51 protein-coding genes, 3 tRNA genes and 1 other RNA gene (2 of these 55 cut by a window edge) are annotated in these 57446 nt (G+C 57.3%); 38 read left to right on the top strand and 17 right to left on the bottom strand.

The annotated features are described in order from the left end of the window. Positions 1 to 1094 carry the 5' portion of an OprD family outer membrane porin gene (locus tag AC1RKH_RS14455; RefSeq protein WP_493062530.1) on the bottom strand. It extends 259 nt beyond the left edge of the window, so 1094 of the gene's 1353 nt are visible here — the first part of the coding sequence; its start codon is at positions 1092 to 1094; its stop codon lies off the left edge, out of view. 780 nt (positions 1095 to 1874) lie between these two features. On the opposite strand from AC1RKH_RS14455, the gene AC1RKH_RS14450 reads away from it, so the two are divergent. From AC1RKH_RS14450 to AC1RKH_RS14440, 3 genes are all read left to right on the top strand, one after another. Next, complete coding sequence (locus AC1RKH_RS14450) at positions 1875 to 2711, top strand: hypothetical protein (RefSeq protein ID WP_493062529.1); 837 nt, start codon at positions 1875 to 1877, stop codon at positions 2709 to 2711. A gap of 216 nt (positions 2712 to 2927) precedes the next feature. Continuing rightward, entirely contained in the window at positions 2928 to 3191 is a 264-nt protein-coding gene (locus AC1RKH_RS14445; protein ID WP_493062528.1) for a hypothetical protein, read from the top strand. Positions 3192 to 3350: 159 nt separating this feature from the next. Next, the gene (locus tag AC1RKH_RS14440) at positions 3351 to 3683 is read left to right on the top strand and encodes a hypothetical protein (RefSeq protein WP_493062527.1); all 333 of its coding nucleotides are present in this window, start codon (positions 3351 to 3353) and stop codon (positions 3681 to 3683) included. A 233-nt stretch (positions 3684 to 3916) separates the two neighbouring features. On the opposite strand, the gene AC1RKH_RS14435 is transcribed toward AC1RKH_RS14440, so the two are convergent. From AC1RKH_RS14435 to AC1RKH_RS14395, 9 genes are all read right to left on the bottom strand, one after another. Further along, a complete protein-coding gene (locus AC1RKH_RS14435; protein ID WP_493062526.1) occupies positions 3917 to 4483 on the bottom strand; it encodes a hypothetical protein in 567 nt (188 codons plus the stop codon). Between the two features lie 338 nt (positions 4484 to 4821). After that, positions 4822 to 5043, bottom strand: a complete 222-nt coding sequence (locus AC1RKH_RS14430) for a hypothetical protein (RefSeq protein ID WP_493062525.1) — start codon at positions 5041 to 5043, stop codon at positions 4822 to 4824. Positions 5044 to 5108: 65 nt separating this feature from the next. Beyond that, positions 5109 to 5502: a transfer-messenger RNA gene (ssrA, locus tag AC1RKH_RS14425) on the bottom strand. A gap of 103 nt (positions 5503 to 5605) precedes the next feature. Continuing rightward, positions 5606 to 5881, bottom strand: coding sequence for a PA2433 domain-containing protein (locus AC1RKH_RS14420; protein ID WP_054594084.1), 276 nt, complete (start codon positions 5879 to 5881; stop codon positions 5606 to 5608). 163 nt (positions 5882 to 6044) lie between these two features. Continuing rightward, positions 6045 to 8855, bottom strand: a complete 2811-nt coding sequence (locus AC1RKH_RS14415; RefSeq protein ID WP_493062524.1) for an FAD-binding and (Fe-S)-binding domain-containing protein — start codon at positions 8853 to 8855, stop codon at positions 6045 to 6047. Next, positions 8852 to 9523, bottom strand: a complete 672-nt coding sequence (locus AC1RKH_RS14410; RefSeq protein ID WP_493062523.1) for a LutC/YkgG family protein — start codon at positions 9521 to 9523, stop codon at positions 8852 to 8854. Before AC1RKH_RS14410 ends, AC1RKH_RS14415 begins: the two co-directional genes overlap by 4 nt. Then, the gene (locus AC1RKH_RS14405) at positions 9523 to 10977 is read right to left on the bottom strand and encodes a LutB/LldF family L-lactate oxidation iron-sulfur protein (protein ID WP_493062522.1); all 1455 of its coding nucleotides are present in this window, start codon (positions 10975 to 10977) and stop codon (positions 9523 to 9525) included. Before AC1RKH_RS14405 ends, AC1RKH_RS14410 begins: the two co-directional genes overlap by 1 nt. After that, complete coding sequence (locus AC1RKH_RS14400; protein WP_493062521.1) at positions 10974 to 11798, bottom strand: (Fe-S)-binding protein; 825 nt, start codon at positions 11796 to 11798, stop codon at positions 10974 to 10976. The genes AC1RKH_RS14405 and AC1RKH_RS14400 overlap by 4 nt, the downstream gene beginning before the upstream one ends. A gap of 156 nt (positions 11799 to 11954) precedes the next feature. Then, positions 11955 to 13643, bottom strand: coding sequence for a lactate permease LctP family transporter (locus tag AC1RKH_RS14395; protein WP_493062520.1), 1689 nt, complete (start codon positions 13641 to 13643; stop codon positions 11955 to 11957). 261 nt (positions 13644 to 13904) lie between these two features. On the opposite strand from AC1RKH_RS14395, the gene AC1RKH_RS14390 reads away from it, so the two are divergent. Next, positions 13905 to 14672, top strand: coding sequence for an FCD domain-containing protein (locus tag AC1RKH_RS14390; protein ID WP_493062519.1), 768 nt, complete (start codon positions 13905 to 13907; stop codon positions 14670 to 14672). A 148-nt stretch (positions 14673 to 14820) separates the two neighbouring features. On the opposite strand, the gene smpB is transcribed toward AC1RKH_RS14390, so the two are convergent. Then, positions 14821 to 15303: an SsrA-binding protein SmpB gene (gene smpB / locus AC1RKH_RS14385; protein WP_019691770.1), complete on the bottom strand. Its 483-nt coding sequence runs from the start codon at positions 15301 to 15303 to the stop codon at positions 14821 to 14823. Positions 15304 to 15421: 118 nt separating this feature from the next. On the opposite strand from smpB, the gene AC1RKH_RS14380 reads away from it, so the two are divergent. Genes AC1RKH_RS14380 through AC1RKH_RS14370 form a run of 3 tightly spaced genes read left to right on the top strand, consistent with a single transcriptional unit; the run spans position 15422 to position 17577 of the window. Next, positions 15422 to 16825, top strand: coding sequence for a sodium-dependent transporter (locus AC1RKH_RS14380; RefSeq protein ID WP_493062518.1), 1404 nt, complete (start codon positions 15422 to 15424; stop codon positions 16823 to 16825). Positions 16826 to 16832: 7 nt separating this feature from the next. Further along, positions 16833 to 17267, top strand: a complete 435-nt coding sequence (locus AC1RKH_RS14375; protein ID WP_493062517.1) for a type II toxin-antitoxin system RatA family toxin — start codon at positions 16833 to 16835, stop codon at positions 17265 to 17267. Then, a complete protein-coding gene (locus AC1RKH_RS14370) occupies positions 17260 to 17577 on the top strand; it encodes an RnfH family protein (RefSeq protein WP_493062516.1) in 318 nt (105 codons plus the stop codon). Before AC1RKH_RS14375 ends, AC1RKH_RS14370 begins: the two co-directional genes overlap by 8 nt. 60 nt (positions 17578 to 17637) lie before the next feature. Here the strand turns inward: AC1RKH_RS14370 and AC1RKH_RS14365 are convergent, their stop codons facing one another. Beyond that, complete coding sequence (locus AC1RKH_RS14365) at positions 17638 to 18165, bottom strand: outer membrane protein assembly factor BamE (RefSeq protein WP_493062515.1); 528 nt, start codon at positions 18163 to 18165, stop codon at positions 17638 to 17640. 97 nt (positions 18166 to 18262) lie between these two features. Here AC1RKH_RS14365 and fur point away from each other — a divergent pair, with 97 nt between their 5' ends. Next, positions 18263 to 18667 carry a ferric iron uptake transcriptional regulator gene (gene fur / locus AC1RKH_RS14360; RefSeq protein WP_003197684.1) on the top strand — a complete coding sequence of 135 codons (405 nt, stop codon included), beginning with the start codon at positions 18263 to 18265 and terminating at the stop codon, positions 18665 to 18667. Positions 18668 to 18742: 75 nt separating this feature from the next. Here the strand turns inward: fur and recN are convergent, their stop codons facing one another. Then, positions 18743 to 20416 (bottom strand): DNA repair protein RecN, encoded by a 1674-nt coding sequence (recN, locus tag AC1RKH_RS14355; protein ID WP_123424201.1) that lies wholly within the window; start codon positions 20414 to 20416, stop codon positions 18743 to 18745. A gap of 250 nt (positions 20417 to 20666) precedes the next feature. Between recN and grpE the strand changes: the two genes are divergently transcribed. The 8 genes from grpE (at position 20667) to AC1RKH_RS14315 (ending at position 31158) form a co-directional block, all read left to right on the top strand. Continuing rightward, complete coding sequence (gene grpE, locus AC1RKH_RS14350) at positions 20667 to 21233, top strand: nucleotide exchange factor GrpE (protein ID WP_071551878.1); 567 nt, start codon at positions 20667 to 20669, stop codon at positions 21231 to 21233. 102 nt (positions 21234 to 21335) lie between these two features. Then, positions 21336 to 23252, top strand: a complete 1917-nt coding sequence (gene dnaK, locus AC1RKH_RS14345) for a molecular chaperone DnaK (RefSeq protein WP_493062514.1) — start codon at positions 21336 to 21338, stop codon at positions 23250 to 23252. A gap of 297 nt (positions 23253 to 23549) precedes the next feature. Beyond that, positions 23550 to 24674, top strand: coding sequence for a molecular chaperone DnaJ (gene dnaJ, locus AC1RKH_RS14340; RefSeq protein WP_123424203.1), 1125 nt, complete (start codon positions 23550 to 23552; stop codon positions 24672 to 24674). A 10-nt stretch (positions 24675 to 24684) separates the two neighbouring features. Continuing rightward, on the top strand, positions 24685 to 25491 hold the full coding sequence (gene dapB, locus AC1RKH_RS14335; protein WP_493062513.1) for a 4-hydroxy-tetrahydrodipicolinate reductase: 807 nt from the start codon (positions 24685 to 24687) through the stop codon (positions 25489 to 25491). A 258-nt stretch (positions 25492 to 25749) separates the two neighbouring features. Then, positions 25750 to 26886: a glutamine-hydrolyzing carbamoyl-phosphate synthase small subunit gene (gene carA / locus AC1RKH_RS14330; protein WP_493062512.1), complete on the top strand. Its 1137-nt coding sequence runs from the start codon at positions 25750 to 25752 to the stop codon at positions 26884 to 26886. A gap of 138 nt (positions 26887 to 27024) precedes the next feature. Beyond that, complete coding sequence (carB, locus tag AC1RKH_RS14325; RefSeq protein ID WP_123424206.1) at positions 27025 to 30246, top strand: carbamoyl-phosphate synthase large subunit; 3222 nt, start codon at positions 27025 to 27027, stop codon at positions 30244 to 30246. Between the two features lie 2 nt (positions 30247 to 30248). Then, entirely contained in the window at positions 30249 to 30725 is a 477-nt protein-coding gene (greA, locus tag AC1RKH_RS14320; RefSeq protein WP_071555727.1) for a transcription elongation factor GreA, read from the top strand. Positions 30726 to 30753: 28 nt separating this feature from the next. Further along, positions 30754 to 31158 (top strand): MFS transporter, encoded by a 405-nt coding sequence (locus AC1RKH_RS14315; protein ID WP_123424207.1) that lies wholly within the window; start codon positions 30754 to 30756, stop codon positions 31156 to 31158. A 9-nt stretch (positions 31159 to 31167) separates the two neighbouring features. Here AC1RKH_RS14315 and AC1RKH_RS14310 read toward each other — a convergent pair whose 3' ends face one another. Beyond that, positions 31168 to 31476, bottom strand: coding sequence for a YhbY family RNA-binding protein (locus AC1RKH_RS14310; RefSeq protein ID WP_019691785.1), 309 nt, complete (start codon positions 31474 to 31476; stop codon positions 31168 to 31170). Positions 31477 to 31582: 106 nt separating this feature from the next. Here AC1RKH_RS14310 and rlmE point away from each other — a divergent pair, with 106 nt between their 5' ends. From rlmE to AC1RKH_RS14225, 17 genes are all read left to right on the top strand, one after another. Further along, positions 31583 to 32233 carry a 23S rRNA (uridine(2552)-2'-O)-methyltransferase RlmE gene (gene rlmE, locus AC1RKH_RS14305; protein ID WP_123424208.1) on the top strand — a complete coding sequence of 217 codons (651 nt, stop codon included), beginning with the start codon at positions 31583 to 31585 and terminating at the stop codon, positions 32231 to 32233. A gap of 190 nt (positions 32234 to 32423) precedes the next feature. After that, a complete protein-coding gene (gene ftsH, locus AC1RKH_RS14300) occupies positions 32424 to 34325 on the top strand; it encodes an ATP-dependent zinc metalloprotease FtsH (protein WP_123424209.1) in 1902 nt (633 codons plus the stop codon). 8 nt (positions 34326 to 34333) lie between these two features. Further along, on the top strand, positions 34334 to 35185 hold the full coding sequence (gene folP / locus AC1RKH_RS14295; RefSeq protein WP_493062511.1) for a dihydropteroate synthase: 852 nt from the start codon (positions 34334 to 34336) through the stop codon (positions 35183 to 35185). A gap of 16 nt (positions 35186 to 35201) precedes the next feature. Continuing rightward, positions 35202 to 36539, top strand: a complete 1338-nt coding sequence (glmM, locus tag AC1RKH_RS14290) for a phosphoglucosamine mutase (RefSeq protein WP_493062510.1) — start codon at positions 35202 to 35204, stop codon at positions 36537 to 36539. Positions 36540 to 36605: 66 nt separating this feature from the next. After that, positions 36606 to 37361 carry a triose-phosphate isomerase gene (tpiA, locus tag AC1RKH_RS14285; protein WP_493062509.1) on the top strand — a complete coding sequence of 252 codons (756 nt, stop codon included), beginning with the start codon at positions 36606 to 36608 and terminating at the stop codon, positions 37359 to 37361. Positions 37362 to 37365: 4 nt separating this feature from the next. Continuing rightward, positions 37366 to 37749, top strand: coding sequence for a preprotein translocase subunit SecG (gene secG / locus AC1RKH_RS14280; protein ID WP_493062508.1), 384 nt, complete (start codon positions 37366 to 37368; stop codon positions 37747 to 37749). 22 nt (positions 37750 to 37771) lie between these two features. Continuing rightward, a tRNA-Leu gene (locus AC1RKH_RS14275) sits at positions 37772 to 37857 on the top strand. A 96-nt stretch (positions 37858 to 37953) separates the two neighbouring features. Continuing rightward, positions 37954 to 38030 (top strand) — tRNA-Met (locus AC1RKH_RS14270). A 138-nt stretch (positions 38031 to 38168) separates the two neighbouring features. Beyond that, positions 38169 to 38627 carry a ribosome maturation factor RimP gene (rimP, locus tag AC1RKH_RS14265; protein ID WP_010463487.1) on the top strand — a complete coding sequence of 153 codons (459 nt, stop codon included), beginning with the start codon at positions 38169 to 38171 and terminating at the stop codon, positions 38625 to 38627. 47 nt (positions 38628 to 38674) lie between these two features. Then, entirely contained in the window at positions 38675 to 40156 is a 1482-nt protein-coding gene (gene nusA / locus AC1RKH_RS14260; RefSeq protein WP_493062507.1) for a transcription termination factor NusA, read from the top strand. A 26-nt stretch (positions 40157 to 40182) separates the two neighbouring features. Continuing rightward, the gene (gene infB / locus AC1RKH_RS14255; protein ID WP_493062506.1) at positions 40183 to 42699 is read left to right on the top strand and encodes a translation initiation factor IF-2; all 2517 of its coding nucleotides are present in this window, start codon (positions 40183 to 40185) and stop codon (positions 42697 to 42699) included. A gap of 159 nt (positions 42700 to 42858) precedes the next feature. Continuing rightward, positions 42859 to 43260: a 30S ribosome-binding factor RbfA gene (gene rbfA / locus AC1RKH_RS14250; protein ID WP_123424214.1), complete on the top strand. Its 402-nt coding sequence runs from the start codon at positions 42859 to 42861 to the stop codon at positions 43258 to 43260. A 3-nt stretch (positions 43261 to 43263) separates the two neighbouring features. Then, a complete protein-coding gene (truB, locus tag AC1RKH_RS14245) occupies positions 43264 to 44181 on the top strand; it encodes a tRNA pseudouridine(55) synthase TruB (protein WP_123424215.1) in 918 nt (305 codons plus the stop codon). 142 nt (positions 44182 to 44323) lie between these two features. Further along, positions 44324 to 44593 carry a 30S ribosomal protein S15 gene (rpsO, locus tag AC1RKH_RS14240; RefSeq protein WP_003176135.1) on the top strand — a complete coding sequence of 90 codons (270 nt, stop codon included), beginning with the start codon at positions 44324 to 44326 and terminating at the stop codon, positions 44591 to 44593. Positions 44594 to 44789: 196 nt separating this feature from the next. Then, on the top strand, positions 44790 to 46895 hold the full coding sequence (gene pnp, locus AC1RKH_RS14235) for a polyribonucleotide nucleotidyltransferase (protein WP_123424216.1): 2106 nt from the start codon (positions 44790 to 44792) through the stop codon (positions 46893 to 46895). 228 nt (positions 46896 to 47123) lie between these two features. Then, positions 47124 to 47199: transfer RNA gene (locus AC1RKH_RS14230), tRNA-Thr, on the top strand. Between the two features lie 132 nt (positions 47200 to 47331). Next, on the top strand, positions 47332 to 47637 hold the full coding sequence (locus AC1RKH_RS14225; RefSeq protein WP_123424218.1) for a DUF6388 family protein: 306 nt from the start codon (positions 47332 to 47334) through the stop codon (positions 47635 to 47637). An 81-nt stretch (positions 47638 to 47718) separates the two neighbouring features. Here the strand turns inward: AC1RKH_RS14225 and nadC are convergent, their stop codons facing one another. Beyond that, positions 47719 to 48567, bottom strand: coding sequence for a carboxylating nicotinate-nucleotide diphosphorylase (gene nadC, locus AC1RKH_RS14220; protein ID WP_493062505.1), 849 nt, complete (start codon positions 48565 to 48567; stop codon positions 47719 to 47721). A gap of 356 nt (positions 48568 to 48923) precedes the next feature. Here nadC and AC1RKH_RS14215 point away from each other — a divergent pair, with 356 nt between their 5' ends. The 4 genes from AC1RKH_RS14215 (at position 48924) to AC1RKH_RS14200 (ending at position 54386) form a co-directional block, all read left to right on the top strand. After that, positions 48924 to 50681, top strand: coding sequence for a DUF1631 domain-containing protein (locus tag AC1RKH_RS14215; RefSeq protein ID WP_493062504.1), 1758 nt, complete (start codon positions 48924 to 48926; stop codon positions 50679 to 50681). Positions 50682 to 50745: 64 nt separating this feature from the next. Then, on the top strand, positions 50746 to 51306 hold the full coding sequence (gene ampD, locus AC1RKH_RS14210) for a 1,6-anhydro-N-acetylmuramyl-L-alanine amidase AmpD (protein WP_493062559.1): 561 nt from the start codon (positions 50746 to 50748) through the stop codon (positions 51304 to 51306). After that, a complete protein-coding gene (gene ampE, locus AC1RKH_RS14205) occupies positions 51303 to 52139 on the top strand; it encodes a regulatory signaling modulator protein AmpE (RefSeq protein WP_493062503.1) in 837 nt (278 codons plus the stop codon). Before ampD ends, ampE begins: the two co-directional genes overlap by 4 nt. A 216-nt stretch (positions 52140 to 52355) precedes the next feature. Continuing rightward, complete coding sequence (locus AC1RKH_RS14200; RefSeq protein ID WP_493062502.1) at positions 52356 to 54386, top strand: methyl-accepting chemotaxis protein; 2031 nt, start codon at positions 52356 to 52358, stop codon at positions 54384 to 54386. Positions 54387 to 54428: 42 nt separating this feature from the next. On the opposite strand, the gene AC1RKH_RS14195 is transcribed toward AC1RKH_RS14200, so the two are convergent. Both AC1RKH_RS14195 and cra read right to left on the bottom strand, forming a co-directional pair. Continuing rightward, entirely contained in the window at positions 54429 to 55205 is a 777-nt protein-coding gene (locus AC1RKH_RS14195) for a TatD family hydrolase (RefSeq protein WP_493062501.1), read from the bottom strand. A 3-nt stretch (positions 55206 to 55208) separates the two neighbouring features. After that, positions 55209 to 56204 (bottom strand): catabolite repressor/activator, encoded by a 996-nt coding sequence (gene cra, locus AC1RKH_RS14190; RefSeq protein ID WP_493062500.1) that lies wholly within the window; start codon positions 56202 to 56204, stop codon positions 55209 to 55211. Positions 56205 to 56511: 307 nt separating this feature from the next. On the opposite strand from cra, the gene ptsP reads away from it, so the two are divergent. Beyond that, on the top strand, positions 56512 to 57446 hold the 5' end (the start) of the coding sequence (ptsP, locus tag AC1RKH_RS14185; RefSeq protein ID WP_493062499.1) for a phosphoenolpyruvate--protein phosphotransferase. The gene runs 1927 nt beyond the window's last position; only the first 935 of its 2862 coding nucleotides appear in the window; the start codon lies at positions 56512 to 56514; its stop codon lies off the right edge, out of view.

Raw genomic sequence — 57446 nt, 5'->3', positions numbered from 1 at the left:
TATTGAGCCATCCAGGTTTCTTCGCCAGCATGCTGGAATTTGTTCAGTTGCAGGTTGGTTAGTGCCGGTGTATCAGCGCCGGAGCCAGGACCTTGTCGGGCATCGCCACCGTTAAGCCCGGAGTCCAGGTAAGGGAAGTCACTGTCACCGGTGTTTTTCTGGGCCCCCAAGCCAATGGTGTGGCCCGCCAGACTGTAGCTTTCCATCAGGCTGATAGTGGACTGGTTAATACGCCCCTTGGTCAAGCCGTCACCGTAAGAACCCGCGGTGGCAAAGTCGCTGTCGCCATTCGCGTTGCCGCCTACGCCCAGGCTGCGGTAGGCGCGGAAATCACTGAGGAGGCTACCGACCGGCAGCGCGGTGGTGTGCTTGGCGCCGATGAAGGCTTGTTGGTAGTAGTCCTGAAGATTGGAGTACCACAGGCTTAAGGTGGTGTCGGCCAGGCCTGTATAGTCAGCACCGCCATAGAGGAAGCGGTCGCTGAGTTTCGCACCGCCGCCAGTGGTCATGTCACTGTCGTTGCTTTCATTGCGAATTTTCGTCCGGATGATGTCGCCACCCGTGAAGGTGAAGTCGGACAGGTCTTTCGACACCAGTTGCACGCCGGTGTTGGTCTGGTGGTACAGACGCCCATCGGTGTTGGCCAGCATCGGGTTATTTTGGCTGAGCATACCAACGCGCAACTCATCCTTAAGGAAGCGCATCTTGAAGGTCGGGCTCAAGACACTAAAGTCATTGGCGGATTTCCCATCATCCAGCGGGAACATGCTGCCGGGATAACGACTCTGGTGATCCTTGTTATTCAGATCACCACCAGAGTCGAGCTTGAAGCCGTAAAACGCCTCAAGATCGAGGCCGAAACCCACAGCACCGTCGGTATAACCGGAGCGGAAATTGAACTGGAAACCCTGTCCCCAGTCGCGGTAACTCTTGGCCTTGGCGGTGCTGCCCACCACGTCACGGCCTTGTTGATTGAGGTAGCGGTTGAGCAGGGTCAAGTCGGCATGGCTGTCGTCGATGAAGTCCGCATGGGCAGGCAACATCGCGCCTCCCAGCAAAGCGCCAACGAGGGATACGGCTAGTTTCTTGATCATCATGGATCTCGTTCACAGGGTAATTCACCCTGCCGACGGACTTGTTCATCCAAGGCAATCCTTTACCCATGCATCGGCAGTTTTGCAGCGCTGATGCCAAGCATTTGAATCGCTGCAATATTTTGAAACGCATTAGGGGCTTCGAATATGACATTTCGGTTACGCGATCTTTAGATGTTCGTTGCATTGACCTGCATATGAAAAAGGCGCTAAAGAAGAAAACGAAGTGTGTCCCCGATGGAGTTCAGCTAGGACTTAGCCAAGGAAACAGGCTTGGATAGCGCAGCGAATGACGCCGGTGAAGTTGCGGGAATCGATCATTTCTTTTGCTGACCAGGTCTGGCATCGCGAAGAGCGTGGCGTAACCAATTTCAAATGCACTGGTTTATGAGTCGAGGCGTAGCCTTACTTGCTCGCATTCGGGTCGCGGAGGATATCGAGGGGGGAGGTGGCTGGCGAGCTGAAAATCGTTTTCAAGCATGGCCTGATCCGGGTTGAGTATCTTGAGGTTGAGTCGCTGGCACGGAATGGAAAACAACGTAATGCCGCGTTCCGGGCTGGTTTTCAACAAAGAGGGCTTGCGCAGCAAGCTAGAAACCCCAAACCCCAAACCCCAGATGCAACAAAGCCCGCACTAGGCGGGCTTTGTTGATGCTTCGTTTGGTGGGCCGGGGGGATTTGAACCCGCATCCAGCCCTCGTACTGCGGGGCTTTCAGCCTTCAAGCTGCCATTTTGCTGTCATTCTGTTTATATTCCTCGGAAAGGAGAATCGAAGGCAAATGGCTATGGGCAATATGGAAAAAAAGAAGAAGGTTATCAAAGAAGGCGTTTGCGCCTTAACCGGGGTTTACGGGCCTTTTGTTAAGTCTCATTTGATCCCCCAAGCACTAACGCTTCCAGAGATTCCTGGCACCCACTTTATTGAAGCGGGCCGAGGATCACGACCGATAAGAAGGTTTACAAGCTGGTTTGACGATTCGATGGTTGTTAGAGCCGGCGAGGACTATTTGAGTAAAATCGATAGCCGCGCGATTGCTGAACTGCGTAAACACAAAATGGTATGGAGTGGGTGGGGGCGTAGTAAGGTACTGAACTGTAAATATCACGAGTTTATATCGGAAGGTCGAGAAGGGCTTCGAATGCTTCCTGGTGTTGATGCTAAGCTACTTCGGGTTTACTTTATTAGTTTGCTTTGGCGGGCGCTGGTCACTACTCGAAAAGAGTTCTCACACGTTAAAAATAATGGACTAGATATCAATGAGCTGCGGGAGATAATTCTGTCAGGGGACCCAGGGTCTTTGTCTAGTCATCCTATTGTGCTTTACCAGATGAACACTCGAGGGTATTGCCATAACAATACACCGACACTTGATGATGTTGTTTTACCTGCCACTGAAGACGAGCCAGAGGAGCGAGTTACAACTTATCGATTTTACATGCAGGGGTGCATAGCACACATCTATGCTGGGGTAGATGTGCGAGTGGCTCAGCGACTGGGAGGTATTATTTTAGGCGGACATGAAAATGCTCTAATATTTACTCATCCATTCAACGCATCCAAGCAATTGGATCGAATGAAATCTGTTTTCTCAGAAATTGTAGCCCACAATGAGTGATTGATGAAAAACCGCGATCGATGCTTCTTGGTCATCTAGCGGCAGAGTCAGGCTTTCCCTTAGCGTTATTTCCATCATCCGGTTTTACACTCCAAAGTTCTTCTGCCTTGCTGCCTGCACTGATATCAGCTGAAGGCATCCAGCGACCATAAACTTGAGCGATCATCAGCCAACTGGCATGACCCATTTGCTTACGTGTCTCAACTGGCCGCAGTGATGAACCAGTTCAGCCCTGAGCCAAGCACGCAGTCATACGTGATTACCGATGACGTTGCGCTGGTCGTGGATGCAGCGCTCGCTCGATTGACCAAGCGCGAGCAGCAGATGGGGGATTTCGTTTGGTTTTACTTTGGCGCGAAGTGGCCAGCAAACCGTGTTGCGCGGGAGCATGGTATATCTGAGCGAAAGGCGTGGGAACTGATTAAGGCGGGCGTGGCCTGGATCGACGGAGCGATTGATCGATCTACCGAAGCTGCGTAAAAAAAGCTTTCCGTACAGATGAACACCTGTTTTCATGGCACGGTGTTCAGCTGTTTCAGCGCGACACCACAGAGCAAGCCCGGCCACTGTGTCGGGCTTTTTATTGGCAAAATTTTGGATGTCTGCCTATCTTCAGTGCTTATTTATGGAGAACTGAAGATGTCTCGATATGAAGCACTGGCTAAAGAACTCAATATCCAAATAGCTGCTGTTGACAAATATTGGTCTGATTTGAACGGAGCTGCTCGGTCTATCCATAAGGCATTCGGGGATTATCTTCAGCTCCCGGGTAATTCTTATGTAAGTGACGATCAACAACAAAAGCCATACCTCAGGTTTGGAACTGTGCATGAAGGTAAGTTTCAGCAAGCGAATGACCTTCAGCCACGTGAGGGTGAGATGGATTCATTAAAAATGGCTATCACCGTTGACGTTGTCAGTGCTAGAGGTGAAGTGGTTGAAAAATGTGTCGCAGCGACCGTAAACGAGTAGATGGGAAGTTTCAGGTGGCTGTTGATGGAGTAAAAATAGCGATTACGATTCATGGAAATGATTTCACTGATGTAGCGCAAGCAATGTATGAAGTCATCCACGGAAATCTAAAGAAGAGACCGTAGGTGCGCTAGTTTTTTCAGACCCCGCCATCGAGCGGGATCTTTCATCTCTGGTGGGCAGTGTTTCTTGGGAGTCAACTGGCTTTCAGTAATGCTGTCTTTAACTGGAGACTAAAAAATTAACTTTGGGTAGGTTATGAATCCTGCACAGGCAACAACGGTAACAAGAATTATGATCGACAGGGCCGTGCAGAAGATGTTGAAGGCTTTGTATATTGGTTTGCTTTCCATGCTGGAAAATAACCAGAATAAATTGAAGCCGCAAAGTATGACTATGACGGCTGATGCCATAAAGTTAGCGAATGCTATGAATTCGTGACCATCATTAAAAATAGCTGTGATTTCTTGAAATTGAGGGAGTGCAAGAATCATCGCAATGCAAAGTGCTAGGTTTTTAAGGCCATCAAAAAGAGTTTTTATATCTGTGAAAAATTTCTTTGGAATTATCGGGTCTTTCCGGCTGATTTTCTTTTTTTCATTGATTATTAAGTAGCCTTTGTCTGCGAGTTTGTTAACTTTTTCCCCAGTCGATAAAAAGTATGATTTTTGAGCCATGATAAAGGTTTGTTCGTTGCGACCTCTGGGCTCCTTTATTTCTTTGGTCTTCTCAATGACTGTGTATGTCTTGCCTGATGCGCACTTGGCTTTGAAGCGGTCAGTTTCGATAGCGGATGTCATTTTTTCTTCGCAATTACAGTGGGATTTTAATGGTATCTCTTTGCCATTATGCGCTGGGCGGCAGTTTTTTTCATGTGCGCGCAGCAGGGGCGAGTCCTTTTTCTTGGTCTGGGACGCATCCCAGGGAACTCTTTAGTTACTAAAATGTTTGCCGTATCAGCAGACTTCTTCAGGAAAAGGGGATTTATTTTTGGCGCGTGTCCCCGATGGAGTTCGGCTAGGGCGTAGCTAAGGAAATAGGCTTGGACAGCACCGCGAGTGATGCCAGTGAAGTTGCAGGCAACGATCATTTTTTGCTGACTGGGTCTAGCATCGCGAAGAGCACGGCGTTGCTGGTTTCAAATACGGTGGCTTGCGAGTTGAGGCGTAGCCGTACCTGCTAGCAATCGGGTCGGAAGGATATCAAGGGGGGAGGTGGGCTGGCTGGCAAGCTGAAAGTCGTTTTCAAGCTGGGCTTGAACCAGGTTGAGTATCGCGAGGTTGAGCTGCTGGCACGGAATGGAAAACAACGTAATGCCGCGTTCCGGGCCGGTTTTCAACAAAGAGGGCTTGTGCAGCAAGCTAGAAACCCCAAACCCCAGATGCAACAAAGCCCGCACTAGGCGGGCTTTGTTGATGCTTCGTTTGGTGGAGCCGGGGGGATTTGAACCCCCGTCCGCCAGTACTCCGCTGTCGGTACTACATGCGTAGCCGTGTCTATTAAGTTAACCCTCAGCGACCCGACGGGCAGGGTGCTTTGGGCGAGTTGTGTAAGTTTTAGCCGCTTCGTCCACAACGTACTGCACGGCGATTCTGTTCTATATGACAATCACTTTGGGTTTACAGACATCCCCTGATGATTGCTGGACCCGAAGGTACCAGGAGGGAAGGGCTAAGGCTGCTTACGCAGCGAGAGCGTATTCCCCGTAGGTTTCGTCATTGGCAACTATAGGAAGTTGCAACAGTGGATTTACGAGTTCTGTTACCAACTCGGCATGCACCTAAAGTTTCGCAACCGGCGTCGAATCCTAAACGGCCCCGAACTCACTGCTCTGTGAATCAATTTGAGCAGCAAGCGTGTGTAGTGTACGCCAATGCGTGTGGCGAGTCGACCTTCTGTCCAGTGTGCGCGTCAGGGCCGGGTTACTGGCTGTTTTTATGGCTTTGAACGGACTGCAGCGCCTGCTGCGTCAGGGCCACGCATTCCCGGTCGTTTTTCGCGTCATAGGCTGATTTGGCTTGCTGGAGTTTGCTCGTGGCGTCGCTTTGTGTGGCGGCATCGAGCTTGGTCGCATTGGCCAGTTCGCTGGTGAGTGTTTGAAGGTTTCTCGCGCACATATCGCTCTCGTTTGAGGCAAAGGCGTGGGCGGTTGTCAGTGTCGCGCAGATAAGCAGTCCGGCCAGGGCGGATCGCTTCATGGGTTTTCTCCTTGAACAACGTCGGGAACCAAGGGGCTTGGGCTTAATAGATAGACTGTCGCGGCGCACAAGGGTTCTGGATGGGGTGAAAAACAGAGACGTTTTTCTTCGGCGGGAGAATACAGCAAAGGGGCGAGGTGCCCCTTGCTGGATGGTGTATGTATCAGACCGTTCTGGCCTGGGTCACTCGGTCCACCAGGTAAACCAATCCGTGATAATCGATCCCGCCATGCTGGCTCAGGCCGATTTCACAGGTGCGGCTGGTAGAGATACCTTCGCTGCAATGCTGCACGGCGTCTTTCAATGTGCGCAGTGAGTGAGCGTTCAGTTCAGGTGTGGTGAAGCCCTTGTCGCCGGCAAACCCGCAGCAGTGAATGCCTTCCGGAATAACCACGTTCTTACTGCAACGTCGCGCCAGATCGATCAACGCCTGGCTCTCGCCGAGGTGCTGAGTGCTGCAGGTGACGTGCACTGCAATCGGCGCTTCCTGGGGCGTGAAGTCCAGTCGGTCGATCAAGTGCGTACGAATGAAGCGCACCGGGTCGTACAGGTCCAGGCGCACATCGCCAAGGTCTTGCACCAGACGCAAGGTGCAAGGGCTGGTGTCGCAATAGATCGGGTCGAGCCCGCCGCGGCTGGCATGCAGCAGCGCACCGATCAGTTCCTGGCGTTTGTGTTCGGCCTGTTCCGTGTAGCCTTTGGAGGCGAACGGCTGACCGCAGCAGAGGTTGTCCTGATTGCTCGGCGAGACCACTTGGTAGCCGGCTTTTTCCAGCAGGCCGCGAGTCTTGTCGTAGAGCGACATCTGTTCCTTGTCGCCGGCCGCCGGGCCCATGACCCGCGACACGCAAGCTGCCAGATAGACCACTCGCGGGCGTTCGTCGGCCACCGTCGGGCTGAAGCGAACCGCTCGTTCCGGTTGCGGTATGGCATTGGTCCACTGCGGGATTTGCCCTTTGGACAGTTTGCTCAGCGCGGCGGAAATCTTCGTCAGCCGTGGCGCGCCCAGCAGCATCCGCGCACCGTTGGCCACGTGCAGTGTGAAGCGCGCGCCTTGCAGCGCGGTGGCGAAATTTCCTTCGAGCCAGTTGGCGGTTTTCGTCCGGGTTGCCGTGCGGCTACGGAGTTTTTTCACCAGCTCGCCGGTGTTGATTCCTACCGGGCAGCGTTGGGCACACAGTCCAGTGGCGGCGCAGGTGTCGAGGCCTTGATATTGATACACCTCTTCCAGTTCCGAGGTGTCGATGCCAGCGGGCTTTTTCGCTTGAATGTCACGCCAGATCACGATGCGCTGGCGCGGGCTCAAGGTCAGGCCTTTCGATGGGCAGACCGGCTCGCAGAAACCGCATTCGATGCACTTGTCCACAATCTCGTCGGCGGCCGGCAGCGGTTTCAGGTGCTTGAGGTGGATCTGCGGATCCTCACTCAGCACCACGTCCGGGTTAAGGATGCCGTTCGGGTCGAGCAAGTGTTTGAGTTGCCACATCAACTGATAGGCGTCGCTGCCCCATTCCAGTTCGACGAAGGGCGCCATGTTGCGCCCGGTGCCATGTTCGGCTTTCAGCGAGCCGCCAAACTCGACGGCGACCAAGTGCGCCACGTCGTCCATGAACGCCTGATAGCGTGCGACTTCTTCCGCGCTGTTGAAGCCTTGGGTGAAGACGAAGTGCAGATTGCCTTCCAGTGCATGACCGAAAAGGATCGCTTCGTCGTAGTGGTGTTTGTCGAACAGTTCGATCAAACGGTTCACACCTGCCGCCAATTGCTCGACCGGGAAGGTCACGTCTTCGATGATCACCGTGGTGCCGGTTTTGCGCACCGCACCAACGGCGGGGAAGGTGTCTTTGCGGATCGCCCAGAGCTTGGCGTTTTCCGCCGGGTCTTGTGTGAAGTCGACTTGTTTCTCTACTGGAAACGCGACCAGCGAGCTCATGATCTGCGCCAGTTGTTCATGCAACAGCGCAGTTGATGCGGCGCGGGATTCGATCAACAAGGCGCAAGCGTTGGCTGACAGTTGCTGGACGAAGGCCGGCATCCCGGGTTTGTCCTGCACCGAGCGCAGGCTGCGGCGGTCGAGCAGTTCCACGGCCGAGACCGGTTGGCTTTTCAGCACGGTCACGGCGTTGCAGCAGGTTTCGACATCGGGGAAGACGATCAATGCCGAGGCTTTGTTCGGATGGTCGATCACCGTGTCGTAGGTCACCGCGCTGATAAACCCCAGCGTGCCTTCGGAGCCCACCAGCAAGTGGCTCAAGATATCCACAGGCTCGTCAAAGTCCACCAAGGCATTGAGCGACAGGCCGGTGGTATTTTTCAGACGGTATTTGTGGCGAATTTTTGCGGCCAATTCGCTATTGGCGCGGGTCTCGCGGCCCAGGGTCGCCAGACGCTCCAGCAGTTCAGCGTGACTGCTGCGAAATGCCGTGACACTGGTGGCGTCCTCGGTGTCGAGGCGACTGCCATCGGCCAGCACCAGGCGAATGCCGGCCAGCGTGTGGTAGGTATTTTGCGCGGTGCCGCAGCACATGCCGCTGGCGTTGTTGGCGACGATGCCGCCGATTTTGCAGGCATTGATCGACGCCGGATCGGGGCCGATCTTGCGGCCAAACGGTGCCAGCCAGGCGTTCGCTTGCGCGCCGATCACGCCCGGTTGCAGGCGGATTTGTGTGCCCTGAGCGCGGATCTCGCGACCGTTCCAGTTATCGCCGAGCACAATCAGCACCGAGTCGCTGATGGCCTGACCAGAGAGGCTGGTGCCGGCGGCGCGAAAGGTCACCGGAACCTGATCACGCTGGGCCAGTTTGAGCAGGGCAACCACTTCATCTTCAGACTCGACACGGATCACCAGTTTCGGGATCAGCCGATAGAAACTCGCGTCGGTGCCGAAGGCCAGGGTCGACAGCGGATCGTCGAAACGCCGGTCATGGGGAATCAGCTGCTGCGCATCGCGCAGGAACGCTGCCGGTAGACTCATTGGTCCTCCAGAATCAGCACCACCAGGTCTTTCGGGCCGTGGGCGCCGTAAGCCAGGACTTGCTCGATGTCGGCGGTTTTCGACGGGCCAGACACCAGCAAGGCGTTGGTCGGCATGCCTTGGGCCCACTCGAACTCTTGCTGCACCTGATAGAAGTTGTCGCGAATTTCACTGGCCTTGAGCAGGGCGAAATGCACCGGAGGCACCAGGCTCATCAGTCGTGGTTCTTCGCGGGTGGGCCAGATGATCAGGCTGCCGGTGGCGGCGATTGCTCCGAGGGTGGTGGTCAGGCTGGCCGGAGTGTCGTTGAACAGCTCTGCCTTCCATTCTTCTACTGGGCGGTCGTAGGCCTTGAGTGTTGGCAGCTCGGGATTGTTCGACCAATGCTGCGTGATGCGTTGACCGTGCGGCGTAGTCGGTGCGATCAGCAGGCTCGGCAACTGACGGTCGCGCAGTAATTGCGTGAGCAACTCTGGCCAGCCTTGCTCACTGGTCAGGTGGATTTCGGTGTGCACCGCTTCCATCAGTTTGCGCAGTTGCGGGATGCGTTGCTCTGGGGGGTAAGTGTAAGGCTCGGTCACCAGTGCTTCGTCGAAGTTGTCAGGCACTGGCGTGGTGCCGGTCAGACTGTTGCGCAGTTTGGCGAGGATGTTTTGCTTGGCGCTCATCAGCGGTCTCCCTGTTTGGCCAGATGTTCGCGGGCCATGTCATGCAATGAGCGGGCGGCGGGTTTTGGCGCGCTATGGTTTTGCGTCCATGGGCCAACGTTGCTTGGCGTGAGGGCGCGTAGGCGAGTGGCGAAGAAACCGAACAGCCGATACAGCGTCGGCGAGCTGTTGAGTTTCGCCCAGGCGTTCCAGATGAAACGCTCTTTGCGCGAGAATTTGCTGCCTTGGCCGCGCATCACTTGATGAGGGCTGTCAGGGGCTTTGACGTTTTCTTCGCGTAGGCGGCGCAGCAGTGCCGGGATCGGAATTTTTACCGGGCAGACTTCACCGCAGGCGCCGCACAGCGACGAGGCGCTCGGGTGGTCCGGGACTTTCGCCAGACCGACCAGATGCGGGGTGATGATCTTGCCGATCGGGCCCGGATAAACCTCGCCATACGCATGACCGCCGATGCGCGTGTAAACCGGGCAGTGGTTCATGCAGGCGCCGCAGCGGATGCAGTTCAGGGTCTGACGCAGTTCGCTGTCGGCAAAGGCCTGGCTGCGACCGTTGTCGAGCAATACCAGATGCACTTCTTGCGGGCCGTCGAGCTCATGCTCCTTGCGCGGGCCGGAGATCATGTTGACGTAGGTGGTGATTGGCTGGCCGAGGGCCGAACGCGTCAGCAAGGAGAGCAGCGGTACAACGTCGCGCAGGTTTTCGACGACTTTCTCGATGCCGGTGACGGCAATGTGTACCGGCGGCACGGTGGTCGACATGCGCCCGTTGCCTTCGTTTTCCACCAGCAGCAGGGTACCGGTTTCGGCCACGGCGAAGTTGACGCCGGAGACACCGATGTCCGCTTCGAAGAATTTCTGCCGCAAGACCTTGCGACCGATCTGAATGAGTTGGTCAACGTCCTTGGTGTATTCCACGCCAAGTTTGTCGTGGAACAAGGACGCGACCTGACCGGCATTCTTGTGGATCGCCGGCATAATGATGTGTGAAGGCTTCTCGTGGTCGAGCTGGACAATGAATTCGCCCATGTCCGACTCCAGGCATTCAACACCTTGAGCCGCGAGGACATGGTTCATCTCCATCTCTTCGCTGACCATCGATTTGCCCTTGATCACTTGCCGCGCCTCGTGAGCGCGGATGATCGATAAGACGATGCCATTGGCCTCGTCCACCGTTTCCGCCCAGTGCACTGTCACACCGTTGCGGGTCAGGTTCTGTTCCAGTTGCTCGAGCAGCTCGGGCAACTTGGATAACGCGCGGGCACGGACTGCATTGCCCAAGGCGCGTAAGTGTTCTCGCTCAAAGGCATCGCTGAAGGACGCTGCCCGCTTTGCCATCAGTGAATCCATCGCACTGCGAAAGTTGTTCCGCAGTTGCTTGTCACCCAACGCCTCGTGAGCCCGGGTGCGAAAATCTTCTTCAACCGCTACCGTCGGAATCAGCGTCGAAGTGCTCATAGAGCACCTCCGGTACGCTGCCAGAGGAAGCTGGCCAGGTGTTGACCGCGTAACGCTTCGTTCTGTTTTTCCAGCGAGCCGTTGATGTTCATCAAACAGCCGCAGTCGGCACTCAACACCGTGTGTGCGCCGGATTCCTTCAGGGCTCGGGTCTTGTCCTCGACCATCGCACCGGAAATGTCTGGCATTCGGACGCTGAATGTCCCACCAAAGCCACAGCATTCACTTTCGTGGTCATGATCGACCCGTTTTACGTTGCTCAGTTGCGACAACAACTCGCGGCCATGCAAGTGGGTGTTCATCTCACGCCGTGCCGAGCACGAGGTGTGCAGCGCCACTTTGACCGGCTCGCCGCTGTCCTTGAGCTGCACCTTGCAGACGAACAGCAGAAACTCGGCCAGTTCATAGGTTCGCGCCGCGAGGGCTTGAACCTGTTTCAACGTCTCTGGCTCGTCCTTGAACAAGTCGGCGTAATGTTCACGCAGCATGCCCGCGCAGGAACCCGAAGGCACTACCACCGGATAGTCCCCGGCGAACAGCGCCAGTTGCGAGCGCGCTACGGTCCGGGCCTGTTCGGTGTAACCCGAGGTGTAGGCCGGTTGTCCGCAGCAGCTTTGCCCTTGCGGGTACTCGACGCGAATACCTTCGCGTTCGAGCAAGTGAATCGCGTCCATCCCGGCCTCGGGATAAAACAGATCGACCACACACGTGCCGAACAGGTAGACCCGCTGCGGTTTCTCGCTGGGGTACTGGCGCGGTTCAGGCAGTGGCGGGGCGACACGGGTCGCGTTCGGCACAGCGTTGTAAAAAAGCTCGCTCATCGGGCGTGTCTCTCGGCCGGTTATCCGTCCGCTGAGGCTGCTGACTATAAAGCGGGAAGCTTTCAGCAGCCTTGCAGACCGGGTGGTGAGTCGCTGACGCCGGGATCGTATCCCGGCGTCGGTTTTTTCCATGCTTCGTGTAGCTGCGTGTCGCCCTTAGTGCACCAGCATGCCGGTAAACCAGTAGGCCTGGGCCAGCGTAATCAGGCCGACGATAGTGGCAAAGAATAGGCTGTGCTTGAGGGTGAAGCGGAACAGGTCGGATTCCTTGCCCACCAGGCCGGTCGCAGCGCAGGCCACGGCGATCGATTGTGGCGAGATCATCTTGCCGGTCACGCCACCGCTGGTGTTCGCCGCCACCAACAGCACGTCGTTAACGCCGATCTGGTGCGCGGTGGTCGCTTGCAGCGAGCTGAACAGCGCATTGGACGAGGTGTCCGAACCGGTCAGAAATACGCCCAGCCAACCGAGGAATGGCGAGAAGAACGGGAAGGCAGTGCCGGTGGCGGCCAGTACCAGCGCCATGGTCGACGACATGCCTGAATAGTTGGTGACGAAGGCGAAGGCCAACACCATGCCGATCGACAGAATAGGCCAGCGCAGCTCGTAGAAAGTTTCTTTCAAGGTGGTCAGACCAATTCTTAAATTGATCTTCAGGATCAGCATCGAGATCAGTGCTGAGAAGAAAATCGCCGTGCCGGTCGCGGAAATCGGGTCGAATTTGAATACCGCCGGAATGGCGGTCGGGGTGGCTACGATCGGGGCGGTCTTGATCACCAGTTGGTCAAGGTGCGGGATGGCGAAGTTGAACACCCAGCTGTACATCGAACCGCCAGCGGCGAACATTGCCTTGAAGGGCTTGAGTGTCCAAATGGTGACCAGCGCGGTGAGGATCAGGAACGGCGACCAGGCCTTGAAAATCTCGCCGATGCTGTACGGCGAAGGCTGGGTCGTACGCGGTTGACCGAAACCTCCGGCGCTTCTCACGGTTGCTGCGCCGACGCTGGCGGTTGCTTCGGCGAACGAACGCTTGGGCTGCCAGACCTTGAGGAACAGGGTTAGGGAGACCAGGCTGACCAGTGCCGAGGTGATGTCCGGCAGCTCGGGGCCGATGAAGTTCGAGGTGAAGAACTGGGTCACGGCGAAGCTCAGGCCGGCCACCAGTGCTGCGGGCCAGGTTTCACGAACGCCGCGCAGGCCGTCCATCATGAACACCAGCCAAAACGGCACGAACACCGACAGCAGCGGCAACTGGCGACCCGCCATGGCGCCGATCTTGAAGGCATCGATGCCGGTGACTTGCCCGGCCACGATGATCGGAATCCCCAGTGCGCCGAAGGCTACCGGCGCAGTGTTGGCAATCAGGCACAGGCCGGCGGCGTATAGCGGGTTGAAACCCAGCCCTACCAGCAGCGCGGCGGTAATCGCTACCGGTGCGCCGAATCCGGCGGCACCTTCCAGGAATGCGCCGAAGCAGAAACCAATCAGCAGCACTTGCAGGCGTTGGTCGTCGGTAATCGACAGCACCGAGCTGCGGATCACCTCAAACTGGCCGCTCTTGACCGTCAGTTTGTAGAGAAACACCGCAGCCACGATGATCCAGGCAATCGGCCACAGTCCGTAGGCAAATCCATAACCAGCAGCGGCGAAGGCCATGTCGACAGGCATCTTGAAGGCGAAGATCGCCACCAGTATCGACAAGGCCAGGGTGATGCTCCCGGCGACGTGTCCTTTGAGGCGGAACACGGCCAGAGCCAGGAAGAAAAATACGATAGGGATAACGGCCGCGAGCGCGGACAAGCCGAGACTGCCGAGCGGGCTGTAAAGCTGTTGCCAGGTTTGCATATGGGGTGGCCCCTAATTGTTGTTGGTAAGGCACTGGTCAGCGTTCTTGGTTAATTGGTAATACCAATTTACAATCGCTGTTGGCTAGAGTAAAAGCCTTGGGTGCGGTGTGTCAATTTGCCGCCCTGAAACTTTCGTCGAATGAGCGGTGCAGAGCTCATCTGATCTGCTCGATCAAACGCAGTCTGGTAGGTGCTGGCGCGACGCCAATAGGCCAGAATAGAGGCCCCGGCGAGCCGTCGGGATCGTGGAGAATGAGTTATGGGGTTTGATCAGATTCGTCAGCGCCGTTTGTCTGACGATATTGTCGAGCGGCTCGAGGGGATGATCCTTGAGGGCACGCTGAAGTCCGGTGAGCGATTGCCGGCGGAGCGCGCTCTGGCTGAGCAGTTCGGTGTATCGCGCCCTTCATTGCGTGAGGCGATCCAGAAACTGGCGGCCAAGGGGCTGCTGGTCAGTCGCCAGGGCGGCGGCAACTATGTGGTTGAATCGCTCGGTTCAACCTTCAGTGATCCGCTACTGCACCTGCTGGAAAGCAACCCGGAAGCCCAGCGTGATCTGCTGGAGTTTCGCCATACGCTGGAAGCTTCATGCGCCTATTACGCCGCATTGCGTGCGACGGATGTTGATCGTGAGCGACTGACTGCGGCATTCGAAGAGTTGCAGGATTGCTACTCGCGCCATGATCAAGTGAGTCGGACGGAAGAGGGCGCGGCGGATGCGAACTTTCACCTGGCCATTGCCGAAGCCAGTCACAACGCGGTGCTGTTGCACACCATTCGCGGGCTGTTCGATCTGCTCAAGCGCAACGTGGTGACCAACATCGGTGGCATGTACAAACAGCGCACCGAAACCCGCGACATGCTGATCAGTCAGCACCGGGAGTTGTATCAGGCGATTATCGAAGGGCGCGCGGAGCAGGCGCGAGAAATCTCCAGCCGACACATTCTGTATGTGCAGGAAGTGCTCGAAGAAGTGCGTCAGGAAATGCAGCGCATGGCTCGGGCGGAGCGGCGCAAGGGGATGTAGTCAGGTGGGTGTTGTGTAGTTTTTACGATTGTATTCGCGAGCAAGCCCGCTCCCACATTAGGTCGGTGCCGGGCATGAATTTATGTCCAGACACGGTCCAGTGTGGGAGCGGGCTTGCTCGCGAAAGCGGTCTCAAGCAAAAAGACGATTAATCTTCCTTGCCCTTGTTCCGCACCGCGCGCTGCAGCTCGCGACCGGCATCGCGCTCGCGCTCGGTATCACGCTTGTCGTATTCCTTCTTGCCCTTGCCCAGAGCGATCTCGCACTTGATCAAGTGCTTGCTCCAGTACAACGACAGGCAGACGCAGGCGTAACCTTTCTGTTGTACGGCGGCAAACAGCTTCTCCAGCTCGCGCTGGTTGAGCAGCAGTTTGCGCGTACGCGTCGGGTCGGCAATGACGTGGGTGCTGGCGGTGGTCAGCGGGGTGATATGACTGCCGAGCAGCCAGGCCTCGCCATCCTTGAGCAGCACATAACTGTCGACCAGTTGTGCCTTGCCTGCACGCAGACTCTTTACTTCCCAGCCGGCCAGGACCATGCCAGCCTCGAACCGGTGTTCGATGAAGTAATCGTGTCGCGCCTTTTTATTCTGCGCGATGGTCCCTTCGGGGTGTTTCTTCTGTTTAGCCATAGGGGCGGCATTATAGGGAGTTGCGCGCGAGTCGGCTACGGTGAACCTGCGTGCTTGAGCGCATTGAGTGAATCCCGGACAATGCGCCCTCTTTTTTGATCGGTTGGGCGTGTTAAGGATGTCGTCAGACAAGGTTTCAGTCCACGGTAGTTGGGCTAGCCGTTGGGTTTTCATACTCGCTGCGACCGGTTCAGCCGTGGGGCTGGGTAGTATCTGGAAGTTTCCCTATATGGTCGGCGTCTATGGCGGCGGCGCATTTGTGTTGGTGTTTCTGGCGTGTATCGCGCTGATCGGCGTACCGGTGATGTTGGCCGAAACCCTGATCGGTCGGCGTGCCCGGCAAAGTCCGGCGAATGCCTTGAAGGTGCTGGCACTTGAGGCAGGGCATTCTGCGAAATGGTCCTGGGGTGCGTTTGCCGGGATGATCACGGCGCTGCTGATTCTGTCTTTCTATAGCGTGGTGGGCGGCTGGTCGCTGGATTACATCATCGGCATGGGCCGCGGCGACTTCCAGGGCGTGACGGCCGATCAGGTCGGCGCCTATTTTGGTGGAGTGATTGCCGACCCTTGGCGTCTGACGTTGTGGCACACCCTCTTCATGCTGTTGTCGGCAGCCGTTATCGCCAAAGGCGTGGTCGCGGGGCTTGAGCGCAGCCTGCGGATCATGATGCCGCTGCTGTTCGTGATGCTGGTGATTCTGTTGGGCTACAGCCTGACCACCGGGCATTTCATGGATGGTGTGCATTTCATGTTCGACTTCAACCCGGACAAGTTGCTGGACGGCTTGCTGCCGGCCATGGGGCATGCGTTTTTTTCCCTGAGCGTCGGTGTAGGTTCGATCATGATCTACGGTGCTTATATGCCTAAGCATTCGTCGATCTCCGGGACCATCGTCGGCGTTGCGTTACTGGATACCTTTGTTTCGTTGCTGGCCGGCCTGGCGCTGTTTCCGATTGTGTTTGCGGCAGGTTTGAACCCTAGCGAAGGGCCGGGATTGATGTTCGTCAGTCTGCCATTTGCCTTTGGTAACGTCGCATTCGGCCAGTTGATGGGTGTGGTGTTTTTCGTGCTGGTGGCAATTGCGGCCTGGAGTTCGGCGATTTCCTTGCTGGAGCCGATGGTGGCCTACCTGGTCGAGCGGACCAACATCCGTCGTGGCTGGGTAACGTTCTGGTTGGCATTCAGTTGCTGGTTTGTTGGCTTGGGAACGGTGTTTTCCTTCAATATCTGGAAGCAGGCCAAGTTTTTCGTCAATGATGGCGGTGCGTTTTACCTCTACCAGTGGGGGGCGCAAAATGGTCTGGATTTCTTTGGTGTGATCGATTTCTTCACCTCGCGGATCATGTTACCGCTCGGTGGTTTGTGCTTTGTGGTATTTGCAGGTTGGGTGATGGGCCGTGAAGCGGTGCGCGACGAACTGTCGATGCGCAGCCCGGCATTGTTTGCCCTGACTTTGTTCTTGATGCGCTATGTGGCGCCAATCGGCATTCTTGTAGTGTTTGCCGCCCAGCTGTGGAAGTGACGCTGACATGACGACACATATTCAACGTTCGGCTCTGTTGCCGTATCCGGCGCAAGCGCTCTATGACCTGGTCAATGACGTGGCGCGCTATCCGGAATTCTTGCCCTGGTGTTCCGAGGCGCAAGTGCTGGAAAGCTCTGCCGAGCACATGCGCGCTAGTGTGGGTGTGGCCAAGGGCGGGTTAAGCCAGCATTTCGTGACGCGCAATACGTTGGTGCCTGGGCAGTCGATCGAGATGAATCTAGAAGAGGGTCCATTCAATCAGTTGCATGGTGTTTGGGTATTCAAGCCGTTGGGCGAGAAGGCCTGCAAGATCAGCCTGGACCTGTCGTTCGATTATGCCGGGCCGATTGTTCGGGCGACCCTGGGGCCGTTGTTCAATCAGGCGGCGAACACGCTGGTGGACGCGTTCTGTCAGCGCGCCAAACAGCTGCATGGTTGAGTCGGTGATTGACGTCGAGGTGGTGTATGCCGCTGTTGATCGCCAGTTGTTGCTCAAGGTGGCGGTGCCTGTAGGCACTACTTTGCGAGCGGCGCTGGCTGAATCAGGCATCGCCGAGCAGTTTCCCGAACTGGACCTGACGACTTGCCCTGTAGGGATTTTCGGCAAGGTGATTGCCGATCCCGAGAACCGTCAGGTTCAGGCGGGTGACCGCATCGAGATTTATCGAGCGTTGCTGGCGGATCCAAAAGAGGTTCGCCGGCTTCGTGCGGCCAAGGCTGCGGCGCAGGCCAAGGCCCGTGATCAGTAGATTTCCCAAATGACAGGCAACAAAAAGCCCGGCATGCCGGGCTTTTTGTTGTGTCGCATTTTATTGCGGCGCAGTGTCCAGCGGTGCTGGCGTCGGGACCGGAACGGTTTCGACTTTGTCGACGTCCTTCTGGATCTGATCCAGCAGCGAGCCCGGTTTTACCGGTTTCTCTGGCTTCGGCTTCTCGGCGTTTTCAACAGGGGCGGTCACGGTCGTGCCGCTGTCCTTGCCGAGAATGGCTTCGTCACGGCTCACGCCAGGCATAAAATCGCCCGACAGGCTGACAAGCTGGTCGTTAGAGTTGAAAATAACGCTGATACGTTCCTGTTGGCGTTCACCGCCGCCTGGCTGCAGGCTATACAAGTAATCCCAGCGATCGGCATGGAACGTGTCGGTCAGCAGAGGGTTGCCCATAATAAACCGTACTTGCCGGCGGGTCATTCCCGGGCGTAACTGGTCTATCATGTTCTGCGTGACGACATTGCCCTGCTGGATGTCGATTTTGTAAACCCCGGGGAATGAACAACCGGCGAGTGCGAGCAGTCCCACGAAGGTGAAACTGGTTAGCAGGAGCTTGGTGTTTTGCATCGGTGGGCGACTTCCACTATCTTGGCTGGGACAACGTAAACGCCGATCATACCCGCATTAAGAGAAGCTGCGAAGCAGCATCGCGAGAAAGCTGACCATGGTTGAAAATAGCGAACTACGCAAAGCCGGCCTCAAAGTGACCCTGCCACGGGTCAAAATTCTGCAAATGCTCGATTCCGCTGAGCAACGTCACATGAGTGCTGAAGATGTTTACAAGGCGCTGATGGAAGCTGGTGAGGATGTCGGTCTGGCCACGGTTTACCGTGTTCTGACTCAGTTCGAGGCAGCTGGTCTTGTGGTGCGGCACAACTTCGACGGAGGCCATGCGGTCTTCGAGCTGGACGACGGCAAGCATCACGACCATATGGTCAACGTCGAGACCAGTGAAGTGATCGAATTCTTCGACGAAGAAATCGAGCGACTGCAGAAGGCAATCGTCGACAAGTATGGCTTCGAGATGGTTGATCACAATCTGGTGCTGTACGTACGCAAGAAAAAGTAAGCATGTCGCGCGGATTTTTGATCTGCGAAACGAGCGAAGGCGACCCGAGGGTCGCCTTCGTGCTTTCTGGTGACCTTAAATTTTTGCAGTCACGACCATTTTCTTCGCGTGGGCCAGGGATTCCTTGGTCAGGTCGATCCCTCCAAGCATTCGTGCTACTTCTTCAATCCGCTCATTTTTACTCAGTTTGGACACGGCGGTGTGCGTGGCATCGTCACCGCGCACCTTATGGACAAATAGATGCTGATGGCCCTGAGAGGCCACTTGCGGCAAGTGCGTGACGGTCAGCACCTGTCCGCGCTCTCCGAGGCGGCGCAAGAGTTGCCCGACAATTTCCGCAGTCGGGCCGCCAATACCGACGTCCACTTCGTCGAACACCAGTGTCGGTACTCGCGAGGTTTGTGCGGTGATCACCTGGATGGCCAGGCTGATTCGCGACAACTCGCCCCCCGACGCGACTTTGGCCAGTGCCTTGAGCGGCTGCCCTGGGTTGGCGCTGACCAGCAGTTCCACTTGTTCGAGGCCGTTGGGCAGCAGTTCGGTGCTGGTGTTGGGGCGTAGCTCAATGGTGAAGCGGCCGCCGGGCATGCCCAGACGTTGAATTTCCTGTTCGACGGCATTGGCCAGGCTGGTAGAGGCTTGATGGCGCAGATCGCTCAGCTCTCGGGCTTTTTCCTGGTAGTGCCGGGCGAATGCGCCCAGCTCTTCGTTCAGTCGTTCGATGGACTCGTCGTTGGCATTCAGTGTTTCGATCTCGTCCAGCAGTTTTTGCTGAAGTTCTGCGACTTCGGTGGGCTGGATCCGGTGTTTGCGCGCCAGGGTGTAGATCGAGTCCAGGCGTTCTTCAAGTTGCTGGAGGCGTGCCGGATCGGCATCGAAGTGGTCGAGAAAACGGTTCAGCTCGCCAACGGCTTCCTCTACCTGAATCTGTGCGCTGGTCAGCAGGTTGGTTGCTTCGCCCAGTGCGCCGACCGAATTGTTCACGCTCGACAGGCGATTGAGACTGGCCGTCAGGGCGTTCAGCACATTGCCGGAATCGCTTTCGCTGCACTGCTCGACGACCTGTCGGCAAATGCCCAGTAAGGTTTCGGCGTTGGTCAGGTTTTTGTGTTCCTGCTCCAGTTGCTCCAGCTCACTCTCACCCAGACCCAGGTTTTCCAGCTCTTCGAGTTGGTAGCTGAGCAACTGGTGGCGAGCACGCTGCTCGTCGCCGGAGTTGGAAAGGCGTTCCAGCTCCTGGCGGGTCTGGCGCCAGCGCTGGGCGGCAAGTTGCACCTGGCGGGCGAGGTCCGTGGCGCCGGCGTATTCGTCGAGCAGCCGGCGGTGAGTGTCGGTTTTCAGTAACGATTGGTGTTCATGCTGGCTGTGGATATCGATCAGCAGTTCGCCGAGGGCTTTGAGGTCGCCAAGCGGGCAGGGGCTGCCATTGATGTAGCCACGCGAGCGACCTTCGGCGGTGATCACCCTGCGCAGGATGCACGGGCCGTCGGTATCGAGGTCGCGCTCGGCCAGCCAGGCACTGGCTTCCGGAATATCGGCGAGGTCGAAGGTGGCCAGGATGTCGGCCTTCTCCGCGCCTGGGCGAACCACGCCGCTGTCGGCGCGATCGCCAAGGGTCAGGCCCAGGGCGTCGAGCATGATCGACTTGCCGGCGCCGGTTTCCCCAGTGATCACGCTCATCCCGCGATCGAGTTCCAGATCGAGATGTTCAACGATGGCGTAGTTATGTACGGACAGGTGCACCAGCATAGAGGCCGCTCCCAGGCTTTAAGTCTGGTTATTTATACAGTGTTTTGTTTCTGGCTGACAATGCCCGTGTTTAGCTCGATTTGCTTGGCAAATACTTTTTTTTAAAACCCGCTGGAATGTTAAATCAGCTGTTTTTGTAAGGGTAATGGTGTTCAGCGGTCTGATAGCCCTTGAACCTGGAATTTGCGACCCCATATACCGGGGCAGAAGCGCGAGTCGAGTTCGCGCACGATTTTGAAAGGAGAAATCTATGGCTGACGAACAGACGCTGGATACGCAAAATCTAGACGCCAATCAGGCTCCCGAAGCATCGGGTGAAGACCTGGTGGCTCGTGTACAAGTGCTCGAAGAGCAACTGGCTGGCGCGCAGGATCAGTCTTTGCGTGTTGCTGCCGATCTGCAGAACGTCCGCCGTCGCGCCGAGCAGGATGTAGAAAAAGCTCACAAATTCGCGTTGGAGAAGTTTGCCAACGACCTGCTGCCGATCATCGACAGTCTGGAGCGTGGCCTTGAGCTGTCCAACCCGGACGACGAAAGCATTCGCCCGATGCGCGAAGGCATCGAGCTGACCCTGAAAATGTTCCAGGACACCCTGAAGCGCTATCAGCTGGAAGCGATCGATCCTGAAGGCGAACCGTTCAACGCTGCACACCATCAAGCGATGGCCATGCAGGAAAGCGCCGACATGGAACCCAACAGCGTGCTGAAGGTGTTCCAGAAGGGCTACATGCTTAACGGTCGCCTGCTGCGCCCGGCCATGGTCGTGGTCAGCAAGGCTCCGGCGCCGGTTTCGCCTTCGATTGACGAGCAGGCTTGAAATCCGCCGTAAGGCCCCCATTTAGATGTCAAGCGTTTAAGTGCTACCGCAGTCAGCCACCACTACTGCGGCAACCAAATCCAAAGTTTCGGGAGAGTTAACATGGGTAAAATTATCGGTATCGACCTGGGGACTACCAACTCCTGCGTCTCTATTCTTGAAAACGGCAACGTAAAAGTTATCGAAAACGCTGAAGGCGCGCGCACCACGCCGTCGATCATCGCGTACGCCAACGATGGCGAAATTCTGGTTGGCCAGTCGGCCAAGCGTCAGGCAGTGACCAATCCGCACAACACCCTGTACGCGGTAAAGCGTTTGATCGGTCGTCGCTTCGATGAAGAAGTGGTACAGAAAGACATCCAGATGGTCCCTTACAAGATCGTCAAGGCTGACAACAATGACGCCTGGGTTGAAGTGAACGGCCAGAAAATGTCGCCGCCTCAGATCTCGGCTGAAATCCTGAAGAAAATGAAGAAAACCGCCGAAGACTACCTCGGCGAGACCGTGACTGAAGCGGTCATCACCGTTCCGGCCTACTTCAACGACAGCCAGCGTCAGGCGACCAAAGACGCCGGCCGTATTGCTGGCCTGGACGTAAAGCGCATCATCAACGAACCAACCGCAGCTGCTCTGGCTTACGGTATGGACAAGGCCAAGGGCGATCACACCGTGATCGTTTATGACCTGGGTGGCGGTACTTTCGACGTCTCCGTAATCGAAATCGCCGAAGTGGATGGCGAGCACCAGTTCGAAGTGTTGGCCACCAACGGTGACACCTTCCTCGGCGGTGAAGACTTCGACATTCGTCTGATCGACTACCTCGTTGACGAATTCAAGAAAGAAAGCGGCATGAACCTCAAAGGTGACCCGCTGGCCATGCAGCGCCTGAAAGAAGCCGCTGAGAAAGCCAAGATCGAGCTGTCTTCGAGCCTGCAGACCGACGTTAACCTGCCGTACATCACTGCAGACGCGACCGGTCCCAAGCACTTGAACGTGAAAATCTCCCGCGCCAAGCTGGAAGCGCTGGTTGAAGACCTGGTTCAACGCACCATCGAGCCTTGCCGCATTGCACTGAAAGACTCGGGTATCGAAGTTGGCGCGATCAACGACGTGATCCTGGTCGGCGGTCAGACCCGTATGCCACTGGTTCAGAAGCTGGTGACCGAGTTCTTCGGTAAAGAAGCGCGTAAAGACGTTAACCCGGACGAAGCGGTTGCCATGGGTGCTGCTATCCAGGGCGCAGTATTGGCCGGTGACGTGAAAGACGTTCTGCTGCTCGACGTCAGCCCGCTGACGCTGGGTATCGAAACCATGGGCGGCGTGATGACCGCGCTGATCGAGAAAAACACCACGATTCCTACCAAGAAATCGCAAGTGTTCTCGACTGCCGATGACAACCAGGGCGCTGTGACCATTCACGTGCTGCAAGGCGAGCGTAAGCAAGCTGCCCAGAACAAGTCCCTGGGCAAGTTCGACCTGGCCGAGATTCCACCAGCACCACGTGGCGTGCCACAAATTGAAGTGACCTTCGACATCGACGCCAACGGCATTCTGCACGTAGGCGCCAAAGACAAGGCCACCGGCAAGACTCAGTCGATCGTGATCAAGGCCAACTCCGGTCTGTCCGAGGAAGAAATTCAGCAGATGATTCGCGATGCTGAAACCAACGCCGACGAAGATCGCAAGTTCGAAGAGCTGGCGACTGCCCGCAACCAGGGCGACGCGCTGGTTCACTCGACGCGCAAAATGGTCGCTGACGCTGGCGAAAAAGTGACTGCTGAAGAGAAGGCTGCAATCGAAGCGGCTGTGGTTGCTCTGGAAGCCGCCGTTAAAGGCGACGACAAGGCTGCCATCGAAGCCAAGGTTGAAGAGCTGTCGAAAGTCTCCGCTCCAGTGGCGCAGAAGATGTACGCCGAGCAAGCCCAGCCAGCTGAAGGTGCGGCACCGCACGCTGAGAAGGCTGAAAAGGCTGACGACGTTGTCGACGCTGAGTTCGAAGAAGTTAAAGACCACAAGTAAGTTGTTGGTCGGCCGGTTGACTGCCTTTGTGCGGTGACTGGTAGGATGTCGCCGCGCGGGAGCTTGCTCCCGCGTTGGCGTGTCTGGAGTAGACGAATTTTTACAGCATGCGACAGCGTTCGTGTGTTGGCGGTGCGGACGGGGATGCTCCTGCTTTCCGATCCACAGGTACCGCATCGAATCAAAGACCAGGATCGTTGAATTGACGTGAGTTGGGTCCGGGCCTGTATTGGGGCTCAACGAGTTTGGCGAAGCTCAGGAGGGGTTTGCCGAACGTCCTTAAGAGTGCAAAGACTTATGGCAAAGCGTGACTATTACGAAGTGTTGGGTGTTGAGCGTGGCACGAGCGAAGCGGACCTGAAAAAGGCCTACCGTCGCTTGGCGATGAAGCACCACCCGGACCGTAATCCTGACGACAAAGCGTCGGAAGAAAAATTCAAAGAGGCCAACGAGGCCTACGAAGTGCTGTCCGATTCCAGCAAGCGCGCGGCGTACGACCAGTACGGTCATGCCGGTGTCGACCCAAGCATGGGCGGCGGCGGTGCCGGTTTTGGTGGTCAGAACTTCTCCGACATCTTCGGTGATGTGTTCAGTGATTTCTTCGGTGGTGGTCGCGGCGGTTCCCGTGGCGGCGCTCAGCGCGGCAGCGACCTGCGTTACACCCTGGAGCTGAACCTGGAAGAAGCGGTGCGCGGTACGACCGTGAATATCCGTGTTCCGACACTGGTCAACTGCAAGCCGTGCGACGGTTCGGGTGCCAAGAAAGGTTCTTCGCCGGTCACGTGCCCGACCTGCGGCGGTATCGGCCAGGTGCGCATGCAGCAAGGCTTCTTCTCGGTGCAGCAAACCTGCCCGCGGTGCCATGGCCAGGGCAAGATCATTTCCGACCCGTGCAACTCCTGCAACGGCGAAGGGCGTGTTGAAGAGTACAAGACCCTCTCGGTGAAAGTGCCGGCTGGCGTTGATACCGGCGACCGTATTCGTCTGTCGGGCGAAGGCGAGGCGGGTACTCAAGGTGGGCCGACTGGCGACCTGTACGTGGTGATCAACGTGCGCGAGCACGCGATCTTCCAGCGTGACGGCAAGCATCTGTTCTGCGAAGTGCCAATCAGCTTCGTTGATGCGGCGCTGGGCGGCGAGCTGGAGATTCCGACCCTTGATGGTCGGGTCAGGCTGAAGATTCCTGAAGGCACGCAGACCGGCAAGCAATTCCGGGTGCGTGGCAAGGGTGTGGCACCGGTTCGTGGTGGTGGCGCGGGCGACCTGATGTGCAGTGTGGTGGTCGAGACTCCGGTCAATCTGGGGCGTCGTCAGCGCGAATTGCTGGAAGAGTTCCGCAGCTCTCTGGCGGACGACAACAGCCATTCACCGAAAACCACTGGCTGGTTCGAAGGCGTGAAGCGCTTCTTCGGCGATCTGTAAGGAGTCAGGCATGCGACGTATAGCTGTGATGGGCGCTGCCGGGCGCATGGGCAAGATCCTGGTCGAAGCGGTGCAGCAGCGCGCGCCGCTCACTGGTCTGACGGCGGCAATCGTGCGCCCCGGCAGTACGCTGATTGGCGTGGATGCCGGTGAGCTGGCATCGCTGGGGCGTATCGGGGTGCCATTGTCCGGTAACCTGGACGCGGTGGCTGATGAGTTCGATGTGTTGATCGACTTCACGCTCCCGGAGGTCATGCTGAAAAACCTGGCGTTCTGCCGCAAGGCGGGCAAGGCTATGGTGATCGGCACCACGGGATTAGGCGCCACGGAAAAACAGCTGCTGGTCGACGCGAGCAAGGACATTCCGATCGTATTCGCGGCCAATTTCAGTGTTGGCGTGAACCTGTCGCTGAAGCTGCTCGATATGGCGGCTCGGGTGCTGGGCGATGATGCGGATATCGAAATCATCGAAGCCCATCATCGACACAAGATCGATGCGCCTTCAGGTACGGCTTTGCGCATGGGTGAGGTGATCGCCAGCGCACTGGATCGTGATCTGCAGAAGGTTGCGGTCTATGGGCGCGAAGGTCACACCGGTGTGCGCGAGCGCGAAACCATCGGCTTCGCCACCGTTCGTGGTGGTGATGTGGTCGGTGATCATACGGTGCTGTTCGCCTGTGAGGGCGAGCGACTGGAGATCACTCATAAGGCGTCCAGTCGCATGACCTTCGCCAAGGGCGCGGTGCGTGCAGCGTTGTGGCTGGATAGTCGTGAGCCGGGTCTTTACGACATGCAAGACGTGCTCGACCTGCGTTAAGATGCACCTGAAATCGGGTTCAAACGCAGCGTTTGAACCCGATTTACCCCGCCAAGCGACGTCCTGTCGCATTCCCCGGCCTTTAAGGCTCATTGGCGGTAGACCAAAAATGCCTTTTTCTGTAAGCTACAGCTTTAGTGTGTCCACTAAAAGCGCGCAGAATAATTCAGTGAAGAAGCGGGGTGACGTGTCCATACGTCACTCCGCTTTTTTACAACCTGCGATCGCCCTTTCAGGCTTTATTTACGGGAGGTCTTCTTGACTAAGCCAGCCATACTCGCCCTTGCTGATGGCAGCATTTTTCGCGGCGAAGCCATTGGAGCCGACGGTCAAACCGTTGGTGAGGTGGTGTTTAACACCGCCATGACCGGCTATCAGGAAATCCTTACCGATCCTTCCTACGCCCAACAGATCGTTACTCTGACTTACCCGCACATCGGCAACACCGGCACCACGCCGCAAGATGCCGAGTCCGACCGCGTCTGGTCTGCAGGTCTGGTCATTCGTGACCTGCCACTGGTTGCGAGCAACTGGCGTAACACGATGTCCCTGTCCGACTACCTGAAAGCCAACAATGTTGTGGCAATCGCCGGTATCGACACTCGCCGCCTGACACGCATCCTGCGTGAAAAAGGCGCGCAGAACGGCTGCATCATGGCTGGCGACAACATCTCCGACGAAGCTGCGATTGCAGCGGCGCGCGGCTTCCCGGGCCTGAAAGGCATGGATCTGGCGAAAGTCGTCAGCACCAAAGAGCAGTACGAATGGCGCTCGACGGTCTGGGATCTGAAAATCGACAGCCACGCGACCCTCGAAGCTTCCGAGCTGCCGCATCACGTGGTGGCTTACGATTACGGCGTCAAGCTGAACATCCTGCGCATGCTGGTCGAGCGCGGCTGCCGCGTGACCGTGGTGCCGGCGCAAACTCCGGCCAGCGAAGTCCTGGCACTCAAGCCGGACGGTGTGTTCCTGTCCAACGGCCCTGGTGACCCGGAGCCTTGCGACTACGCGATCCAGGCGATCAAGGACATCCTTGAAACCGAGATCCCGGTGTTCGGCATCTGCCTCGGTCACCAACTGCTGGCCCTGGCCTCTGGCGCCAAGACCCTGAAAATGGGTCACGGTCACCACGGTGCCAACCACCCGGTTCAGGATCTGGACACCGGTGTCGTGATGATCACCAGCCAGAACCACGGTTTTGCGGTAGACGAAACGACCCTGCCAGCCAACGTGCGTGCGATCCACAAATCGCTGTTCGACGGCACCCTGCAAGGCATCGAGCTCACCGACAAGAGCGCGTTCAGCTTCCAGGGTCACCCTGAAGCCAGTCCTGGTCCGAACGATGTGGCGCCGCTGTTCGATCGCTTCATCAACGAGATGGCCAAGCGACGCTAGTCGCTGGCCTTGAGCATGTAGCGAGAAGTCCCTGAGGGTGGCCCCGGTGCCCGGCGGCCCCTGAAGGACTTCAGAGATTGATCAAGACGGCTTCTCCTCGGGGATTGCCGTCGGACCTGCGGATTTGAGTGACTACCCATGCCAAAACGTACAGACATTAAAAGCATCCTGATTCTCGGCGCTGGCCCGATCGTGATCGGCCAGGCTTGCGAGTTCGACTACTCCGGCGCCCAGGCCTGCAAAGCCCTGCGCGAAGAGGGTTACCGCGTCATCCTGGTGAACTCCAACCCGGCCACCATCATGACCGATCCGGACATGGCCGATGCGACCTACATCGAGCCGATCAAGTGGCAGACCGTTGCCAAGATCATCGAAAAAGAGCGCCCGGACGCGCTGCTGCCGACCATGGGTGGCCAGACCGCTCTGAACTGCGCCCTGGACCTGGAGCGCGAAGGCGTTCTGGAGAAGTTCGGCGTAGAGATGATCGGTGCCAACGCTGACACCATCGACAAGGCTGAAGACCGTTCGCGTTTCGACAAGGCGATGAAATCCATCGGCCTGGCCTGCCCGCGTTCCGGCATCGCCCACAGCATGGAAGAAGCCAACGCGGTCCTCGAGAAGCTCGGCTTCCCGTGCATCATCCGTCCGTCGTTCACTATGGGCGGCACCGGTGGCGGTATCGCTTACAACCGTGAAGAGTTCGAAGAAATCTGCGCCCGCGGTCTGGACCTGTCGCCAACCAAAGAGCTGTTGATCGACGAATCGCTGATCGGATGGAAAGAGTACGAAATGGAGGTTGTCCGCGATAAGAAGGACAACTGCATCATCGTCTGCTCGATCGAAAACTTCGACCCGATGGGTGTGCACACCGGTGACTCGATCACCGTTGCTCCGGCACAAACCCTGACGGACAAGGAATACCAGATCATGCGTAACGCCTCGTTGGCGGTACTGCGTGAGATCGGCGTTGAAACTGGCGGCTCCAACGTTCAGTTTGGCATCTGCCCGGACACTGGCCGTATGGTCGTGATCGAGATGAACCCGCGTGTATCCCGCTCTTCGGCACTGGCCTCGAAAGCCACTGGTTTCCCGATTGCGCGTATCGCTGCCAAGCTGGCGATCGGCTACACCCTGGACGAGTTGCAGAACGAAATCACCGGCGGCGCTACTCCCGCATCTTTCGAGCCGTCCATCGACTACGTCGTGACCAAGCTGCCACGCTTCGCTTTCGAAAAATTCCCGAACGCCGATGCCCGCCTGACCACTCAAATGAAGTCGGTCGGTGAAGTCATGGCCATTGGCCGGACCTTCCAGGAGTCCTTGCAGAAAGCCCTGCGCGGTCTGGAAGTAGGTGTTTGTGGTCTGGACGAGAAGCTCGACCTGAGCAACCCGGAAAGCCTGAGCGTGCTCAAGCGCGAGCTGACCGTGCCGGGAGCCGAGCGTATCTGGTACGTGGCTGACGCCTTCCGTGCCGGCATGAGCGTCGAAGACATCTTCGGCATGAACATGATCGACCCATGGTTCCTGGTGCAGATCGAAGATCTGATCAAGGACGAAGAGAAGGTCAAGACCCTGGGTCTGACCAGCATCGACCGCGACATGATGTTCCGCCTCAAGCGCAAGGGCTTCTCCGATCAGCGTCTGGCCAAGCTGCTGGGTGTGACCGAGAAGAGCCTGCGTCGTCATCGCCACAAGCTCGAAGTGTTCCCGGTCTACAAGCGCGTTGACACCTGCGCGGCCGAGTTCGCCACCGACACTGCCTACCTCTACTCGACTTACGAGGAAGAGTGCGAAGCCGCGCCGTCGGGCCGCGACAAGATCATGATCCTGGGCGGCGGTCCTAACCGTATCGGCCAAGGCATCGAGTTCGACTACTGCTGTGTACACGCGGCACTGGCGCTGCGCGAAGACGGGTACGAGACCATCATGGTCAACTGCAACCCGGAAACCGTTTCCACCGACTACGACACCTCCGATCGTCTGTACTTCGAACCAGTAACCCTGGAAGACGTACTGGAAATCGTCCGCGTCGAGAAGCCAAAAGGCGTGATTGTCCAGTACGGCGGCCAGACCCCGCTGAAACTGGCGCGTGCGCTGGAAGAGGCCGGTGTACCGATCATCGGCACCAGCCCTGATGCCATCGACCGCGCTGAAGACCGTGAGCGCTTCCAGCAAATGGTTGAGCGTTTGAACCTGCGTCAGCCGCCAAACGCCACCGTGCGCAGCGAAGACGAAGCGATTCGCGCAGCGAGCAAGATCGGTTACCCGCTGGTGGTTCGTCCGTCCTACGTACTGGGTGGTCGGGCGATGGAAATCGTCTACGAAGAAGAAGAGCTCAAGCGCTATCTGCGTGATGCCGTCAAAGTGTCCAACGACAGCCCGGTGCTGCTGGACCACTTCCTCAACTGCGCCATCGAAATGGACGTGGATGCGGTTTGCGACGGCACCGACGTCGTCATCGGCGCGATCATGCAGCACATCGAGCAGGCAGGCGTTCACTCCGGTGACTCCGCGTGCTCGCTGCCGCCGTACTCGCTGCCTGCGCATATCCAGGACGAGATGCGTGAGCAGGTCAAGAAAATGGCCCTGGAGCTGGGCGTGGTCGGCCTGATGAACGTTCAGTTGGCGCTGCAAGGCGAAGACATCTACGTCATCGAAGTCAACCCGCGTGCTTCGCGTACCGTACCGTTCGTGTCCAAGTGCATCGGTGTTTCCCTGGCAATGATCGCGGCTCGCGTCATGGCCGGTAAAACCCTGAAGGAAATCGGCTTCACCAAAGAAATCATTCCTAACTTCTACAGCGTGAAAGAGGCGGTGTTCCCATTCGCCAAATTCCCTGGAGTTGACCCGATCCTCGGCCCGGAGATGAAGTCCACCGGTGAAGTGATGGGTGTGGGCGACACCTTCGGCGAAGCCTTTGCCAAGGCCCAGATGGGCGCCAGCGAAGTGCTGCCGACCGGCGGTACCGCGTTCATCAGCGTACGTGACGATGACAAGCCACTGGTTGCAGGCGTAGCCCGTGATCTGATCAACTTGGGCTTCGAAGTGGTCGCCACTGCCGGTACTGCCAAGATGATCGAAGCCGCAGGCCTGAAAGTGCGTCGTGTGAACAAGGTGACCGAAGGTCGTCCGCACGTGGTCGACATGATCAAGAATGACGAAGTCACGCTGATCATCAACACCACCGAAGGTCGTCAGTCGATCGCTGATTCGTACTCCATTCGTCGTAATGCCTTGCAGCACAAGATCTATTGCACCACCACCATTGCTGCTGGCGAAGCTATCTGCGAAGCGCTCAAGTTCGGTCCGGAAAAGACCGTGCGCCGCTTGCAGGATCTACACGCAGGATTGAAGGCATGAGCATAACCAAGTACCCAATGACCGTTCAGGGCGCGAAAGCCCTGGAAGAAGAACACGCTCACCTGACCAAGGTCGTCCGTCCGAAGCTCAGCCAGGACATCGGTACGGCCCGCGAGTTGGGTGACTTGAAGGAAAACGCCGAATACCACGCTGCTCGCGAGCAGCAAGGTATGGTTGAGGCGCGGATCCGCGACATCGAAGGCCGCATGCAGAATGCGGTGATCATCGATGTCACGAGCATTCCTCACACCGGCAAAGTGATTTTCGGCACTACAGTCGAGATCGCCAACGTCGAAACGGATGAAAGCGTCACTTACCACATCGTGGGTGAGGATGAGGCTGACTTCAAACTCGGCAAGATCTCCGTCAGTTCGCCACTTGCTCGCGCCTTGATTGCCAAGGAAGAGGGTGATGTGGTGGCGGTCAAAACGCCTAGCGGCGTTATCGAGTACGAGATTGTCGAAGTCCGCCATATCTGAAGGCAGGCGCTTGCTTCGTGCGGGCGCCATGCTTTGGCAGCTGACTCAGATGTTATGGGTTGGCGGCCTGTGGTTGTTGCACATCGGTTTGCTGCCGGTGCTGGGCCGTATTGGCCTGGCGCCGCTGCTGATCGACGAAATTTCAGGCATGCTGAGTGCGCTGCTGGTCGGGTTTTCAGCGGCGTGTGTGGTTTTTCAGGTTTTGGTGCTGGTTCAGGCCAAGGGCCTTGTCAGTCTATGGCGCGATATTCGCGGGCAACTGCTGTTGATGGCGCTGTACGCGAGTGCGATGTACTTCGTCGTGCGAATCGACTGGCCGCAGGCGCAGCAATGGTTGTTGTTCAGCTATCTTGTTCTGGGCTTTTCCGGGTTGCTGCTGGTTTTGCAGCCGGTGCCGGGATGGGGTGGCAGGGTGCGCGAAGCACACCCTTGACCCGTTTCATTACTTGAAGCGATGGACGTTCGACAGCTGCTTGTTTACGCTGAAGTTCTTCCGGTAAATCAGTGCCATCTTGCCGATGACTTGTACCAGATCCGCTTTGCCGGCCTTGCACAGTTCTGCAATGGCTGCCAGGCGCGATTCACGATCGAGGATGCTGAGCTTGATCTTGATCAGCTCGTGATCGCCCAATGCGCGTTCCAGTTCAGCTAAGACACCTTCAGTCAAACCGTTGTCAGCCACAGTCAAAACTGGTTTCAGATGGTGGCCAATGGATTTGTACTGTTTCTTCTGCTCTTGAGTGAGCGGCATAATCTGACCCCTGCGTCTGATCTTGTAAAAAGCGGCGGCCAGTTTACCCGAGCGAGTCCGGGACCGCCCAGTTAATCGCGACTCGTTTATTTTTTTGAGGTGGCCCGTGGCCCGTTCCAAGACTAGCCTTAACTGGCTGAAAGAACATTTCAACGACCCTTACGTCAAAATGGCGCAAAAAGACGGGTATCGTTCCCGTGCCAGCTACAAATTGCTGGAGATCCAGGAAAAGGATCGCCTGATCCGTCCAGGCATGACTGTCATCGACCTCGGCGCAGCGCCGGGTGGTTGGTCGCAAGTGACCAGTCGTCTGATTGGTGGTCAGGGTCGTTTGATCGCATCCGACATCCTGGAAATGGACAGCATCCCCGATGTGACCTTCATTCAGGGCGACTTTACCGAGGATGCCGTGCTGGCACAGATCCTCGAGGCGGTCGGAAATACGCAGGTAGACCTTGTGATTTCCGATATGGCCCCCAATATGAGTGGATTGGCGGCAGTAGATATGCCACGGGCGATGTTCCTCTGCGAGTTGGCACTGGATCTCGCCGGTCGGGTTTTGCGGCCCGGTGGTGATTTTTTGATCAAGGTTTTCCAGGGTGAAGGCTTCGACGAATACCACAAGGACATCCGCAAGCTGTTTGACAAGGTACAGATGCGCAAGCCTTTGTCTTCGCGTGACAGGTCCCGCGAGCAGTACTTGCTGGGGCGTGGCTTCCGTGGAGTCGACGGTTCCGAGAGTGTCGAGCGTTTCTAAGAGGGCGATAGGTTTTTTTGTATCGCTTTACAGATCCAGCGTAACGAATATTGTGTAGTTAGTGTTTCACAAAGGGTTACAGACGGCGCCTGCCAGAGCCGTAGGTAATGTAGTAAGTTAGGCCGGTGAATATCATGCGAAGCGCGCGCCAGTAGCGGAGCTTGCTTCAGAGGGTAGTTAATTGAACGATATGGCAAAGAATCTGATCCTGTGGTTGATCATCGCGGCTGTCCTCGTGACGGTGATGAACAACTTCTCCAGCCCTAACGAGCCGCAGACCCTCAACTATTCCGACTTCATCCAGCAGGTCAAGGATGGCAAGGTCGAGCGCGTAGCCGTGGACGGCTATGTCATTACTGGCAAGCGCAATGATGGCGACAGCTTCAAGACCATTCGTCCGGCCATTCAGGATAACGGTCTGATCGGCGACCTGGTGGATAACCACGTAGTCGTTGAAGGCAAGCAGCCTGAACAGCAAAGCATCTGGACTCAGCTCCTGGTCGCAAGCTTCCCTATCCTGGTGATCATCGCCGTCTTCATGTTCTTCATGCGGCAGATGCAGGGCGGTGCCGGAGGCAAGGGCGGGCCGATGAGTTTCGGCAAGAGCAAGGCGCGCCTGCTCTCCGAAGATCAGGTGAAAACCACCCTGGCTGACGTTGCCGGTTGCGACGAAGCCAAGGAAGAAGTGGGCGAACTGGTCGAGTTCCTGCGTGATCCGGGCAAGTTCCAGCGCCTGGGTGGCCGCATTCCTCGCGGTGTGCTGATGGTGGGTCCACCGGGTACCGGTAAAACCCTGCTGGCCAAAGCCATTGCGGGCGAAGCCAAAGTACCGTTTTTCACCATCTCCGGTTCCGACTTCGTCGAAATGTTCGTCGGTGTGGGTGCCAGCCGTGTTCGCGACATGTTCGAACAGGCGAAAAAACACGCTCCGTGCATCATCTTCATCGATGAAATCGACGCTGTCGGTCGTCATCGTGGTGCTGGCATGGGCGGTGGTCACGACGAGCGTGAACAGACTCTCAACCAGTTGCTGGTAGAGATGGATGGTTTCGAAATGAATGACGGCATCATCGTCATCGCCGCGACCAACCGTCCAGACGTGCTTGACCCGGCGCTGCTGCGTCCGGGCCGGTTCGACCGTCAGGTTGTCGTAGGCCTGCCGGATATTCGTGGCCGTGAGCAAATTCTGAAAGTCCACATGCGCAAGGTGCCAATGGGTGACGACGTCGCTCCAGCGGTTATCGCGCGTGGTACGCCAGGTTTCTCTGGTGCCGATCTGGCCAACCTGGTGAACGAGGCTTCGCTGTTCGCTGCTCGTACCGGCAAGCGTGTTGTCGAGATGAAAGAGTTTGAGCTGGCCAAAGACAAAATCATGATGGGCGCCGAGCGCAAATCGATGGTCATGTCCGAGAAAGAGAAGCAGAACACCGCTTATCATGAAGCTGGTCACGCTATTGTTGGTCGCGTCGTGCCTGAGCATGACCCGGTCTACAAGGTCTCGATCATTCCGCGCGGTCGTGCACTGGGTGTGACCATGTTCCTGCCGGAAGAAGATCGCTACAGCCTGTCCAAGCGTGCGCTGATCAGCCAGATCTGCTCGCTGTATGGCGGTCGTATTGCTGAAGAGATGACCCTGGGCTTCGATGGTGTCACCACTGGCGCCTCCAACGACATCATGCGTGCCAGCCAGATTGCACGGAACATGGTCACCAAGTGGGGACTGTCGGAAAAACTCGGTCCTTTGATGTATGCCGAAGAAGAAGGTGAGGTGTTCCTCGGTCGTGGCGGCGGTGGTCAACACGCCAGCTTCTCGGGCGAGACCGCCAAGCTGATCGATTCTGAAGTTCGCAGCATCATTGATCAGTGCTACGGCACGGCCAAGCAGATCCTGACGGACAACCGCGACAAGCTCGATGCCATGGCCGATGCGCTGATGAAGTACGAAACCATTGATGCCGAACAGATCGATGACATCATGGCTGGTCGCACACCACGTGAGCCTCGTGACTGGTCGGGTGGCACTGGTACTCCTCCTGTCGTACAGGAAGAACGTCCGCAAACCCCTATCGGTGGCCCGGCCGCCGACGTCTAAGGTTTGAAATGACTCTTGCACAGTCCTCAACCCGGTTGCCTTGCGGCAATCGGGTTCTTGATTTGGCCCATACGCATGTCATGGGCATTCTCAATGTCACTCCTGATTCTTTCTCCGATGGTGGTCGCTTCAGCCAGCTTGATGCTGCTCTGCGACACGCTGAGGCGATGGTGGCTGCTGGTGCGACCCTCATTGATGTAGGTGGGGAGTCGACCCGGCCTGGTGCACGGGCAGTCTCGCCGCTTGAGGAGCTCGAGCGCGTGGCGCCGATCGTCGAGCGGATTCATCGCGAACTTGATGTGATTATCTCGGTCGATACCTCGACGCCTGCGGTCATGCGTGAAACCGCGCGTCTGGGGGCGGGGCTGATCAACGATGTGCGTTCACTGCGTCGAGACGGTGCTCTGGATGCAGCGGCAGCCACCGGATTGCCAGTGTGTCTGATGCATATGCTCGGTGAGCCGGGAGATATGCAGGACAATCCACATTATGATGACGTGACGAGCGAAGTCGGTGAGTTTCTTGCCGAGCGTATGGCGTCATGTGCTGCGGTCGGTATTCCGGCCGAGCGGATTATTCTTGATCCGGGTTTCGGGTTTGCGAAAAATCTGCAGCACAATTTGAGTCTGTTCAAGCATATGGAGGCCCTGCATGCCTTGGGGCGGCCCCTGTTGGTCGGGGTTTCGCGAAAGAGCATGATTGGGCAGGCATTGAATCGCCCGGTGGGAGAGCGGCTGCATGGCGGTCTGGCTCTCGCGGCGTTGGCTGTCGTCAAGGGTGCGCGCATCTTGCGTGTGCATGACGTGGCCGAAACAGTAGATGTGGTACGGATGATCACAGCGGTTGAATCCGCCGAATAAGAATGCTGGAGCACTTATGACTAAGAAATATTTTGGCACCGACGGCATTCGCGGTCGGGTCGGCGAGTATCCGATTACCCCTGAATTCATGCTCAAGCTCGGCTGGGCCGCGGGCATGGCCTTCCGCAGTAAGGGGGCTTGCAAGGTTCTGGTAGGCAAGGACACTCGAATCTCTGGTTATATGTTCGAGTCGGCGCTTGAGGCCGGGCTTACCTCTGCCGGGGCTGATGTCATGCTGCTGGGGCCGATGCCTACTCCGGCTATCGCCTATTTGACGCGTACCTTCCATGCTGAGGCCGGCATTGTGATCAGTGCTTCGCACAATCCTCATGATGATAACGGCATCAAGTTCTTCTCCGGTCAGGGTACGAAACTGCCGGACGACATTGAGCTGATGATCGAAGAGTTGCTCGATACGCCGATGACCGTGGTTGAGTCGAGCAAGATCGGTAAAGTCTCGCGAATCAACGATGCCTCTGGTCGTTACATCGAGTTCTGCAAAAGTAGCGTGCCAACCGGTACGAATTTCGCCGGTCTGAAAATTGTGATCGACTGCGCACACGGTGCTACCTACAAAGTGGCTCCAAGTGTTTTCCGTGAGTTGGGCGCGCAGGTGACGGTGCTGTCTGCACAGCCTGATGGCCTGAACATCAATCACAATTGCGGTTCGACCCATATGGGGCAACTGCAGGCAGCTGTAGTGGCCGAGCAGGCCGACCTGGGCATTGCCTTCGATGGTGATGGTGATCGGGTGTTGATGGTTGATCACACAGGCGCGATCGTTGATGGCGACGAGCTGCTGTTCATCATCGCGCGCGATCTGCATGATCGTGACAAGTTGCAGGGTGGCGTTGTTGGAACCTTGATGAGTAATCTTGGGCTGGAGTTGGCCCTGGCGGATCTTGGGATTCCTTTTGTGCGGGCCAACGTAGGTGATCGTTATGTGATCGCCGAACTGCTTGAGCGTAACTGGCTGTTGGGCGGTGAAAATTCCGGCCATGTCGTGTGCTTCAGTCATACCACTACGGGCGATGCGATTATTGCTGCGTTGCAGGTATTGATGTCGCTGAAACGCCGTTCCGAAGGTCTCGCGCAATCGCGTCAGGCGCTACGCAAATGTCCTCAGATCTTGATCAATGTGCGTTTTGACGGTGGTGCAAACCCGGTTGAACATGCGGCTGTCAAAGAAGCCAGCGAGCGCGTTACCAAGGCAATGGCAGGGCGTGGTCGCGTGCTGTTGCGCAAGTCCGGCACGGAGCCGCTGGTACGGGTCATGGTCGAAGGCGAGGACGAAACTCTGGTTCGTGGTTACGCCGAAGAGCTGGCAAAGCTGGTTGGTGAAGTTTCTGCCTGATTTCGGCTTGCCAGCAATGATGTGGTTGGGTAACATCTGCGCCCACTTTGACCGACGAGGTACAGCATGCGTCGCCCTATGGTAGCTGGTAACTGGAAGATGCACGGTACCCGCGCCAGCGTCGCTGAGCTGATTAACGGCCTTCGTCATCTGGCCTTGCCGAGCGATGTTGATGTCGCGGTATTTCCGCCTTGCTTGTATATCAATCAAGTGATTGATGGCTTGGAAGGCAAGTCGATTTCGGTCGGCGCGCAGAACTCTGCGATGGAAGCCATGCAAGGTGCATTGACCGGTGAGATTGCACCGAGTCAGTTGGTGGATGCAGGTTGTTCCCTGGTGCTTGTTGGGCACTCCGAACGTCGCCAGATCATCGGCGAACGTGACGGGACACTGAATCGCAAGTTTGCAGCGGCACAGGCATGTGGCTTGATTCCGGTGTTGTGTATAGGGGAAACCCTTGAGCAGCGTGAAGCCGGAAAAACTCTTGAGGTTGTCGGGCGTCAGCTGGGCAGCATCATCGAAGAGCTGGGTGTTGGTGCATTTGCAAGAGCAGTAATCGCTTACGAGCCGGTCTGGGCCATTGGCACCGGGCTGACTGCTTCGCCGCAACAGGCGCAGGATGTGCATGCAGCCATTCGCGCGCAGTTGGCGGCAGAGAATTCTGAAATCGCACAAGGTGTGCGGCTTCTATACGGCGGCAGCGTGAAGGCGGCCAATGCGGTCGAACTGTTCGGCATGCCGGATATCGATGGGGGGCTCATTGGTGGGGCTTCCCTGAATGCAGATGAGTTCGGTGCGATTTGTCGCGCCGCGGGAAACTGAAAAAATGCTGGAAACAGTCGTAGTCGTTTTTCATCTGCTGGGTGCACTGGGCGTAGTTGCTCTCGTATTGCTGCAGCAGGGTAAAGGTGCGGATGCTGGCGCGTCTTTCGGAGCAGGTGCTTCAAATACTGTGTTCGGAAGCCAAGGTTCCTCTACCTTTCTTAGTAAGTTTACTGCTATACTTGCCGCAGGTTTCTTCATAACCAGCTTAGGGTTAGGTTACTTTGCTAAAGAGAAAGCTCACCAGCTGACTCAAGTAGGTTTGCCAAATCCAGCAGTGTTGGAAGTTCCAAAGCAAAAACCGGCTTCTGATGATGTTCCGGTGCTTCAAGAGCAAAAGTCGGCAACCAATGCGACTGACGTACCTCCAGCTCAAGGGCAAAAGTAAGAAGGGTTTCAAACGTAGTATTGCCGAGGTGGTGGAATTGGTAGACACGCAACCTTGAGGTGGTTGTGCCCATAGGGTGTAGGGGTTCGAGTCCCCTTCTCGGTACCAATTATCAGGAGAGCCCGCTGTTGCGGGCTTTCTTGTAGGTGGAAGGTTACATTGACCCTGTTAGGGATCGGTCGTATACTTCCGCCCCAGCTTTGTCGCGGGGTGGAGCAGTCTGGTAGCTCGTCGGGCTCATAACCCGAAGGTCGTCGGTTCAAATCCGGCCCCCGCAACCAGTTTAAGGAGCCCCTTTTAAGGGGCTTTTTGTTAGCTGGACACTTTCAACGCCGCTATTCGACGGCGTTTCAAGGATGGGCGTTTCGCCCATTTTTTTATTTTGCATAGCATGCACATACATGCACGAGGGGGTTCAGGTGTCGAGCAAGCTAGAAGAGTTGCAGGCCTTGCTGGCCCCGGTGGTCGTGGCCCTAGGCTATGAATGCTGGGGTATTGAGTTTTCGGCTCAAGGTCGCCACTCAATGTTGCGCGTTTATATTGATAAAGAGGGCGGCGTGCTGGTGGACGATTGTGCCATCGTCAGCCGTCAGATCAGCGGTGTGCTGGATGTTGAAGATCCAATTGCCGTTGAATACACCCTTGAAGTTTCCTCGCCTGGCATGGAACGCCCGCTGTTCACTATTGAGCAGTTTGCAAAATTTGCCGGTGAACAAGTGAAGATCAAGCTGCGCTCGCCTTTCGAAGGTCGACGCAACTTTCAGGGCCTTCTGCGCGGTGTAGAAGAACAGGACGTCGTGGTGCAGGTTGAAGACCATGAATTCCTGTTGCCGATCGATATGATCGACAAGGCCAACATTATTCCCAGTTTTGACTGAGACGCGGATCCCGCGGATCCAATGGCTTGCGAAAGGCGAGGCGTACGATGAGCAAAGAAGTACTGCTGGTTGTTGAGTCGGTATCCAATGAAAAGGGCGTACCGGCAAACGTAATTTTTGAAGCGCTGGAGCTGGCTCTGGCCACTGCTACCAAAAAGCGTTTTGAAGACGAAGTTGATCTGCGTGTGGAAATCAATCGCCACACCGGTGCTTATGAAACTTTCCGTCGCTGGACGGTAGTCGAAGAAGCGGACCTGGATGATCCGGCTGTCGAAATCTGGCCGAGCAAGGTCCAGGAAACGCATCCTGGCGCGAAGGTCGGTGATGTTGTCGAAGAAAAAATCGAGTCCATCGAATTCGGCCGCATCGCTGCGCAGACTGCCAAGCAAGTTATCGTGCAGAAAGTCCGCGAAGCCGAGCGTGCTCAAGTTGTTGATGCTTACCGCGAGCGTCTGGGAGAAATCATCTCCGGCACCGTGAAGAAAGTAACCCGCGACAACGTGATCGTTGATCTGGGTAACAACGCTGAAGCGCTGCTGGCTCGTGAAGACATCATTTCTCGCGAAACTTTCCGGGTGGGTGTGCGCCTGCGTGCACTGCTCAAGGAAATCCGCACCGAGAACCGCGGCCCGCAGCTGATTCTGTCGCGTACTGCGCCGGAAATGCTGATCGAGTTGTTCCGTATCGAAGTGCCGGAAATCGCTGAAGGCCTGATCGAAGTAATGGCTGCCTCCCGTGACCCGGGGTCGCGTGCCAAGATCGCCGTCCGTTCCAAAGATAAACGCATCGACCCGCAAGGCGCTTGCATTGGTATGCGCGGTTCGCGCGTCCAGGCAGTATCCGGCGAATTGGGCGGTGAGCGTGTGGATATCGTCCTGTGGGACGACAACCCGGCGCAGTTCGTGATCAACGCCATGTCCCCGGCTGAGGTTGCGGCAATTATCGTTGACGAAGATGCCCATGCAATGGACATCGCCGTTGGCGCAGACAATCTGGCTCAGGCCATCGGTCGTGGTGGTCAGAACGTGCGTCTGGCTAGCCAGTTGACTGGCTGGACCCTGAACGTGATGACCGAATCGGACATCCAGGCTAAGCAGCAAGCAGAAACCGGCGACATCCTGCGCAACTTCATCGACGAGCTGGAAGTCGACGAAGATCTGGCTCAGGTGCTGGTTGATGAAGGCTTTACCAGCCTGGAAGAGATTGCCTACGTACCGTTGGAAGAAATGCTCAACATCGATGGCTTTGACGAAGACACCGTCAACGAGCTTCGCGCTCGGGCCAAGGATCGTTTGTTGACTAAAGCCATCGCTACTGAGGAAAAGCTGGCAGACGCCCATCCGGCCGAAGACCTGCTCTCGCTTGAGGGTATGGACAAGGATTTGGCGATGGAACTGGCGGTGCGCGGCGTAATTACCCGCGAAGACCTGGCCGAGCAGTCTATTGACGACCTGCTCGACATCGACGGCATTGACGATGATCGTGCCGGCAAGTTGATCATGGCCGCCCGAGCCCATTGGTTCGAGTAATAGGCGCGGCCTGAGGAGAGAAGTGCATGACGCAAGTCACGGTGAAACAACTGGCCGATGAGGTCAAAACACCGGTAGAGCGCCTGCTGCAGCAGATGCGTGAGGCAGGTCTGCCGCACACCGCCGCCGAGGAACATGTGACCGACAGTGAGAAGCAATCTTTGCTGACTCACTTGAAAAGCAGCCACAAGGCGAAAGTGGAAGAACCGCGCAAAATCACGTTGCAGCGTAAAACCACCAGCACCCTGCGTGTTGCTGGCAGCAAAAGCATCAGCGTTGAAGTGCGCAAGAAGAAAGTCTTCGTACAGCGCAGCCCGGAAGAAATCGAAGCCGAGCGCAAACGCGAACAGGAAGAACGTCGCGCAGTAGAAAATGCTGCACGTCAGAAGGCTGAAGAAGAAGCCAAGCGTCGCGCCGAAGAAGAAGCGCGTCGCCAGCCTGCTGCTGCGCAACCTGCTGCTAATGAAGCTGTTGCAGCACCTGTTGCGGTTGCCGAGCCAGTGCGTGAAGCGCCGGTTGTAGCGGCTGCACCAGCGGCTGACACTCGCAAACGCGACGAACAGCGTCGTCCGGACAAACCACGTGCCGACGATAACAATCGTCGTGGCGCGGGTGATGGTGAGCGCAAAAACGCTCCGCATCGTGCTTCGGTCAAAGAAAAAGCGCCTGCTCCACGTGTTGCGCCACGTACTACCGACGAAGAAAGCGATGGCTTCCGTCGTGGTGGTCGCGGCAAGGCCAAGCTGAAAAAACGCAACGCCCACGGTTTCCAGAGCCCAACCGGCCCTGTCGTGCGTGAAGTGAAGATCGGCGAGACCATCACTGTTGGCGATCTCGCTCAGCAGATGTCGGTCAAGGCTGCTGAAATCATCAAGTTCATGTTCAAACTGGGTACTCCAGCGACCATCAACCAGGTACTTGATCAGGAAACTGCTCAACTGGTAGCTGAAGAGCTGGGCCACAAAGTGACCCTGGTCAGCGACACCGCCCTGGAAGATTCCCTGGCCGAGTCCCTGAAGTTTGAAGGTGAGGCTTTCTCCCGTGCACCAGTCGTGACCGTAATGGGCCACGTTGACCATGGTAAGACCTCGCTGCTCGACTATATCCGTCGTGCCAAGGTAGCTGCTGGCGAAGCCGGCGGTATCACCCAGCACATCGGCGCATACCACGTTGAAACTGATCGCGGCATGGTCACTTTCCTCGATACCCCGGGTCACGCCGCGTTTACCGCAATGCGTGCCCGTGGTGCCAAGGCGACCGACATCGTGATCCTGGTGGTTGCAGCGGACGACGGCGTAATGCCGCAAACCGTTGAAGCCGTACAGCACGCCAAGGCTGCTGGTGTTCCGCTGGTTGTTGCAGTGAACAAGATCGATAAGCCGGGCGCTGATCTCGATCGCATCCGTAGCGAACTGTCGGTTCACGGCGTGACCTCGGAAGAGTGGGGCGGCGACACTCCGTTCGTATCGGTTTCGGCGAAAGTCGGTACTGGTGTAGACGAGCTGCTCGAAGCTGTTCTGCTGCAAGCTGAAGTTCTTGAACTGAAAGCGACTCCTTCGGCTCCTGGCCGTGGTGTCGTGGTTGAATCGCGTCTCGACAAAGGTCGTGGCCCGGTTGCAACCGTTCTGGTCCAGGACGGTACTCTGCGCCAAGGCGACATGGTGCTGGTCGGTTCGAACTATGGCCGCGTTCGCGCCATGCTCGACGAGAACGGCAAGCCAATCAAAGAAGCCGGTCCTTCCATCCCTGTCGAGATTCTCGGCCTGGACGGTACCCCGGACGCTGGCGACGAGATGAGCGTAGTTGCCGACGAGAAGAAAGCCCGTGAAGTGGCTCTGTTCCGTCAAGGCAAGTTCCGCGAAGTCAAACTGGCTCGTGCTCACGCAGGCAAGCTGGAAAACATCTTCGAGAACATGGGCCAGGAAGAGAAGAAGACGCTTAACATCGTCCTCAAATCCGACGTCCGTGGTTCGTTGGAAGCGTTGAACGGCGCCTTGAACGGCCTGGGTAACGACGAAGTGCAAGTGCGTGTAGTCGGTGGCGGTGTCGGTGGTATCACCGAGAGCGACGCCAACCTGGCACTGGCCTCCAACGCTGTACTGTTCGGCTTCAACGTGCGTGCCGATGCTGGCGCTCGCAAGATCGTCGAGCAGGAAGGTCTGGATATGCGTTACTACAACGTGATCTACGACATCATCGAAGACGTCAAGAAAGCCCTGACCGGTATGCTTGGCAGCGACGTTCGGGAGAACATCCTGGGTATCGCTGAAGTCCGCGACGTGTTCCGTTCGCCGAAGTTTGGCGCGATCGCCGGTTGCATGGTTATCGAAGGTGTTGTGCACCGTAACCGTCCAATCCGTGTACTGCGTGAAGACATCGTTATCTTCGAAGGCGAGCTGGAATCCCTGCGCCGCTTCAAGGATGACGCTTCCGAAGTACGTGCCGGCATGGAATGCGGTATCGGCGTGAAGAGCTACAACGACGTCAAAGTCGGTGACAAGATCGAAGTCTTCGAGAAGGTTCAGGTTGCTCGCAGCCTCTAACTCGCGCACTTCAAGAGCCGTGATGGGCAGCCGCATGAAAATGCACGGCGCATCGCCCGGACTCTAAACGCAACGCCCGGTCTGGCTTCTGTCAGGCCGGGCGTTTGCCGCTTTCAGACCACACGGGTTTCACCGTGAGGCAGTAACAGGTAACAAGACATGGCAAAAGAATATAGCCGTACCCAACGTATCGGCGATCAGATGCAGCGTGAGCTGGCACAGCTGATCCGTCGTGAAGTCAAAGATCCGCGTGTCGGCCTGGTCACCATTACCGCTGTTGAAGTCAGCCGTGACGTCGGTCACGCCAAGATCTTCATCACTGTGATGGGCCAGGACAGCGCAGACGATATCGCTCAAAGCATCAAGGTGCTGAACTCGGCCGCCGGTTTCCTGCGCATGCAGCTGGCTCGCGAGATGAAACTGCGCAGCGTTCCTCAGCTGCACTTCCACTACGACGAAAGCGTCGTGCGTGGGGCTCATCTGTCGGCATTGATCGAACGCGCCGTGGCTGAAGACAATCAGCATCCGGTCGTGGCAGAACCCGTAGACACCAAGGAGTAATCGGTGGCTCAGGTCAAACGTATCCGTCGTAACGTCAGCGGCATCATCCTGCTCGACAAGCCGCTGGGGTTCACCTCCAACGCGGCCTTGCAGAAGGTTCGGTGGCTGCTTAATGCCGAGAAGGCCGGGCATACCGGCAGTCTTGATCCGTTGGCCACCGGCGTGTTGCCGCTGTGCTTCGGTGAGGCGACCAAGTTCTCGCAATACCTGCTCGACTCCGACAAGGGTTATGAAACCCTGGCGCAATTGGGTAAGACCACCACCACGGCAGACGCTGAAGGTGAAGTTTTGCAGGAGCGCCCGGTGACCGTTGGTCGTGCCGATATCGAAGCGGTTTTGCCTAAATTTCGTGGGCAAATCAGTCAGATACCGCCGATGTACTCAGCCCTCAAGCGTGACGGTCAGCCGTTGTACAAGCTGGCTCGTGCAGGTGAAGTGGTGGAGCGCGAACCGCGTTCTGTTACTATTGCGCGCTTGGAATTGCTGGCCTTTGAAGGTGATACTGCGCGCTTCGCCGTAGATTGCAGCAAAGGCACCTATATCCGGACCCTCGTGGAGGATATTGGTGAACAGCTTGGTTGTGGCGCTTACGTTGCGCAGTTGCGACGTACCCAGGCCGGTCCGTTCAGTCTGGCCCAGACGGTCACGCTGGAAGAGTTGGAAGCAGTACATGCCGAAGGCGGCAATGAAGCGGTTGATCGCTTCCTGATGCCATCGGACAGCGGCTTGCTGGATTGGCCACTGTTGCAGTTCTCGGAGCACAGCTCGTTCTACTGGCTCAACGGCCAGCCGGTACGGGCCCCGGATGCACCGAAGTTCGGCATGGTACGAGTACAGGATCACAATGGTCGCTTCATCGGTATCGGTGAAGTGAGCGAAGACGGGCGCATCGCGCCGCGTCGACTGATTCGGTCAGAATGACCGAAACCAGCCCGCGTAACAGCGAGCTGGCGAGGGTGGCTGTTAACAGGCACGGTCACTACTCATTTTTAGATACAGGGATTTGTCCCTGGCCTGTTGAAACTGTTTTTTTGAAACAGTTTCCTGATAAAAGGATTGCCTCATGGCTCTCGACGTTCAAGAAAAAGCTCAAATCGTAGCTGACTACCAGCAAGCTGTTGGTGACACCGGTTCGCCAGAAGTGCAAGTTGCACTGCTGACCCACAACATCAACAAGCTGCAAGGTCACTTCAAGGCCAACGGTAAAGATCACCACTCCCGTCGTGGTCTGATCCGCATGGTAAACCAGCGCCGTAAGCTGCTGGACTACCTGAAAGGCAAAGATCTGGGCCGTTACCAGGCTCTGATCGGTCGCCTGGGTCTGCGTCGCTAATCAGCGATTGCGCTAGAGGTTGGTTGTCTGTCGTGTGTCAGTGGGATTCCCGCTGGCCCATGGCAGGCTCCCAGCCTCAAGTTTTATCTGGATACACGTTTTACCCCTGGACAAGGGTTGGGCCGATTCCCGACATTGCCCAAGAATTTCGCAAGAAAACCAGTTCCCCCAAGAGCCACAAAGAAGGTAGGACACCGTGAACCCGGTAATCAAAAAATTCCAGTTCGGTCAGTCGACCGTTACCCTCGAGACTGGCCGTATCGCCCGTCAGGCCTCCGGCGCAGTATTGGTCACCGTTGACGACGACGTCAGCGTATTGGTGACCGTAGTCGGTGCCAAACAAGCCGATCCAGGCAAGGGTTTCTTCCCTCTGTCTGTTCACTACCAGGAAAAAACTTACGCTGCCGGTAAGATCCCTGGCGGTTTCTTCAAGCGTGAAGGCCGTCCTTCCGAGAAAGAAACCCTGACTTCCCGACTGATCGACCGTCCGATCCGTCCGCTGTTCCCCGAAGGCTTCATGAACGAAGTGCAGGTTGTCTGCACCGTCGTTTCCACCAGCAAGAAGACCGATCCGGACATCGCTGCGATGATCGGTACCTCGGCTGCACTGGCTATCTCCGGCATTCCTTTCGATGGTCCGATCGGCGCAGCCCGCGTTGCGTTCCACGAAAGCACCGGTTACCTGCTGAACCCGACTTACGAACAACTGAAAGCATCGAGCCTGGACATGGTCGTTGCCGGTACTTCGGAAGCGGTATTGATGGTTGAATCGGAAGCCAAAGAGCTGACCGAAGACCAGATGCTGGGCGCAGTACTGTTTGCTCACGACGAGTTCCAGGTTGTGATCAACGCTGTTAAAGAACTGGCTGCCGAAGCTGCCAAGCCAACCTGGACCTGGGCTCCTGCGCCTGAAGCCACCGCACTGCTGGGCGCTATCCGTGCCGAGTTCGGCGAAGCGATCTCCCAGGCTTACACCATCACCATCAAGGCCGACCGTTATGCTCGCCTGGGTGAGCTGAAAGACCAGGTTGTTGCCAAGCTGTCCGGTGAAGAAGGCCAGCCTTCGTCCAGCGAAGTCAAAGCTGCTTTCGGTGAAATCGAATACCGCACCGTTCGCGAAAACATCGTAAACGGCAAGCCACGTATCGACGGCCGCGACACCCGCACCGTACGTCCGCTGAACATCGAAGTCGGCGTTCTGCCGAAGACCCACGGTTCGGCACTGTTCACCCGTGGCGAAACCCAGGCTCTGGTAGTCGCGACTCTGGGCACCGCCCGTGACGCACAACTGCTGGACACCCTGGAAGGTGAGAAAAAAGACCCGTTCATGCTGCACTACAACTTCCCTCCGTTCTCGGTGGGCGAGTGTGGTCGCATGGGTGGCGCTGGTCGTCGCGAAATCGGTCACGGCCGTCTGGCCCGTCGTTCGGTTCAGGCCATGCTGCCTGCTGCTGACGTGTTCCCGTACACCATTCGTGTTGTATCGGAAATCACCGAGTCTAACGGTTCCAGCTCCATGGCTTCGGTCTGCGGTGCTTCCCTGGCTCTGATGGATGCTGGTGTACCGATGAAGGCACCGGTTGCCGGTATCGCCATGGGTCTGGTTAAAGAAGGCGAGAAGTTTGCCGTCCTGACCGACATCCTGGGCGACGAAGACCACCTGGGCGACATGGACTTCAAAGTAGCCGGTACCTCCAAAGGTGTTACCGCGCTGCAGATGGACATCAAGATCAAAGGCATCACCGAAGAAATCATGGAAATCGCTCTGGGCCAAGCCCTGGAAGCGCGCCTGAACATCCTCGGCCAGATGAATCAGATCATCGCCCAGTCGCGTACCGAGCTGTCGGAAAACGCTCCGACCATGATCGCGATGAAAATCGACACCGACAAAATCCGTGATGTTATCGGTAAAGGCGGCGCGACCATTCGTGCGATCTGTGAAGAGACCAAGGCTTCGATCGACATCGAAGACGACGGCTCGATCAAGATCTTCGGCGAAACCAAGGAAGCTGCAGAGGCTGCGCGTCAGCGCGTTCTGGGCATCACCGCTGAAGCTGAAATCGGCAAGATCTACGTCGGTAAGGTTGAGCGCATCGTCGACTTCGGCGCATTCGTCAACATCCTGCCGGGCAAGGACGGTCTGGTTCACATCTCCATGCTGAGCGACGCTCGCGTTGAGAAAGTGACCGACATCCTGAAAGAAGGCCAGGAAGTGGAAGTACTGGTACTGGACGTGGACAACCGCGGCCGTATCAAGCTGTCCATCAAAGACGTAGCAGCTGCCAAGGCTTCGGGCGTTTAATTACCCCGCAGCTTAAGCGCTGAACAAGCAAACGCCCCGACTGGTTCGGGGCGTTTTGCTGTGTGCCGTAAAATCAAAAGATCGCAGCCTGCGGCAGCTCCTACAATAATCGTGTGATGCGCATCCCCCCCGTAGGAGCTGCCGAAGGCTGCGATCTTGTCGTCTGAAGCAAATCGAGGGGCCGGCCAAGTTGCCTGCCCCCAAAGTCAGTGCTAGGTTTAGCCCACCGCCCGTGTAGCTCAGCCGGTAGAGCAGCGCACTCGTAACGCGAAGGTCGCAGGTTCGATTCCTGTCTCGGGCACCAGGCACCACCTGTTTTCAGATGATCCCGAATGGTTCTGAAGGCCAGATAAACCGGGCTTCAAACGGTTTTCTGCGTCAGAGAGATCCTTGATGATCCAGATCCATCTTCCATTCCCAGATCAGAGAGAACGAAATGACCGTTAAAGAACTGACACAAGAAGCACGGCACGAAGAAGCCCTCAAGAAGTACATGCTTGATGCGCCCGAATTGATGGAAGAGATCAAGAACCTGAGCGCTGACGATCAGAAAGATCAGATTCAGTGGGCGTTCGAGGACGAGGCAGAAGCGCAGGGCTTGCAGCCCTGGGAGCTGACGCTCAAGTACACCTCAACGCCTGAAGAGTACGAAGCGACGCGCCTTGCGTTGCACAAGGAAGCAGCCGAAGTGCTGGGCGTCGAGTGGGAAGAATACTGCGAGATGAACAATCTGGTGGTTTGAGAGCAGCTTCAAGCTTCAAGCGGCAAGCTACAAGCCAGGCGCGGAACAGCTTGAGGCTTGCAGCTTGCGGCTTGCAGCTCCTCAGATACTGAGGCGCATCGACAGGTCCACGGCCTTCACATCCTTGGTCATCGCACCAATCGAGATGTAATCCACACCCGTCTCGGCGATCGGCCGCAGCGTGCTTTCGTTGACACCGCCGCTGGCCTCGAGCTTCGCCTTGCCGGCATTCAGCCGCACGGCTTCGCGCATGTCGTCCAGGCTCAGCTCATCAAGCATGATGATGTCGGCGCCAGCCGCCAGGGCCTCCTTGAGCTCCGCCAGACTCTCCACTTCAATCTCCACCGGTTTGCCCGGTGCGATCTTGTGCGCGGCGGCGATGGCTTGAGGGATACCACCGCAGGCGGCGATATGGTTTTCCTTGATCAGAAAGGCGTCGTACAAGCCGATACGGTGGTTGTAGCAGCTGCCGCAGGTCACGGCGTACTTTTGCGCCAACCGCAGCCCAGGCAGGGTTTTGCGGGTATCCAGCAGTTTCACCTGAGTATCGGCGACGAAGTCGGCCAGGTACTGCGCACGAGTGGCGACCCCGGAAAGCAGTTGCAGGAAGTTCAACGCACTACGCTCGCCGGTCAGCAGCGAACGGGCCGGGCCTTCGAGGTGAAACAGCGGCTGATTGGGGCTCACGCGTTCCCCGTCGCGCACTTGCCAGTGCACCGCGACCCGCGGGTCCAGTTGCCGAAACACGGCATCGACCCAGGCAGTGCCGCTGATAACGGCTGCATCACGGGTAATGATCGTGGCTTTGGCCAGGCGTTCGGCCGGGATCAGTTGTGCAGTGATGTCGCCGCTGCCGATGTCTTCAAGCAACGCACGGCGCACGTTGGCTTCGATTTCGGCGGTCAAATCGGCGAGGCGTAGATTCGGCATAACGAGCTCCACAAACAAAGTGGCCCGATTATAGGGCCATGGCGCAAGCGAACCCAAGGCACCCAATGCATTCACCGGGCTCTGAAGCCTGCCTTTGGTCGACTCGCCAGCATTATTCCGCTGGCCTGAAGGTCTGTGATTCAGGTCTATTTGACGCGGCGATGCAGAGTCTGCTGGCACTCGGGAGGTCTTTTGCAAGATAATCCGCCTTGCGTTTGACGTCATAGCTTTGACGTACCTTTGGCTTTCCAAAACTTGAAATGCAGCGCAGTGCATCACGATTGCGTTGTGAGCCGGCTGTGAGCGTTTGCCGCTTCACATCGAACCGAGGAATCACCCCTTTGCAGGAGGCTTGGATGCACAACGACGGGAATGTAGTGCCTTTGCACAAGGCGACTACCGATCAGGCGAATCCGTCGCCGCTCGCCCGCCTGCCGGTGATTCTGCTTCAGGTTCGCGACAAGGCTGCGCAACAACTCAGGCATGGCTTGCAGGAGCTGTTCGATAATGCCGACGACACCTTGTTCGAAATGGCCGACCGGGCACAGAACAATGTTGACCAGAACACCTTCTTTGAAGCCATGCGCGACTTGCGCCTCAAGCGCAAAAGCATCGAGCGCGGCGTTCTCGAGAGTTTCTTCGAGGCCTTCGTCGGTCTTGTCCAGTACGAACTGACACAGACCACATTGCCGCTGGCGATGAGTTTCGACCCCTCGATCGAACTTCCCAGTGACGAACTTGAGCGGCAAGTGGCGCTGGAAGCCATGGTCGCCAAGGCGCTCAACCGGGACGGCTTTGCCCTCGGCCAACTGACCGCGCGCCTGAGCGCACTGCTGGGCAAGCCCCTGGATGATTCGCACAACCCCATGGGGCCGGCCATGCTCTGCGAGTACTTCTTGCAGGCCTGGCGCAATCTGGGGGTGGAGATCAAGGTCAAGCTGATCATTCTCAAATTATTCGAGCGCTATGTACTGAGCAACGCCGATCAGCTGTACGCGCAAGCCAACCAGTTGCTGATTGCCACCGGCGTTCTGCCTGAACTCAAGGCCGCTCCTGCGCGCCGTGCCACGGATCATGCGGCGGCCAGCGTTCATGCAGAGTCCAGTGAGTCGGGCGCCAGATCCAGCAGCGCGCACATCGACGAAAGCGTGCAGGAAGTCTTCGCTGCATTGCAGGAGTTGCTGTACCACGTGCGCGGCAGTGTTGCGCCGACGCTCGAAGCCAGCGCCCAGGCCCAGCCCATCTCGACCCGCGACCTGCTGCGCCTGCTCTCGCATTTGCAGCAATACGTGCCGGCCCCTGCCGCCCAGGATGATTTCGACCTGCGCAATCAGCTCGAACAGTTGCTGACCCGGGTCAGCGTGAAAAGTGGCAAGTCGCGGGTGGTCGGGGTGGCGGACGAGGATGTGATCAATCTGATCGCCATGCTTTTCGAGTTCATCCTCGACGACCAGCATTTGCCGGATTCCCTCAAGGCGCTGATCGGTCGCTTGCAGATCCCGATGCTCAAGGTCGCGGTGCTCGACAAAAGCTTTTTCAGCCGCAGCAGTCACCCGGCCCGGCGTCTGCTCAACGAAATTGCCGCGGCGGCGATGGGGTGGGGGCAATGCGATGATCATCAGCGCGACAGCTTGTACTTGCGTATCGAGCAGGTGGTGCAGCGGCTGCTGAATGACTTTGTCGATGATCCGGCGATTTTCTCCGAACTGTTGCGTGATTTTCTTGCCTTCACCAGCGATGAGCGCCGTCGCAGCGAACTGCTTGAGCAGCGGACGCGCGACGCCGAAGAAGGCCCCATCGAGCCAACTTCTGTATTCCTGGCCGACGACGATGCCGTTTTGCTACAGGTCGATCAACTGCGCCTGGGCAATTGGGTCGAGTTTCAGGAGGACGACGAAAACACGCTGCGCTGCAAGCTGGCCGCCATTATCCAGGCAACGGGCAAGTACATCTTCGTTAACCGTACCGGCCTTAAAGTCCTGGAGCGCAGTCGCACAGGGTTGGCTCTGGAGTTTCGCCGTGGCACGGTACGCATGCTCGACGACACCTTGTTGTTCGATCGGGCGCTGGAGTCGGTGATTGGCAATCTACGCCAACTCAATCGCGGCAAGTGATCGCAACCTGAGGGTCGATCACGGCATACTGGAGCCCATCAAAGCCGTCGTTGAAGGAACCTCTATGCAGTTGGACCCCGCGAGCGGTTGGTTTGAAGGCGTGCGCCATTGCCCGTCACCCAACTTCAATGCGCGCCCCACGGGCGAAATCTCCTTGCTGGTGATCCACAACATCAGCCTGCCACCGGCGCAGTTCGCAACGGGCAAGGTGCAGGAATTTTTTCAGAACCGTCTGGATGTCACCGAGCACCCCTACTTTGAAGGGATTGCCGACTTGCGCGTGTCTGCGCACTTTCTGATCGAACGTGACGGGGCGATCACGCAGTTTGTCTCTTGTCTGGATCGGGCCTGGCACGCCGGGGTTTCCCGGTTTGAAGGGCGCGAAGGCTGTAACGATTTTTCCGTGGGGATTGAGCTTGAAGGCACCGATGATCTGCCGTTCGCCGATGCTCAATATCTAGCGCTGATTGCCCTGACCCGCCAATTGCAGTCTACGTTTACAGCCATCACCCATTCACGTATCCAGGGTCATAGCGATATCGCACCTGGGCGCAAGACGGATCCGGGACCGGCGTTCGACTGGGCGCGCTACCGCGCAGCTCTGGAAAAAGGGGAAGCACAATGAGTTTTCTGGTGTTACTGCTGGCGGTCTGGATCGAGAAGTTCTCGGCCTTGCGTCATCAAGTTCAGCGCGACAGTGGTTGGTTGCGCGAGCTGGCCAAACTTGAAGCCAGCCCAAAACTTACGAATCGGCCTTGGCTGGTACTGGCATTGCTGGTGCTGTTCCCTGTGGCGTTGCTCGGTTTGTTGTTGCTGGTGCTGGAGCCGGTTGCCTACGGCTTGCTGGCCTTGCCGGTGCATTTGCTGGTGGTTATTTACAGCCTGGGCCGTGGTGATTTGCTCGGCGGCTTGGGACCGTTTCGTGATGCCTGGCGCCGGGAAGACCTGCAAGCGGCGGCGCATGTCGCCAAACGTGACCTGGACATTTGCGCCGACAGCGGCGAGCAACTGCTGCAAAGGGTGCAAGCCCATTTGCTGTGGGAGGCTTACCAGAGTTTTTTTGCGGTGATTTTCTGGTACTTCCTGCTCGGCCCGGTGGCAGCGTTGAGTTATCGCTTGCTGGCCCTGGCGGCTGAACACAGCAAGAAACCGGCTCTGGTTGAGCGCGCCGGACAATTGCGACATGCCTTTGACTGGTTGCCGGTACGCTTGCTGGCCGCGAGTTTTGCTCTGGTAGGCAACTTCGTCGCGGTCAGCCGGGTGATGCTCCATGAGTTATTGAACTGGAACATCAGCGCCGCGCAGTTGATCGAGAAAGTCGGCATGGTGGCGGGTGAAATTCCGGCGCCGGTTGCGGGGCCAGAAGGGATCAACAGCCTGGATCAGCTCTGGGAACTGCTGCTGCGGGCGGCGGTGGTCTGGTATGCGGGGTTTGCCGTTTGGACCGTGTTGCGCTGATTTCTGCATAAAATTTAAAAGATCGCAGCCTGCGGCAGCTCCTACAGATTCACGTGATCCCCCGTAGGAGCTGCCGCAGGCTGCGATCTTTTGCCGTTAACCTTAAGTTACAAACCCCCCCTTCGATTTGAGCTATACAGAAGCAGCGCGCCATAGTGGCTATCTGCTGCATCTGCGTGCCTGCGAATAAAAATAAGAAATGAAAGGGGGACGTCTGTGAAGAGTTTGCTCTATCCCGCCGTTGCACTGATGAATCGCCTGAGCTTCGGCATGAAGTTCAGCCTGATCAGCGTGCTGTTTTTCTTTCCCATGCTGGCGACCAATTTCTATCTGGTCCGCGACTCGTATCGCGAGTTCCAGGGCACTCAGGTCGAATTGCAAAGCCTCGACCTGTTGGGCAGTGGCCTGACGCTGCGGCGTGATCTGGAAACCTTGAACAACCTGGTGCAGATCAACGCGACCCTCGGCCAGTCCGGCAAGGCGGGAGATATCGAATCGAAGATCAGCGTCCTTGAGCAGAACGTGCTTGCACGCCTGCAAGGCCTGAGCGCGATGACCATCGATCCTGAGCAGGTCAGTGTTTTCGATGGAAAACGCGATGAAATGATCGCGGCGTTCAAGGCCCAGCAGGCAGAGACGTCCCTGCAAAGCAAAAGTGCGTTGATCGGCAAACTGCTCGGTAATGCACAGGTTTTCGGTCAGATCATCGTCAGTCAGGCCGGTCTGAGCCGCGACAATCAGAGTGACATGCGCCAATTGAGCGAGCTGATCACCAATGTCACTCCACGCGTCACGCAAATCCTCGGCGAAGGCCGGGCGATGGGGGCCTACTCGCTGGGGCAGGGGTTTCTCAATTCCGCTTCGAGCACCCGTTTCGATGAACTGCTGGCGCAGATTGAAAAGCTCCAGGCCGAATACACCTTGAAATTGCAGGATGCGCTGGGTGTCGGTAAAGCCGCGCGTGAGGTGCTGGAACCCTCGGCGAATGCCAGTAAGGCGACGCTCAAGCAAGCCAGCGAGCTGTTTGAAGAGCAAGTGGTGATGGCCGATACCCTCGATAAACCGTGGCAGGGCTTTTACGATCAGGTCACGGGGCTGATGGAGAAGACCTATCAACTGAACGATGCGACGCTGAAGTTTCTCGACGTGCAATTGCAGCAACGCCTGGAGCAAAATCGCACGCACATGCTGCTGCAAGTGGTGGCGCTGTCGGCGGTTTTTGTGCTGATTTTCTATCTCTACGGTGGTTTCTACGCTTCCACCCGCACCACTCTCAAGCGTCTCGGCGGGGTCATGGACAAGGTGGCGGCCGGTGACATGACCGTCACGTTTACCGCCCATAGCCGTGATGAGTTGGGTGAACTGGGCAACGTCTTCAATGGCACCGTGGCCAAGATCCATGACCTGATTGAGTTGGTCGGCAAGACCGTCAACGAGGTCGAGCGTCAGGCGAGTCAGGTGGAGACGGTATCGGCCCGGAGCAATCAGGCGGTGGCGGGCCAGCGTACGCAGATCGAGCAGGTCGCCACGGCGATGAACCAGATGTCGGCCACCGCTCAAGAGGTCGCACGCAGTGCCGCGGCTGCCGTCAGCAGTGCCCATAGCGTGAACGACGAAACCATTAGCGGACGCGGGTTGGTCGAGTCGCAACAAGGCAGCATTGCGCAACTGGCCAGCGAGATCGATTCGTCGGTGTTGGTGATCAATCAACTGGCCAGTGACAGCCAGTCCATCAGTCGCGTGCTGGAAGTGATCAAGAGCATCGCCGAACAGACCAACCTGCTGGCGCTCAACGCCGCCATCGAGGCCGCTCGGGCAGGCGAGCAGGGACGTGGTTTTGCGGTGGTGGCCGATGAGGTCCGCACCCTGGCCAAACGCACCCAGCAATCGACTGAAGAAATCGAGCAGATGATTGCCAAGCTGCACGGCGGTGTTGGCGCGGCCGTGAGGGCCATGGGCGTCAGTCATCAGATGGCCAGTGGCACGGTGGGTCAGTCGGAAAAGGTTCAGCAAGCGCTGGAAAACATCCTCGGCGCGGTGGGCATGATCGTCGACCAGAACCAGCAAATTGCCGCGGCAGTCGAGCAGCAAACTGCGGTGGCCCACGATATCGACCAGAACATTGTCGAGATCAACCGGGCCGGCGAGCGCACCGCCGAAGGTGCGCACCAGACCGAAAGCGCCAGCCGTGCACTGTCGGCCCAAGTGGTGCAGTTGAAGCACTTGATCAGCGCGTTCAGGGTTTGAAGCCTCACCACGAATAAATGTGGTGTTTTGTGCTGTCAGTTATTACCAGTTGAACAGCTCACAGGCGTTGGCAGTGCTGGCGGCGGCCAGTTGCTCGGGGCTGATGGCCATGATTTGCGCCAATGCCGCGCAAATCGCCGGCAGATGAGCAGGGCTGTTGCGTTGTCCGGGGTACATGGCGGGCGCCATGTCCGGTGAATCGGTTTCCAGTACCACCGAGGTCAGTGGCAAACCGGCGATCACTTTGTGCATGCGCAACGCTTGTGGCCAGGTTGCCGCGCCGCCCAATCCCAGTTTGAAACCGAGTTTGATGTATTCGCGGGCTTCTTCCTGGCTGCCGGCAAAGGCGTGGATGATGCCGGCGCGTTTGAGCCTGAAGCGTTTCAAGGTCGCAATCACGGCCGCATGGCTACGCCGCACATGCAGCAGCGCGGGCAATTGGAAGTCCGCCGCCAGCTGTAGTTGTGCTTCAAACAGCGTTTGCTGGCGTTCGCGGTCCAGAGCCTCAAGAAAGTAATCCAGACCAATTTCACCTACCGCACACAGTTGCCGATGGCCGGCCAGACGCGTCAGCCAGTCCGCCAGCTCAATCAGGTCGACAGGGCGATGCTCATCGACGTAGACCGGGTGCAGGCCAAATGCGGCATGCAGGTCCGGATCGCTGTGCACCAGATCCCACACTCGCTGCCAATTGCGCTGATAAACCCCCAGCACCACCATCCGCTTCACACCCAAGGCGCGGCTTTGAGCCAGCAGCGCCTGACGGTCTTCATCGAAATCCGGAAAGTCCAGATGAGTGTGGCTGTCGATCAGCTCCACGTTTCAGTCCTGATGGATACGTTGCTTGAAGGTCCGCGCGATGGCTTGCACGCCGGGTTGGTAATGGGCTTCTTCAATCGCCGCGAGGGCCAGTTGCAGGGCTTTATCGGCGATCAGTTGATGCTGCTGGGCCATGGCGTTGACTGGCAACGGCAAGAAGTCCAGCAATTGCGTATCGCCAAAAGTGCCGAGGCGCAATGGGCGAGATTTCAACGGGAAGTCATGCAAGGCATCGAACACGCCTTGAAGCAGCACGTAGGAAGTCGTCACCAGCGCATCCGGCAAGTGGCCGAGTCGTTGCAGTAATTCTTCCATCAACTGCCGACCGCATTCACGACTGAACGACTCACCGTGTTCGATCAGGACTTCACCCTTGAAGTCGACGAGGGCCTGCTTGAAGCCGGCCGCACGTTCCTGGCTGATGCTCAGCTCGGGCCGCGCACCGATCAGCGCAATCTGCTTGGGCTGCGGCTGCAACAGGCTGCGGGTGAGGTTCAGGCTGGCTTCGCGATCATCGCTGATCACCGAGCAGAAATGCTCAGGCTCCATGACCCGGTCGATGGCGATGATCGGCAAGCCCTTGGCCTGCAACTGGCGATAACTGTCATCGCCGGCCGGCAGGCAGCTGGCGACGATCAATGCATCACAACGCCGTGCACGAAATAGCGCAAGCAACTGGCGCTCGCTGTCCGGTGCATCGTCGGAGCTGGCAATCAGCAGCTGATAGCCACGCGCCCGGGCCCCTTGTTCGAGGAGCTTGGCGATCCGCGCGTAACTGGGGTTTTCCAGGTCCGGTAGAATGAAGCCCAGGGTGCGGGTGTGCCGACTGCGCAGCCCGGCGGCTTGAGGGTTAGGCGTAAAGCCATGTTGCTCGACCACCGCGCGCACGCGCTCAACGGTGGCGTTGCTGATGCGTTGCTGTTCGGCCTTGCCATTGATGACATAGCTGGCGGTGGTGACAGACACACCGGCCAACTGGGCGATATCACTGAGTTTCAACCCGGGATTTCCTTGTTTTTTCGAGCTTGCCCCGACATTTTGTCCAATCCTACCCGATTACGGCAGGCGACCCATGTCGCAACGCATCCGACAAGTTGGACTTCAAGGTTGGGAGATTATCGAGTAACGTGCCAACTCATCTAGATTAAACGTTTCAGCAAGCGTATTTTCTTCGCTATTGGCTCTTTTTGCCGGTTCTGCCGCGAAACCGACAAAGGATGCTCTGAAAAAGAGTGCTCTGAATAAAGCCTAAACTGATTCAATCAAAACAATACCTGGTGCGATCCCGCGCCAAAAAGGAGAAAGCATGCTCGAGCTCACCATAGAGCAGATATCCATGGGCCAGTCGGCTGTGGATAAAGCCGCCGCATTGCATTTGCTGGCCGACAGGCTGGTCGCCGATGGCCTTGTGGCCGAGGGTTATCTCAGCGGATTGCAGGCGCGTGAAGCCCAGGGTTCGACCTTTCTCGGCCAAGGTATTGCGATCCCCCACGGAACCCCTGATACCCGCGATCTGGTGCACACCACCGGCGTGCGTTTGCTGCAGTTCCCCGAAGGGGTGGACTGGGGCGACGGTCACATCGTGTATCTGGCGATCGGTATCGCGGCCAAATCCGACGAGCATTTGCGCCTGCTGCAATTGCTGACCCGCGCCCTCGGTGAAACCGATCTCGGCCAGGCCTTGCGTCGCGCCAGCAGTAGCGACGCCTTGCTGAAGCTGCTGCAAGGTGCGCCGCAAGAGTTGGCGCTGGATGCGCAAATGATCGGTCTGGGGGTCTCCGCCGATGACTTCGAAGAGCTGGTCTGGCGCGGTGCGCGGTTGTTGCGTCAGGCCGACTGCGTGAGCAACGGTTTCTCTGCGGTATTGCAGCAGGTCGAAGCGCTGCCGTTGGGCGATGGTCTGTGGTGGTTGCACAGCGAACAAACGGTCAAGCGCCCGGGCCTGGCCTTCGTCACCCCGGACAAACCGATTCGTTACCTTGGTCAGCCGCTGAGCGGGCTGTTCTGTCTGGCCAGCCTCGGCGAGGCGCATCAAGCCCTGCTCGAACGCCTTTGCGCCTTGCTGATTGAAGGGCGCGGCCATGAACTGGGTCGCGCCACCAGCCGCCGTGCGGTGCTGGAAGTGCTCGGCGGCGAGTTGCCAGCCGATTGGCCGAGTGCCCGCATTGCCCTGGCCAACGCCCACGGTTTGCACGCACGGCCGGCAAAGATCCTCGCGCAACTGGCGAAAAGTTTTGAAGG

This window comes from Pseudomonas sp. GW822-FHT06B12, assembly GCF_058799675.1.
Note: the sequence above shows the minus strand (reverse complement) of the source record. Positions and strands in the feature narration are given on the sequence as shown.

Bases quoted from the DNA above. Each gene is read 5' to 3' on its own strand.
- AC1RKH_RS14450 (WP_493062529.1), top strand. From the start codon at position 1,875: ATGGCTATGGGCAATATGGAAAAAAAGAAGAAGGTTATCAAAGAAGGC.
- AC1RKH_RS14445 (WP_493062528.1), top strand. From the start codon at position 2,928: ATGAACCAGTTCAGCCCTGAGCCAAGCACGCAGTCATACGTGATTACC.
- AC1RKH_RS14440 (WP_493062527.1), top strand. From the start codon at position 3,351: ATGTCTCGATATGAAGCACTGGCTAAAGAACTCAATATCCAAATAGCT.
- AC1RKH_RS14435 (WP_493062526.1), bottom strand. From the start codon at position 4,483: ATGACATCCGCTATCGAAACTGACCGCTTCAAAGCCAAGTGCGCATCA.
- AC1RKH_RS14420 (WP_054594084.1), bottom strand. From the start codon at position 5,881: ATGAAGCGATCCGCCCTGGCCGGACTGCTTATCTGCGCGACACTGACA.
- AC1RKH_RS14415 (WP_493062524.1), bottom strand. From the start codon at position 8,855: ATGAGTCTACCGGCAGCGTTCCTGCGCGATGCGCAGCAGCTGATTCCC.
- AC1RKH_RS14410 (WP_493062523.1), bottom strand. From the start codon at position 9,523: ATGAGCGCCAAGCAAAACATCCTCGCCAAACTGCGCAACAGTCTGACC.
- AC1RKH_RS14405 (WP_493062522.1), bottom strand. From the start codon at position 10,977: ATGAGCACTTCGACGCTGATTCCGACGGTAGCGGTTGAAGAAGATTTT.
- AC1RKH_RS14400 (WP_493062521.1), bottom strand. From the start codon at position 11,798: ATGAGCGAGCTTTTTTACAACGCTGTGCCGAACGCGACCCGTGTCGCC.
- AC1RKH_RS14395 (WP_493062520.1), bottom strand. From the start codon at position 13,643: ATGCAAACCTGGCAACAGCTTTACAGCCCGCTCGGCAGTCTCGGCTTG.
- AC1RKH_RS14390 (WP_493062519.1), top strand. From the start codon at position 13,905: ATGGGGTTTGATCAGATTCGTCAGCGCCGTTTGTCTGACGATATTGTC.
- smpB (WP_019691770.1), bottom strand. From the start codon at position 15,303: ATGGCTAAACAGAAGAAACACCCCGAAGGGACCATCGCGCAGAATAAA.
- AC1RKH_RS14380 (WP_493062518.1), top strand. From the start codon at position 15,422: ATGTCGTCAGACAAGGTTTCAGTCCACGGTAGTTGGGCTAGCCGTTGG.
- AC1RKH_RS14375 (WP_493062517.1), top strand. From the start codon at position 16,833: ATGACGACACATATTCAACGTTCGGCTCTGTTGCCGTATCCGGCGCAA.
- AC1RKH_RS14370 (WP_493062516.1), top strand. From the start codon at position 17,260: ATGGTTGAGTCGGTGATTGACGTCGAGGTGGTGTATGCCGCTGTTGAT.
- AC1RKH_RS14365 (WP_493062515.1), bottom strand. From the start codon at position 18,165: ATGCAAAACACCAAGCTCCTGCTAACCAGTTTCACCTTCGTGGGACTG.
- fur (WP_003197684.1), top strand. From the start codon at position 18,263: ATGGTTGAAAATAGCGAACTACGCAAAGCCGGCCTCAAAGTGACCCTG.
- recN (WP_123424201.1), bottom strand. From the start codon at position 20,416: ATGCTGGTGCACCTGTCCGTACATAACTACGCCATCGTTGAACATCTC.
- grpE (WP_071551878.1), top strand. From the start codon at position 20,667: ATGGCTGACGAACAGACGCTGGATACGCAAAATCTAGACGCCAATCAG.
- dnaK (WP_493062514.1), top strand. From the start codon at position 21,336: ATGGGTAAAATTATCGGTATCGACCTGGGGACTACCAACTCCTGCGTC.
- dnaJ (WP_123424203.1), top strand. From the start codon at position 23,550: ATGGCAAAGCGTGACTATTACGAAGTGTTGGGTGTTGAGCGTGGCACG.
- dapB (WP_493062513.1), top strand. From the start codon at position 24,685: ATGCGACGTATAGCTGTGATGGGCGCTGCCGGGCGCATGGGCAAGATC.
- carB (WP_123424206.1), top strand. From the start codon at position 27,025: ATGCCAAAACGTACAGACATTAAAAGCATCCTGATTCTCGGCGCTGGC.
- AC1RKH_RS14315 (WP_123424207.1), top strand. From the start codon at position 30,754: ATGCTTTGGCAGCTGACTCAGATGTTATGGGTTGGCGGCCTGTGGTTG.
- AC1RKH_RS14310 (WP_019691785.1), bottom strand. From the start codon at position 31,476: ATGCCGCTCACTCAAGAGCAGAAGAAACAGTACAAATCCATTGGCCAC.
- ftsH (WP_123424209.1), top strand. From the start codon at position 32,424: ATGGCAAAGAATCTGATCCTGTGGTTGATCATCGCGGCTGTCCTCGTG.
- folP (WP_493062511.1), top strand. From the start codon at position 34,334: ATGACTCTTGCACAGTCCTCAACCCGGTTGCCTTGCGGCAATCGGGTT.
- glmM (WP_493062510.1), top strand. From the start codon at position 35,202: ATGACTAAGAAATATTTTGGCACCGACGGCATTCGCGGTCGGGTCGGC.
- tpiA (WP_493062509.1), top strand. From the start codon at position 36,606: ATGCGTCGCCCTATGGTAGCTGGTAACTGGAAGATGCACGGTACCCGC.
- secG (WP_493062508.1), top strand. From the start codon at position 37,366: ATGCTGGAAACAGTCGTAGTCGTTTTTCATCTGCTGGGTGCACTGGGC.
- nusA (WP_493062507.1), top strand. From the start codon at position 38,675: ATGAGCAAAGAAGTACTGCTGGTTGTTGAGTCGGTATCCAATGAAAAG.
- infB (WP_493062506.1), top strand. From the start codon at position 40,183: ATGACGCAAGTCACGGTGAAACAACTGGCCGATGAGGTCAAAACACCG.
- rbfA (WP_123424214.1), top strand. From the start codon at position 42,859: ATGGCAAAAGAATATAGCCGTACCCAACGTATCGGCGATCAGATGCAG.
- rpsO (WP_003176135.1), top strand. From the start codon at position 44,324: ATGGCTCTCGACGTTCAAGAAAAAGCTCAAATCGTAGCTGACTACCAG.
- AC1RKH_RS14225 (WP_123424218.1), top strand. From the start codon at position 47,332: ATGACCGTTAAAGAACTGACACAAGAAGCACGGCACGAAGAAGCCCTC.
- nadC (WP_493062505.1), bottom strand. From the start codon at position 48,567: ATGCCGAATCTACGCCTCGCCGATTTGACCGCCGAAATCGAAGCCAAC.
- AC1RKH_RS14215 (WP_493062504.1), top strand. From the start codon at position 48,924: ATGCACAACGACGGGAATGTAGTGCCTTTGCACAAGGCGACTACCGAT.
- ampD (WP_493062559.1), top strand. From the start codon at position 50,746: ATGCAGTTGGACCCCGCGAGCGGTTGGTTTGAAGGCGTGCGCCATTGC.
- ampE (WP_493062503.1), top strand. From the start codon at position 51,303: ATGAGTTTTCTGGTGTTACTGCTGGCGGTCTGGATCGAGAAGTTCTCG.